This window comes from Acrocarpospora macrocephala (assembly GCF_009687865.1).
GTDB lineage: Bacteria > Actinomycetota > Actinomycetes > Streptosporangiales > Streptosporangiaceae > Acrocarpospora > Acrocarpospora macrocephala.
Window position 1 is genome coordinate 41,221 of sequence record NZ_BLAE01000039.1, and the last position, 56,769, is coordinate 97,989.

The window sequence follows — 56,769 nt, forward strand, 5'->3', positions numbered from 1 at the left end:
GGTGGGTGGCCTGGCTGGTTGTGGTGGGGGTGGTGCTGGCCGCGCTCAATCTGAGGGCCGCGGTTACGAGTACGGGGGCCGTGCTGCACGAGATCAGTGCGGGGCTGGAGATGTCGGGGGCGCTGTCGGGGTTGCTCACGACGTTGCCGGTGGTGTGTTTCGCGGTGTTCGGGGCGGGGACGCCGTGGCTGGCCAGGCGGGCGGGGGAGCAGCGGCTGCTGGTGGTGGCGCTGGGGCTGATCGGGGCGGGGCTGCTAGCGCGGGCGGTGGTGGGGTCGGCGTGGCTGTTCCTGGCTTTCAGCGTGGTGGCGCTGGCGGGGATCGCGCTGGGGAACGTTCTCATCCCGACGCTGATCAAGCGGCACTTTTCCGCAAGGATCGGCGTCATGATGACCGTCTACGCCACCTCGCTCGGCGTGGGGACGATGCTCGGGGCGGCGCTCACCCTGCCGATCGAGCGGGCGGCCGGCGGGAACTGGCGGGTGGCGCTCGGAGTCTGGGCGTCGATGGCGTTGATCGCGGCGGTGCCGTGGCTCGCCGTCCTCCGCGACAACCCGAAGCAGGACCAAGAGGGCACGTACGCGGGGCCGCGCACGCTGGTCCGCAGCCGGTTGGCCTGGGCGATAGCCGGATATTTCGGGAGTCAGGGTCTCCTCGCCTACGTGCTGTTCGGCTGGCTCCTCCAGGTGCTCCTGGACGGCGGCTACACCGAGGGTCAGGCGGGCTTGGTCCTCGGCGTGTTCACCGCGCTCTCCATCCCGAGCTCGCTCGTGGTTCCGGCCCTGACCGCGCGGATGAGAAACGTCCGCAAACTCGTGGTCCTGTTCTGCACCCTGTACGCCGTGGGCTTCGCCGGACTGCTCACCGGCCACGCGCTCTGGGGATCGGCGATCGTGGTCGGGATCGCGATGGGCGGATTCCCGATGGCGCTGGCGCTGCTCCCGCTGCGCACCCGCACCGCCGAGGGCACAGCCGCGCTGTCCGGGTTCGCGCAGAGCGTCGGATATCTCATCGCCGGGGTCGGCCCCCTCATGATCGGCCTGCTCTACGACGCCACCGGCGGCTGGACGTGGCCGTTCACCGTGCTGTTCGTCGTGGTTGCGGCCCAGCTGGCCACCGGCTGGTACGCGGGCGCCGACCGGGTCCTCGAAGACGAGATCCAGGCGCATGCCGTACCAGACGAAACCGGCGAAGAGCCGGAGACCCCGCAGGGGCACATCGGCCGGTCTCAGACAAAGGTGGCCACCCGAGGCGACCTGACCTCGCCTCGGGCGACCACAGATCAAGAGTAGGCCATCTCGCCTCAAACCGGTGAAGCGCCCCACCCAGCACCAGGTAAAAGCTCGGTCATGAGTTGAAGCTGTTAGCGCTATCAGTCGGTTTGGTCAAGGCGTACACCCCATAACGATCCGGTTTCAGCTGTGGGATCGTGGGTTCTTCGTGATAGGTAGTACCGAGGTATTGACAGAGGCAGTGTTATCGCAAACACTCGGAAATCTCCCCGCAACACAGCTACGACGGAGCACAAGGACGGATCGCGGCCGATGATATCGAGCAACCCGACGGCTGACCCCCCGGCCGACCGCCCCAGGGCGGCGGTCATGGAGGATGTCGCCGGGCTCGCCGGAGTGTCGGCGATGACCGTCTCCCGGGTGCTCAACGCGCCGGAGAAGGTGCGGCCGGAAACCAGGGCCCGCGTGCTCGCGGCCGTCCAGGAACTCGGCTACCGCCCCAACTTCGCCGCCCGCTCCCTCGTCACCGGCCGGTCCGGCGTGCTCGGCGTGGTCAGCTTCGACACCACGCTGTACGGCCCGGCCTCCACCCTCTACGGCATCGAGCGCGCCGCCAGGCAGCACGACTACCTGGTGAGCATCGCCAGCCTGCAGGCACTCACCCGCCGATCCATCGCCGAGGGCGTCGAACGCCTGCGCTCCCAGTCGGTGGACGGCGTCATCGTCATCGCCCCGCACGAGTCGGCCGCCGAGGGCCTGCGGCACCTGCCGAAGGACCTGCCGGTGGTGGACGTGGGCGGCGGCGAGGGCGTCCCCGTCCCGGTGGCCGCCGTCGACCAGCAGTCCGGGGCCGCGCGCGCCACCCGGCACCTGCTCAGTCTCGGACATCAGACGGTGTGGCACCTGTCCGGGCCCGCCAACTGGATCGACGCCAACGGCCGCGTGCGCGGCTGGCGGTCGGTGCTGGAGGCGGAGGGCCGCGCGATCCCGGAGCCGCTGGCCGGCGACTGGAGCGCGCAGTCCGGTTACGAGCACGGGCGGCGGCTGGCCCGCGACCCCGAGGTCACGGCCGTGTTCGCCGCCAACGACCCGATGGCGCTCGGCCTGCTGCGCGCGCTGCGCGAAGCGGGCAAACGAGTGCCGGAAGACGTCAGCATCGTCGGGTTCGACGACGTTCCGGAGGCCGCGTACTACTGGCCGCCGCTGACCACGGTCAGGCAGAACTTCGGCGAGGTCGGCGGGCAGGCCCTGCAACTTCTCCTCGATCGCATCGCGGGGGTCGAGGAGGACGTCCGGCGGATGGTCGAGCCCGAGCTCGTCGTCCGCGAGTCCACCGCGCAACGCCGATAAGCCGACACGAACGACAGCAAGACCGGCGGTTTCGCCGGAGCACTCTGACCACGTTTGGAGCAGGAAGGCCTCTTGGGTTCTCTGAGGTCTGCAATGTTAACGCAATCACGAACTATCGCTAGGTTGGGAAATGATCGAACTCCGGCAGGAACTGGCTGACCTGCACCGGTTACTCGTGACCGCCGGTCTTGTGGTCTGGACGGCGGGCAACGTGTCCGCCCGGGTCCCCGGGGCCGACCTTCTGCTGATCAAACCGAGTGGCGTGCCGTACGAGGAGCTGACGGCCGAGTCGATGGTGTTGTGCGATCTGGAGGGGAAACCCGTACAGGACGGGTTGAAGCCCTCCAGCGATGTGTTCGCGCACGCGTACGTGTACCGGCAACGTCCGGATGTGTCCGGAGTCGTGCACACCCATTCCACGTACGCGACCGCCTGGGCCGCGCGCGGGGAGGCGATTCCGTGCGTGCTGACGGCGATGGCGGACGAGTTCGGCGGGGAGATCCCGGTCGGCCCGTTCGCGCTGATCGGCGGTGACGACATCGGGCGGGGCATCGTGGCGACGCTGGAGGGTCACCGTTCGCCCGCCGTACTGATGCGCAGCCACGGGGTCTTCACCATCGGCGGCACCCCGCGCGAGGCCGTCAAGGCCGCCGTGATGTGCGAGGACGTCGCCAGAACCGTGCACATCGCCCGCCAGCTCGGCACCCCCGAGGAGATCGCGCCGGCCGACGTCGACCGGCTGTACGACCGCTACCAGAACGTCTACGGGCAGGGAGTCCGATGAAGCACGTGTGGTTCCTCACCGGAAGCCAGGGATTGTACGGCGAGGACACCCTGGCCCAGGTCGCCGACCAATCCCGGCGCATCGCCGAGACCTTGGACGGCTCCGGCCTCCCGGTCCGCGTCGTCTGGCAGCCCGTGCTCACCGACGCCGGCGCCATCCGGCGGATCTGCCTGGACGCCAACGCCGCCGACGACTGCGTCGGGGTGATCGCCTGGATGCACACCTTCTCGCCCGCCAAGATGTGGATCGCCGGCCTCGACGCGCTCCGCACCCCGCTGCTGCACCTGCACACCCAGGCCAACGTCGCCCTGCCCTGGCACTCCATCGACATGGACTTCATGAACCTGAACCAGGCCGCGCACGGCGACCGCGAGTTCGGCTACGTGCAGTCCCGCCTCGGCGTGCCCCGCAAGACGATCGCCGGGCACGTCACTGACCCGGCCGTGGTCGCCGGCACGGCCGCCTGGGCGCGGGCCGCGCTCGGCCTGGCCGAGATGCGCTCGCTCCGGCTGGCCCGCTTCGGCGACAACATGCGCGACGTCGCCGTGACCGAGGGCGACAAGGTCGAGGCGCAGCTGCGGTTCGGCGTCTCGGTCAACACCTACGGCGTGAACGACCTGGTCGCGGCCGTGGACGCGGTGGCCGACGCCGAGGTGACGACGCTGGTCAAGGAGTACGCCGACAGTTACCAGGTGGCGCCCGCGCTGCTGGGAGAGCGCCTGGACTCGCTGCGCTACGCGGCCAGGATCGAGCTCGGCCTGCGCGGCTTCCTCACCGACGGCGGCTTCGGCGCGTTCACCAGCAACTTCGAGGACCTCGGCGGCCTGCGCCAGCTGCCGGGCCTGGCCGTGCAGCGGCTGATGGCCGACGGGTACGGCTTCGGCGGCGAGGGCGACTGGAAGACCGCCCTGCTGGTCCGCACCCTGAAGACGATGGCGGCAGGCCTCCCGGGCGGAACCTCGTTCATGGAGGACTACACCTACCACCTCGAACCAGGACAGGAACGCGTGCTGGGCGCGCACATGCTGGAGGTCTGCCCGAGCATCGCCTCCGCCGTACCGTCCTGCGAGATTCACCCGCTCAGCATCGGCGGCCGGGAAGACCCGGTGCGGCTCGTCTTCGACGCGGCGCCTGGGGACGCCGTCGTGGTCGGTCTGGCCGACATGGGGGACCGGTTCCGGCTGGTCGCCAACCGGGTTGAGCTGGTCGCGCCCACCGAGCCGCTGCCGAAGCTGCCGGTGGCCCGCGCGGTGTGGAAGCCGCTGCCGGACTTCCGTACCGCCACGGAGGCCTGGCTGATGGCGGGCGGGCCGCACCACACCGCGCTGTCGGCGGCGATCGGCCCCGAGGAGCTGACCGACCTCGCCGACATGGCGGGGACCGAGCTGCTGCTCATCGACGAGACAACCACGACCAGGCAGTTCACCAAAGAGCTCCGGTGGAACCAGGCGTACTACCGGCTGGCCCAGGGCCTCTGACACCCCCCAAGGAGATAGTCATGTTGAAGAAGCTGTCGGCGGCGCTGGCCGCCGGACTGCTGGCCTCCGTCCTCGCCGCCTGCGGCGGTGGCGGCGAGGACACCGCGTCCGGCGGGGAAGCCGGATCGGGCAAGATCGTCCTCGGCTTCTCCCAGGTCGGCTCGGAGAGCGGCTGGCGCGCCGCCAACACCAAGTCGGTCAAGGATTCGGCGGCCACGGCCGGGATCGACCTGAAGTTCTCCGACGCTCAGCAGAAGCAGGAGAACCAGATCGCCTCCATCCGCTCCTACATCCAGCAGAAGGTCGACGTGATCGCCTTCTCGCCGGTGGTCGTCACCGGCTGGGACGCGGTGCTCAAGGAGGCCCAGGCCGCCAAGATCCCGGTCATCCTGACCGACCGCGCGGTCGACTCCGACGCCTCCCTCTACGCCACCTTCATCGGCTCCGACTTCGTCAAGGAGGGCGAGGAGGTCGGTAAGTGGGCACTTGAGGAGTTCAAGTCCGCGACAGGCCCGGTCAACATCGTGCAGCTGGAGGGCACGGTCGGCTCGGCGCCCGCGATCGACCGCAAGAAGGGCTTCGAGGCCACGATCGCGTCGAACCCCAACCTCAAGGTCATCGCCTCGCAGAGCGGCGACTTCACCCGGGCCAAGGGCAAGGAGGTCATGCAGGCGCTGCTGCAGGCCAACCCGAAGATCGACCTGCTCTTCGCGCACAACGACGACATGGGCCTGGGCGCCATCGAGGCGATCAAGGCCGCCGGCCTCAAGCCGGGCACCGACATCAAGATCGCCACGATTGACGCGGTCAAGGACGGCATGACCGCGCTGGCCGCCAACGAGATCAACTTCATCGCCGAGTGCAGCCCTCTCCTGGGCGAGCAGCTGATGGAGCTCACCAAGAAGGCCGCCGCCGGGGAGCCCCTGGAGAAGCGCATCGTCACCAAGGAGACCACCTTCACCCCGCAGCAGGCCGCCGAGGTCCTGTCCACCCGCCAGTACTGACCCCTGTGCCGGGCGGCTTCGCGCCGCCCGGCCCCTAAGGAGGGCCCGCCGTGTTGCGAATGACGGGCATCACGAAAGACTTTCCGGGGGTACGGGCGCTGAACGGCGTCGACTTCCGGCTGCTCCCCGGCGAGGTGCACGCGCTGATGGGGGAGAACGGGGCCGGCAAGTCCACGCTCATCAAGGTGCTCACCGGGGTCCACTCCGCCGACTCCGGTGAGGTACGCCTGGACGGCGCGCCGCTCACGATCGGCAGCCCCAAGCAGGCCCAGGCGGCCGGGATCAGCACCGTCTACCAGGAGGTCAACCTCTGCCCCAACCTCACGGTGGCCGAGAACGTGTTCATCGGGCGGGAGCCGTACCGGCTGGGCCGGATCCGCTGGAAGGAGACCCGGCGCCGGGCCGCGGAACTGCTGGCCCGCTTCCAGCTGGACATCGATCCGGCCGCGCCGCTGGCGTCCTATTCACTGGCGGTACAGCAGCTGGTGGCCATCGTCCGGGCGGTGGACATCTCGGCAAAGGTGCTCGTCCTGGACGAACCCACCTCCAGCCTGGACCGCGACGAGGTGGAACGGCTGTTCACGGTCATGCGCCGGCTGCGGGACGACGGGGTGGCCGTGCTGTTCGTCTCGCATTTTCTCGACCAGGTGTTCGATATATCGGATAGGATGACGGTGCTGCGCAACGGGCGGCTGGTCGGAGAGTTCGAGACGCGGGCGCTGAGCCGGGTAGAGCTGGTCGGGCACATGACGGGGCGGGTGCTGCGCACGCTGGAGGAGCTGCACGCGCCGCGGGAGGACGTGCGGGAGGCGATCGCCAGCCGGGAGCCGGTGCTGGCGGCGCGCGGGCTGGGGCGCAAGGGCGGGATCGCGCCGTTCGATCTGGATGTGCATCCGGGGGAGGTGGTGGGTTTCGCCGGGCTGCTGGGGTCCGGGCGGACCGAGGCGGCGAGGTTGATGTTCGGGGCCGACGGGGCCGACAGCGGGACGGTGCGGGTCGGCGGGTCGGCTTCGGCGCTGCGCACCCCCGGTGCGGCCATCGGGCGCGGCGTGGCGTTCTGCCCCGAGGATCGCAAGACCGAGGGGCTGATCGAGGAACTGACCGTGGGGGAGAACATCGTGCTGGCGCTGCAGGCCGCTCGGGGCTGGCTGCGGCCGCTGTCCCCCGCGCGCCGCGCCGAACTGGTCGGGAAGTACATCACGGCGCTCAGCATCAGTCCGGCGGATCCCGATATTCCGGCTCGCAACCTCAGCGGGGGCAATCAGCAGAAGGTCCTGCTCGCCCGGTGGCTGATCACGCAGCCGCGGCTGCTCATCCTCGACGAGCCCACCCGGGGGGTCGACGTCGGAGCCAAGGCCGAGATCCAGAAGCTGGTCGTCTCGCTCGCCGGTGACGGCATGGGCGTGGTGTTCATCTCCGCCGAACTGGAGGAGGTCCTGCGCATCAGCCACAAAATCGAGGTGCTCCGGGATCGCGCCGTAATCGCGGAGATCGCCAACGAGGCCGACGTCACTCCCGAACGGCTGCTGGAGATCATCGCCAACGGAGTCGCGTCATGACCGCCATCACCAAGCACCGCCTGTTCTGGCCGGCCGCGATCCTCGCCGTCATGCTGCTGGCCAACCTGATCTTCACGCCGACCTTCTTCCGGATCGAACTGAAGAACGGCCACCTGTACGGGAGCCTCATCGACATCCTCCTGTACGGCGCCCCGCTGATCCTCATCGCCCTCGGCATGACCATGGTCATCGCCACCGGGGGCATCGACCTGTCGGTCGGCGCGACCGTGGCGATCTCCGGCGCCCTCGCCTGCTCGATCATCGCCGACCAGCCGGATCAGGAGGCGGTCGGCGGGGTGCTGACCGCGGTCGCCCTCGCCCTCGGCCTGTCCCTGGTCCTCGGCTTGTGGAACGGATTACTCGTCGCCCGCGTCGGCATCCAGCCCATCATCGCCACCTTGATCCTCATGGTCGCCGGCCGCGGGGTGGCCCAGCTGATCACCGACGGCCAGATCATCACCATCAACAGCGCCCCCTACGAGCTGATCGGCGGCGACTACCTGTTCGGCTTCCCCTTCGCCGTTCTCATCGCCGTCGTGGTCTTCACCGGAACAGCCGTCCTGACCCGGAGGACCGCCCTCGGACTGCTGCTGGAGGCCGTCGGAGGCAATGCGGAGGCGTCGCGTCTGGTGGGCATCCGGGCTCGGCGGTTGCTGGTGCTCGCGTACGTTTTCAGCGCGTTCTGTGCCGGGATCGCGGGGTTGATGATCAGCTCGAACATTCGTGCGGCCGACGGCAACAACGCGGGCCTGTGGATCGAGCTGGACGCCATCCTCGCGGTGGTCATCGGGGGGACCTCCCTGATGGGAGGCCGCTTCTCGCTCGCCGGGACGGTCCTCGGGGCCTTGATCATCCAGACCCTGTCGACCACGATCTACACCACCGGGGTTCCGCCTCAGGTGACGCTGGTGTTCAAGGCGGTGGTGGTGACAGCGGTGTGTCTGATCCAGTCTCCCGCGTTCCGGGCGAAGGCGTTCCGACGCCGGCGACCATCCGCTCCCGCTCCGGCTGAAGCGGAGGTGCCGGCATGAAACGGAGTCCCAGGGAAACCGGGCACATCCAGGGACGAGACGAGGCCATGGTGGCGAGCGAACAGGAAGTCCTGGCGATGGATGCCCGCGAGGAACGGAGCGTCCGGGGGCGTGGGAGGCTCACCGCCATCCTTGAAGCCCGCCTGCGGCGGGAGTATCTGCCGGTCCTGGTGACCTTGGCGTTGTTCGTGGTGCTCTTCGGGACAGGTTCGGCGATCTATCCGGCCTTCGGATCGGGTCAGGTCATCATCGATCTGTTCATCGACAACGGCTTCCTGCTGGTCGCCGCGATCGGGATGACGTTCGTCCTCCTCACCGGGGGCATCGATCTCTCGGTGGGCGCGGTGATCGCGTTGTCGGCGATGTTGTCGGCTTCGCTGGTCGAGCACGTGGGCTTGGCGACCATTCCGATCGTGCTGGCAGTTGGCGCCACGCTCGGCTTCCTGATGGGTTACGTGATCCATCACTTCGAGATCCAGCCCTTCATCGCCACGCTGGCCGGAATGTTCCTCGCCCGAGGCCTCTGCTTCGTCATCAGCATCGACCAGATCTCGATCAAACATCCCCTCTTCGCCGAGTGGCCCCATATCCCCATCCAGCTCCCCGGGGACATGTTCGTGAAGCCGACCGTCTTCGTGGCGCTCGCTGTCCTGGGGCTCGCCTTCTGGACCCTGCACTACACCAGATTCGGCCGCGGGATCTACGCCATCGGCGGCAACGAACAGTCCGCCCTCCTGATGGGCCTCCCCGTCGCGCGCACCAAGATCGGCGCCTATGTGGTGAGTGGCACCTGCTCCGCGCTGGCGGGCATGCTCTTCGCCACGTACACGCTGTCCGGGACCGGTGTGCACGCGGTCGGCATGGAACTCGACGCGATCGCCGCCGTGGTCATCGGCGGCACCCTGCTGACCGGCGGCTCCGGCTACGTTCTCGGCACCCTGCTGGGTGTGCTCCTGCTCGGTTCCATCCAGACGCTGATCCGTTTCGAGGGCACCCTCAGCTCCTGGTGGATCAAGATCGTAACCGGAGCCCTGCTGTTCGTCTTCATCGTCCTGCAGCGGGCGATCTCCTCGAAGCGATCCCCGGACGGCTGACCGAGGCCACCGCCTGCTCGGCGGCGGCGAGCGCGCTGCGCATCGACACCTCACCGAGCAGGCCGGGGGCGGCGACACTGTCCCCGGCCAGCCAGACCCCGTCCCCCCGCTCGATGGCCGGCCGATCCCGCCAGCTCAGTCCCGGCAAGTCGAGCGCTCCCGTACGCCCGTTCGCGAGCGCCTCGCGCCGCCAGGTGACCCGATCCCGCCAGCCCGGCAGACCGAGATCGGCCACCCGTTCCAGCCGTGCCAGCGTGTCGGCTTTCGACTCGCCGGGCCGCATCGGCATCTGCATTTGGACGAGGCTCTCCCCGTCTGGCGCCACCGACGGATCGGGAGACGAGTAGCGCTCAAGGAAGCCGCCTTCGTCCAGGTCGGACAGGAGGAACAGGTCGCGCGGGTCCTGCCGTACCCCGAGATCGAGAAGGACGGCGCGGCCGCTCTCCCAGCGCAGTGATTCGTCGGCGAGTAACCGGCGAGCGGCGTCGAGCGAGGTGGCGACGATGGTGGGTCCCGCCGGGAGGGTGTCCGCGTGGGTTCCGGTCTCGATGCGTACGCCAAGGTCGCGCGCGTGTGCCGCCATCCGGTCGATGACCCGGCCCCAGCCGCCGACGACGTACCTCGGCGCCGGGAACTGGAGCGCGAAGGCGCGCGTGAACCGCTCCCACACGAATGCCGCCGACAGCCGTCCCGGATCCGCTTCATAGGTGGCGACTCCGAGCGCTCCGGCCACCGCGTCGGTGGCGTCGGCGCCCAGCCGCCTGACCCCCCAGGAGCGGAAGTCCTCATCCACGGGCGCGACCAGCCCGCGCTTGATGATCGCCGCGAGCAGCGGCCGCGGAATTCGCGCCTTCAGCTTGCCCCGATGCCGGACCCGCGCCTTCCGTCCCTCTTTGAGCCCCAGCCGCCGGTACGGCTGCACGAGCCCGCGCCGCGCCAGCCACCGGAACGGCTCCCCATCCGAGTAGAAGACGTGCGTCCCGTCATTGGCGATGTACGGCGCCGCGGACGACCGTGCCCGCCCGCCGAGCGTGTGGTGCCCCTCGTACAGGACGACCCGCGCGCCCTCTTCGGCACAGGCGATGGCTGCCGTCAGCCCGGCGAGCCCGCCTCCGATTACTGTGATTTCATCCATGCACCCCTGGACGCGGGTCATCCTCGAAACGTGACATCAGCCCATCCAGTGACGTGGTCGGAACCGCGATCCACCCTTCCGTACGGGCCGCCTCGGCCTGCCCGGGCGACGGCGCCGTGACCAACCCCAGCGCGGCGGCCCGCGCGGTGAGCGCCGCGACGACGGCGTCAGCGGCGTCATCCGATGCCCGGCAGACTCCCTCAAACGCCCCCAGGTCCAGCCAAGGCGCGGCCCGCCCCAGCCCATCGACCAGCCGGTTCAGCTCACCCAGATTCGCGGCCCGCTTGTAACCCTTGAACGGCAACCCCCACCGTTTGAGCGACGCGGCCGGATACACCTCGACCACCACCCCGCCTCCGCGCCGGTCGACGACCTGGCCACGCCGCGCCAGCTCCGCCATCACCCCGGCACACCGCATGGCGACATATCCGATACGGTCGGCCGCCACGCTCAACGGCCGCTGCCCCGTCAGCTCCCGCACCACCAGATCGGTGACCCGATTCGCCAGATCCCTGCGCCACAGCCGCCCGACACCCTCCAACGGCAAGGCGACCTCCCCGCCCCGATGCGCGACCAGGAAATCCACGAATCGATCCGGCCACCCGAGCGGACAGTCGACCCCCGCCTTCCCCGCGGCCAGGATCGCCTCAACCACGAGCCCGTCATCCGCCCGAGTCTCCACCCTGGTGACCCGCGCCCGATTCTCGGACCACTCGACCCAGGCGACCGCCGTATCGACCGCCTCGGCCGCCAGATCAATCCCAACCGTGATCACACATGCGCCATCTTCTCGGGATTGGCCATCAGATAGATGGTCTCGATCATCCCATCGGCGACCAGCAACGACACCACCGTGAGGACCCTGCCCTCCACCGCAACCACGAGCGCCGGCGCACCGTTCACATTCGAGATCTCCATCTCGTACGAAACCCCCTCCGGCAGCCCCGCGTGCGCCGGGAACGACGCGATCCCCGCCTCCGAAGTGACCGCGACCAGGAACCGCGCCACCCGATCGGCCCCCACCAGGACCCGCCGAGGCGCCCGAGCCTTGCCCCCACTGTCCGTCACCAAGGTCACATCCTTGGCCAGCAGCTCCATCAACCCGCGCAGATCCCCACCCGCGCACGCCCCGATGAACCGCTCGGTGACCTCCCGCCGCTCCCGCCGATCCACATCGAACCGCGGCCGCCGCTCCCGCACATGCTCCCGCGCCCGCCGTGCCAGCTGCCGCACTGCGGGCTCCGCCCGCCCGATCACCTCCCCGACCTCCGCATGCGAGAACCCGAAGACCTCCCGCAACACGAACACCGCCCGCTCCAGCGGCGACAAGGTCTCCAGCACCACCAGCATCGCCAGCTCCACACTCTCCGCCAGCTCGGCCCGCTCCGCGAGTTCCGGCCCCGTGCTCACCGGCTCGGGCAGCCAATCCCCCACATACGACTCCCGCCGCACCTTCAACCGCCGCAACCGATCAATAGCCAGATTCGTCGTCACCCGCACCAAAAACGCCCGCGCGTTCTCCACCTCCCCCTCCGCCACCTCAGCCCACCGCACCCACGCCTCCTGCACGATGTCCTCCGCATCGGCGGCACTCCCCAGAATCCGGTACGCCACCCCGACCAGGATCTCCCGATGCTCCAGAAACGTCTCCACCCGCATCACCTCCAGACGCACCACGCCACCCCAACGTGACATCCCTACGGTTACCCCTTAACCCGCGAGGTCCGATACACTCACACACACCGCAAGGGGCTATAGCGCAGCTGGTAGCGCACCTCCATGGCATGGAGGGGGTCTGGGGTTCGAATCCCCATAGCTCCACTCGGAGTCGGAGGCCTATGGTCGCGAGCTTTGCTCGCTCCCGTGGGCCTCCTCGTCGTTACACGGGGGGACGACCCCCCGAGCCCCCCGGGGCGAAGGGGCTTTCGCCCCCTCGCGCTCCCCCTGGGCGCTTCGCGCCCGGCGTCGCTGTGCTCCTTGCGAAGGGCTTCGCCCCTCGCGCTCCCCCCCGGGGTCGCTTCGCGTCTGGCGTTGCTGTGCTCCCTGCGAGGGGCTTCGCCCCTCGCGCTCCCCCCCGGGGTCGCTTCGCGTCTGGCGTTGCTGTGCTCCTTGCGAAGGGCTTCGCCCCTCGGGCTCCCTGGAAGTCTTGGCCGATGTGATGAGTTTGAAGCGGTACAGGTTAGGCATCCGTCGAATGGCAGGTCAGCGGCATCGTGGCTGTGTTTTGACGTGGTGCGGGGTCTCTTGTGCGTACTTTTTCATGGAACATTGGGGGTGGGAACGGCGATCATTTGGTGTGCTTCTGAGTAATCGTGCCGTCTTCGCCAGTTCTGACCTTGACGAGGTTCGCGGTGAGGTTGCCAAGGTGTTCTGTCCGCACCGGCTGGATCTGGCCGGGGATGCGGATCTGTTGTCGGCTCGGTTTAACTCCGTTCAGCTTGGTTCGGTTCGCGTCAGTTACCTCGACTATGGGGCTGACGTGCATATCGAACCAGGGGACCTCGATACGTTTTTCCTGGTCATGATCCCGCTTGCTGGACGTAGCTTGATCCGCGCCGGTGACAAGGAGATCGTCTCTACTCCGTTGCTGGCTGCGCTGCCCTCGCCGACCCGGTACCTCGATATGCGCTGGGCCGCTGGGTGTCCTCAGTTGGTGGTCAAGTTCGAGCGCACCTTTATTGAGCGGTCGTTGGAGCAGATGCTTGGCGAGCAGCTCAATGGTCCGGTTGTCTTCGATCTTGGCATGGATCTGACGATGGGGTGGACGCGGTCGTGGCGGGATATGGCCGATCTGCTCGTTAGGGAGGCCGAACGCGATGATGGGCTGACCGGGCATCCGCTGGCCATCGCGCATCTGGAGAATGCCCTGATTACCCTGCTGCTGACTATGCAGCCGTCCAACTATCTGGAGCGGCTGAGGGCGCCTAGGCCGGCGGCGGTGCCGAAGGTTGTGCGCCGGGCGGTGGAGTTCATTGAAGGGCACGCGCATCTTCCGCTCACTACCTCCGATATCGCTGGTGCCGTTGCGGTCAGTAGCCGGTCTCTACAGGAGGGTTTCCGGGCGCATTTTGGGCTGAGCCCGACGGCCTACCTCAGGCAGGTACGGCTGGCGCGGGTGCATGACGAGCTCAAGGCGGCCGATCCCGCTAGGGCCACGGTGACCACGGTGGCCGGCCGGTGGGGGTTTCTGCATCAGGGACGGTTTGCCGCCCTGTACCGCGAGAGGTACGGGTTGCCGCCGTCGGAGACGTTGCGTAGGGGTTCGGCGTCAGGTGGATGAGATCCGCGCTGAGCGGATAGCTCGGGCGGATGCGCCGGTCGTACCGTTCTTGTCAGGCGCCGATTGAAACCTCCACTCCTGACACCGAAGGGGCACATCACCATGCGCGAAATCCTTATCGTCGGCGCCGGTCAGGCTGGCCTCCATCTGGCCATCGGCCTGCTCCAGCAGGGCTACGACGTCACCGTGATCTCCAACCGGACCCCCGAGGCGATCCGCGATGGCCGGGTGATGTCCGGCCAGGCCATGTTCGGTACCGCGCAGGCTCATGAGCGTGAGCTCGGCCTGGACTGGTGGGCCGATGTGTGCCCGCCCATCGAGGGCATCGCGCTTACGGTTCCGAGCCCGGAGGGTGGCAAAGCACTTGACTGGGCGGCGCGGTTGGACGTTCCGGCTCGCTCGGTCGACCAGCGGCTGAAGATGCCGGCCTGGCTGGGCGAGTTCGAACGGCTGGGCGGAAAGCTGGTCCTGCACGACGCCACCCCGGAGGACCTGGAGAGCTATGCCGCCCGGTATGACCTGGTCCTCGTCGCTGCGGGGAAGGGAGAGATCGCCTCGCTCTTCGAGCGGGACCCCGCACGCTCGCCGTACACCGCTCCGCAGCGCGCGTTGGCGGTCACCTACGTCAACGGTCTCGCCCCCCGCCCCGATCACTCGGCGGTGTGCTTCAATCTGCTCCCCGGGGTGGGCGAGTACTTCGTCTTCCCCGCGCTCACGCACACCGGGCCCTGCGAGATCATGGTGTTCGAGGGTGTGCCAGGCGGTCCCATGGACTGCTGGGGCGACGTGCGCGGTCCCGCCGAGCATCTGGCGCGCAGTCGCCAGATCCTGGAAACCTTCTTTCCGTGGGAGGCCGAGCGCTGCGCCGGGATCGAGCTCACCGACGCCAACGCGGTCCTGACCGGCCGCTTCGCCCCCACGGTTCGCCGTCCTGTCGCCGTTCTGCCCTCCGGCGCACCGGTGCTCGGCGTCGCCGACGTCGTGGTGCTCAACGACCCGATCACCGGGCAGGGCAGCAACAACGCCGCCAAGTGCGCCGCCACCTACCTGCGGGCCATCGTGGAACGGGGCGCGCAGCCGTTCGACGCGGACTGGATGCGGCGGACCTTCGACCTCTTCTGGACGCAGGCCCAGCACGTCACGAACTGGACCAACGCCCTGCTGGCGCCGGCCCAACCCCACCACCTGGCGCTCCTGGGCGCCGCCGGACAACATCCGGAGATCGCCTCCCGATTCGTCAACGGCTTCGACGACCCGGCCGACTACGCCGACTGGTTCATGGACGCCGGCCGAGCCGAGGCATACCTGAGCAGGGTCGCGGCATGAGATCACTCCGTGAGGCCTTCGGGCAGTTCGCGACCGGGGTGGCGGTGATCACGACGGCGACCGACGACGGGGAGCGGGCCGGCGTGACCGTCAACTCCTTCACCTCGGTCTCGCTCGATCCGCCGCTGGTGCTCTGGTGCCTGTCGAACCGGGCGCCCAGCGCGCCGCTCTTCCTGCGGGCCGGGCGGTTCGCCGTCAACGTCCTCGCCGCCGACCAGGACCACCTGTCCAGGCGCTTCGCCACGCCCTCGACCGACAAGTTCGCCGGGGTGGAACTGCTCGGCGCTCCGCTGCCGATACTCGCCGGCACGCTGGCCAGTTTCGTCTGCCGTACGGAGCGGGTCCACGACGGCGGCGACCACCACATCTTCGTCGGGGCGGTGGAGGGCTACCAGCGGGCCGAAGGGGAGCCGCTCGTCTTCCACTCCGGCCGCTACCGGGAGTTCTGGCCCGAGCTGACCACCGCGGCGGGGGCCGCGTAGCCAGCCGACCCGTGGGCCGCTGACCTGCGCGTCTCCGCATCATTGAACCGCGTACGACCGGGAATGGAACCACCACCGGACCTGCGCCGCGCCGCAGGCGAGGCGGGAACAAGCGGGGGGAAGCGATGAAGGGGTACGACGTCGAGGGGCCGGCACTGGAACTCGGGGCGCTGGTGGGCGAGGACGGCACCGCCGATCCGGCGGAGCAGATCAGGATCGCCCTGGGCATGCTGAACCGGCACGGACTGGTGGCCGGGGCCACGGGAACGGGGAAGACCAAGACTCTCCAGCTCATGGCGGAGCAGCTTTCGGCCCAGGGCGTTCCGGTCTTCCTCGCCGACATCAAGGGCGATCTGTCGGGGCTCGCCTCTCCGGGCACGCCCTCCGAGCGCGTCACCGGGCGTGCCGCCGAGGTGGGGCAGGCGTGGCATCCCGTGGCCTGTCCCGCGGAGTTCCTCTCCCTGGGCGGTCTGGGGTCCGGCGTGCCGATACGCGCCACCATGACCGCCTTCGGGCCGACCCTGCTCGCCAAGGTCCTCGGGCTCAACGAGACGCAGGAGTCGTCGCTCGGGCTGATCTTCTACTTCGCCGACAAGAACGGACTGCCCCTGCTGGACTTCAAGGACCTGATCGCGGTCATCCGCTATCTGACCACCACTCCGGAGGCGTTGAGCGGGATCGGCGGGCTGTCGGCGGCGACGGCGGGAGTCATCCTCCGCGCCCTGACCAACTTCGAGGCGCAGGGGGTGGAGGCGTTCTTCGGCGAGCCGGAGTTCGACGTGCACGACCTGCTCCGGGTGACGCAGGACGGCCAGGGGATGGTCTCCATCCTCGAGCTGCCCGCCGTGCAGGACCGGCCGCAGCTCTTCTCCACCTTCCTGATGTGGCTGCTCGCCGATCTCTTCGAGGTGCTGCCCGAGGTGGGCGATGTCGACAAGCCGAAGCTGGTGTTCTTCTTCGACGAGGCGCATCTGCTGTTCGACGGCGCGTCCAAGGCGTTCCTGCAGTCGATCACCCAAACCGTACGGCTGATCCGGTCGAAGGGCGTGGGCGTGTTCTTCGTCACCCAGACGCCGAAGGACGTGCCGGCCGACGTGCTGGCCCAGCTCGGCGCGCGCGTGCAGCACGCCCTGCGCGCCTTCACCCCCCAGGACGCCAAGGCGCTCAAGGCCACCGTGTCGACCTTCCCCGAGTCCTCCTACGACCTGGAGCGGCTGCTCACCGAACTCGGCATCGGCGAGGCCGTGGTCACGGTCCTGTCGGAGACGGGCGCGCCGACCCCCGTGGCCTGGACGCGCCTGCGCGCCCCGCAGACGCTCATGGCGCCGTCGAGCCCCGACGTGATCCAGGGCATCATTGCCGCCTCCCCGCTGCGGCAGAAGTACGGCACGGTGGTCGACCGCCAGTCGGCCTATGAGATCCTCTCGGCGAGGCTGGCCGCACAGCAGCAGGCCGAGGCTCCCGAAGCTCCGCGCGAGGCGGAGCGCCCCAGGGAGCAGCCGAGGCAGTCCGTGCTGGAGGGAGTGCTGGAGTCCAAGGAGTTCCGCTCTATGGTGCGATCGGCGGCGTCCACCCTCGGCCGGGAGATCACCAGATCCATCTTCGGCACCGCCCGCCGCAGGCGCCGCTGAGCAGCGCACGCGGAGCGCGCTTTCCGGTTGGAAATACCTCACTACTCGATCCGTCAGCGGTCGGTGTCGTGCCCGAGGCCGCCAGGCAGCGGACGCGGTCAGCCGCGTGGTCGCACGCGATAAACCTGGCGACGTCGGTGGTCATCCCCGCGATGATGGCCGACGTGGAGGAGGTCGAGGTCGTCGTCGCCCATCACGAGCGCGCGACCTTGCGCGTCGGTGACGTGTTCTTGAAGATCGACGCTGATCAGACGCGCACCGACGTCGAGGTCGAGGCGATGGCGATGGCGATGGCGCCGATCCCGACTCCGGAGGTCCTGTGGCGGAAGCCGCCCGTGCTCGCGCTCGCCGCCCTCCCAGGGACGGCACTCGGCCGCCTCGGCGAGCCGTCGATCGCGTCGTCGGCGGCGTGGGCCGCGGCGGGTGCCGCCGCACGGATGCTGCACGACGCGCCGCTGCCGCCATGGCCCGGCCGGAGCCTCGACGAGTTGGCCTCGCACCTCGACGGCGAATGCGAGTGGCTCGTCACGAATGGCGTCCTTCCCACCGACGTGGTCACGCGCAACCGCCGGGTTGCCGAGGCTGCGCTCCGGCCGTGGACACCGGTGTTCACGCACGGCGATCTGCAGCTCACCCACGTGTTCGTCGACGTTGACGAGATCACCGGCGTGCTCGACTGGTCCGAGGCGTGCCAGGGCGATGCCCTGTTCGATCTCGCCACCTTGACGCTCGGACACGAGGAGCACCTGGGCGACGTCGTCGCCGGCTACGGCACCGACGTCGACCTCGACGTGATCCGCGCGTGGTGGTCGTTGCGAAGCCTGCTGGCGATCCGCTGGCTGGCCAAGCACGGCTTCGACCCATCCTCGCCAGGCTGCGAGATCGACGTACTGAGATCCCAGCTGTGAGGCTGCAGGCCGCCGACAAATCGGACATGCTTCCTGAGCGGCTCAGGGCCGAAGTTGACGTCGCGTCGCCCGGGTACTGAGCGGATCCGGCGCCGGACAACGTATGCGCCGTTTGCGCAGCAGATCGCTGCCACTGTGGCCGAATGGCTGCCTGGGTATGCCGAGCAGATCGACGGCGGCTCCTTCGAGGCCGGGGTGTCGGCCCTGGAGACCGACGCCCGGGCGATGGCCCACCTGATCGAGGAGAGCGAGGCGGTGGGTGTCAACGCCGAACTGCCGAAGTTGATCAGGGCGATGGCCGACCGCTCGATCGCAGCCGGACACGGTGGGGAGCAGTATCCCGTGCTGATCAAAGAATTCAGCAAACCCCGCAACGCGTGTCCCTATCTCCGATCTATGTTTCGGAGGTGCGGCGGTAGCGGCGGTGTGGAGAGCGGGGTGGGGCGGTGGCCTCGACCTTGCCGGAGGCGATGAGGGCATCCAAGGTTCGGATGGTGGCGATCTGATTGATGCCCGTCGCTTTCTGGATCTCGCGTCGGGAGAGCGCGGCGGAACCGAGAGCGTTCAGGATGGCGGCTTCTCGATCAGACGGGTCAGGAGATGTTGGACCGTCCGGCTGCCATGGCAGTTGTTCATTGGTCGGGGCCAGGACGTATCGCGCGTGTCGTCGTTCACCGATTCGTACGGCGAGACCGCGGGTCACCAGATCGGTCAGTTCAGTGGTTGCCCGGCGGGCGTCCAATCCGAAGTTGCGCATGCTCTGATTAGTGATCGCGCCTCCCTCGTGCATCTGTGCCAGTGCCATGTGCTGAGTTGCGCTGAGGCCGACGATGCCAAGGCTGTCGATCCACCGCATGTTCCCCGGGGTGAGGAGCGCGTGACGTGGAAGGACGACCTTGAATCTGTTGATGCGGTTGTGGAATTCGGGCAACGCTGAGCCCGTTATGCGGAGTTCTCTCAGCATGGTGGGGATGCCGCTGGCGCGATTCTCACAGACCGTGCGATCGCTCTCGGGCATGCGGACGTCTTGAAGGAGCTTGACGAGGACCGGATTCCGGGTCGAGGAGACTCCTTCTCCGCCGAGGTCGTCCTCGGTCACCGCGCCGAAGAGCCCGCCGGGATTCGCTACGGTGAGGCGATCCGCATAGAGAATGATCTGCACGGGTGTCCCTCGGGAATAGGGAGAGTAGTCCCGGTGGATGAGGGCGTTGACGATGACCTCGCGGAGCGCTTCCACCGGATAGTCGTACACGTCACGTCGGCCGGTGCCTTCGACGAATGACCGGACCGAGGTATTGCGCAGCACGGCGGCGACGGCCTCGTCGACGATGGAGGGGATCGGACCATCGAACGTGCGATTGTCGAGAAATCGCGGACCCTGCGGAGTCACGTCCTCGGCAGTGAGCCCTGGGTACACGACGAAAGTGGCATTCAGTTGAGGATAGAACTGCTGCGGGTAGGAGCCCAGGGCCAGCATGCCCCCCAGAGTTGGCACATGATCGGCGGTAATGACGTTGAGCCTGCGGAGGACGGTGAGATCGTCGAGGTCGGAGAACGCTCGTCGTTGCCGCTGGCGGACTCTCCTTAGGAGCGACTCGACGGCTAGGTCATCGAGATCCGCGAGGACGGCGCCGGGCACGGGATCGCGGTCGTCGTCAGGTTGGCCTCGGTTGGTGTGCAGCAGATGGATCTCGAAGTCGGTGAGCCGGCGGTCCCCATCCCCACCGCGGGTGAACGATCCGTTGTACTCACCACGAGCTTTCACGAAGCATGGTTTGAAGCGTGGGTCGAGTTCGGCCACTTCGGCGACGACGACCGTCCCGTGATCGAGCTCCACGATGTCGATCTCTGCTCGCACCGGTGGTTCTAGATCGTCCGCACACGCTGTGGCGAGGGCGTCCCTGATGCGGATGGGGTCGAATCCATCCGCCAAGCCGAAGTTGGTGCCTTCGTCTAGGCCAAGAATGATGGTGCCGCCGCGATCATTGCTGAAGGCGCTGAGCGTGTCCCTTACGCTCTTGGGGAAGCCGCCCGCGGCTGCCTTGGCCTCGACATCCGTCAGATCTGTGGATCGCGCTCGGAGAAGCGCGACCAGCGCTCGCAGAACATCGGCATCCATCTCATCCGCCCAGTGATAAAGTCTTTTGCTTAAGACTTTATCACTCGAGAGGTGCATCGTGGCTGGGTCTCCGTAGCCGCCATTGACGGTCCGGGTGTTGCCGAATAATGTTCGGTCACCTTGGGTTGGAGGGGCGCGATGGCTTCGGTTGGGGCGGCGCGGCAGGCTTGGCGGCGGTTGGAGCCCTTGCACGCGATGGTTTACTTCGTGCCGGAGGCGGTGGAGCGGTATCGGGCCCTTGGGGTGGCTGATCCGCAGGTGGGGTATTTCGCGTCGCGGGTTGCGGCGATGGGGGCTGTACCGGCCGAGGTGGTTATAGCTACATTTTTCAACTTTTGTCCGGATCTGGTGCGGCGGGGGATTCCGGGGGTGTGGGAGGTTGTCGCGCCGGGGGAGTTGGTGGAGGCGCGGCTGGAGGCGGCGGGGGCGGCGTTGCGGCGGGTCGGGTTTCATGAGTTTCCCGAGTTGGCGGAGACGGTGAGGTTGGCGAGCCGGGCGGCGGAGGAGGCGTGCGCGCATGTGCGGGGGCGGGCCTTGTTCGGGGCGCATGCGGCGTTGCCGTGGCCGGAGGATCCGTTGTCGCGGTTGTGGCACGCGCAGACGTTGCTCCGGGAGTATCGGGGGGACGGGCATATCGCGGTGCTCGTGAGTGAAGGGCTCAGCGGGCTGGAGGCGCTGATCCTCTATGCCGCCAGCACGCCCAAGATGGTGCCGCTGCTCAAGGGGACGCGTGGGTGGTCGGACGAGGACTGGGCGGCGGGGGAAGAGGATCTTCGTGCCAAGGGGCTGCTCGGGGAGGGGCTCACGCTGACGGAGCGGGGGCAGGTGTTCCGGCAGGGGATCGAGGATCGGACCGATGTGCTGGCGTTTCCGGCGTATGCCGTACTGGATGATGAGGAATGTGAGCGGCTGGCCGAGCTGGCGCGGGTGTTCGGGCGGGCCGTCGTGGGGGCGGGGCTGCTGAACATCGGGTAGCCACAAGTTGGTGCCACAAGCTGGGCTGTCCCGGAAAATGGTGGGAAAGTAGTGCGGGGCAGGAAGGTCTGCCTTGACACCGAACTTGACTGTCCAATTCCGGCAAGTTACCGGTAATCGTGCACGTCGCGCCCCGGAAACGTTGAATTTACGCCGATATATCTTGACTTGTGTACGATGTGCCCCTATCTAAGAGTGGGCAGACGACGGCTGATCACAATGGCGGCATAGATGACAACTGAATCCGAGTCGGGAAGCTCCCGCGAGGAGTACCGCGCGCTGCAGGCTGAGGCCTTCAATCGCATCGGTTCCCGCTACGACGACGCGTTTCCGCACAAGGAAGGGCAGATCGCCGCCGGTGAGTGGCTGATCAAACAGCTTCAGCCGGGGGCCCGCGTCCTGGACGTCGGCTGCGGCACGGGCGCCCCGACGGCGCAGCAGTTCGCCGAGGCGGGCTGCGAGGTGGTCGGCATCGACATCTCGCCCGTCATGCTCGACATCGCCCGCAAGAACGTCCCCGAGGGCACTTTCCTCGAACGCGACATCACCGATCTGGACGACTCGCTCGGCCGGTTCGACGCGGTGGTCGCGTTCTTCGTGCTGCTCATGCTGCCGCGCGAGGAGATCGCGCGCGCGCTCAAGAAGATCCACGACGTGCTCGCGCCGGGCGGCGTGCTCGCGCTCAGCATGGTCGAGATCGACCTCGACGACGTGCCCTTCCAGTTCCTCGGGGCCCCGGTCCGGGTGACCGGCTACCTGCGGGACGACCTGCGCGCCGTCATCGAGGAGGCCGGGTTCACGGTGGTGCTGGAGACCGACATCTCCTACGCCCCCGCCACCACCCAGGCGCCGCCGGAGATCCAGCTGTTCCTCAACTGCCGCCGCAACCAATTCTGAGCCGAGTGAAACCCGTGTCGTGGGACGGGGAAGCTCTGAGTGAGGCCATGCGGGCGATCGGGGACAGTCTCGGTCCCGAGCAGGCCACCCGGTTGTTGTGCGAGGCCGTCGTACCGCGGATGGCCGACTCCGCCGCCGTCTACCTGGACGGCGGCGCGCTGCACCGGATCGACCCGCGCGGGCGGCTGCCCGCGCGGTGGGCCGAGGACGACGACCAGATCAAACCGGCCCTGACGGCCGACGGCATGCTGGTGGTGCCCCTTCGCGCGTACGGCAAGGCGATCGGCTGCGCCGTACTCGCGCGGGAACGTGAACGGACCCCGTTCGACGACGCGGACGTGCAGGTGGCGGGGCAGCTCGGAGTGCCCGCGGCATTGACGATCTTCCATGGCCGGCTGCACCGGCAGCAGCTGGAGACGGTCGAGACGTTGCAGCGGGGGATACGCCCGGGCCGCCCGCCGGAGTTACCCGGGCTGGAGATCGCCTTCCGCTACCATCCCGCCGCCGCCCGGGTGGGGGGCGACTGGTTCGACGTGATCCCGCTGCCGGGCAGCCGGGTCGCGCTGGTGGTGGGCGACGTCATGGGCCACGGGCTGGACGCCGCCGCGATCATGGGGCAGCTGCGGACCGCCGTGCAGACGCTGGCCTCGCTCGATCTGCCCGCCGAGCAGGTGCTGCACTCGCTGGACGAGATGGCGCAGCGGCTGGCCGCGCAGACCATCACCACCTGCGTCTACTGCGTGTACGACCCGGTGCTGCGGCGCTGCACGATCGCCAGCGCCGGGCATCTCCCGCCGATCCTGGTCGCCTCGGACGGCAAGGCCGAGGTGCTCGCGCCGCCGAGTTGCGCGCCGATCGGGCTGGGGCGCACCTCCTTCGAGACGATGGAGATCGCCGCCCAGGATGACAGCATGCTGGTGCTCTACACCGACGGGCTGGTGGAGGAGCGCGGCGAGGACATCCTGGTGGGGGTGGAGCGGCTGCGCCGCCGCCTGTCGGAGGGCGAGCCGATCGAGGCGCTGGCCGACAGTCTGATCCCGGACGGGCACGGCGACGACGTCACGCTGCTGGCGATCAAGTTCAAGGGCATTCCCAGCCAGGATGTGGCGCAGTGGATGCTGGAGCCGCAGGTGACCACGCCGGGCCGGGTGCGCGGGCTGGTCAGCCGGACGCTGGAGAGCTGGGGGCTTGACCGTCTGGTGCCGTCCGCGCAGCTGCTCGCCTCCGAGCTCGTCACCAACGCGGTGCGCACCACGCCGCGGCCGATCACGGTGCGGCTGCTGCGGACCGATGTGCTGCTGTGTGAAGTGAGTGATGACGATCACCGGATGCCGGTGCTCCGCGAGCCGGGCGGGCTGGACGAGGACGGCCGGGGGCTCTACCTGGTCAGCCAGCTGGCGGCGCGGTGGGGGACCAGCCGGGTGGCGGGCGGGAAGACCGTCTGGTTTGCGCTGGCGATCTAGTCGCGGAAGCTGTCGAGGCCGCGGAGCAGCATCTCCAGGCCGAATTCGAAGCGTTTGTCGCCGTCGCCGCGCATCATCGCGTCCACGTTGCCGGTGAGGCTGGGGAATCGATCGGCGGGCAGTTGGCTCAGGTAGGTCCGCACCTGGCCGAAGAACTGGTCGGCCCAGCTGTCTAGTTCGAGGCCGCTGGCGCGTTGTTTGGCCAGGAACAGGGAGCTTTCGTAGGCGTCGGCGGTGACGTACAGGTAGAGCCGGTCGAGTCCCCAGGTGGCCACTTGGGGGGGCAGGCCGCCCGCGAGCATGATCGAGAGGAAGGCTTCGGAGACGCGGGCGGCGTTGGGGCCGACCGGGATGCTGGCGAGCGCGAGGCGGCCGACGTCGGCGTGTGAGCCGAGCACCCGGTACATGTGCCAGCAGAGCTCCTTGAGCTGGTCGCGCCAGCGGGCCGGGTCGGCGATGGGGACCTCGATCTCGCCGACCACCTCGTCGAAGATCAGCTCTAGGAGTTCCTCCTTGTTGGCCACATGGGCGTACAGGGAGGCGGGTCCGGTGCCGAGTTCCTGGGCGACGCGGCGCATGCTGAGCGCTTCGAGGCCTTCCTCGTCGAGGATGCGCAGGCCCGTACGGACGATGAGGTCCTGGCTGAGCTGCTGGCGCGCGATCTTTCTCGGGGTACGCCACGGCGGCGTCGGCACGTCCATGCGAGCACCGTATCCGTTTCGAACACCGTTCCCCTAACGAACACTGTTTGACACGAACACTGTTCGCCCTTATAACGGAACGAACAGTGTTCGTTCAACGAATGGAGTTCGTCATGTATCGATGGCGCTGGGCCGCGCTGTTCGTCATCCTCGCGGCCGAGGTCATGGACGTGCTCGACGCGCTGGTGACCACCATCGCGGCCCCGTCGATCCGGGCCGACCTGGGCGGCGGCGCGAGCCTGATGCAGTGGCTGGGCGCCGGATACGCCCTGGCCATGGCGGTCGGCCTGATCACCGGGGGCCGCCTCGGCGACTTGTACGGCCGCAGGCGCATGTTCCTCATCGGCGCGCTGGGCTTCACCGCGGCCTCGGTGTTGTGCGGCCTGGCGCAGTCGCCGGAGATGCTGGTGGGCTCGCGCGTGCTGCAGGGCTTGTTCGGCGCGGTGCTCATCCCGCAGGGCCTCGGGCTGATCAAGGAGATGTTCCCGCCCAAGGAGATGGCCACCGCGATGGGGGCGTTCGGCCCGGTCATCGCGCTGGGCTCGGTCGGCGGGCCGGTGCTGGCGGGCTGGCTGGTGGACGCCGACTTCTTCGGCACCGGCTGGCGCATGATCTTCCTGATCAACCTGCCGCTCGGCCTGGCCGCGTTCTCCGCCGCGCTGGTGTTCCTGCCGGAATCGCGTTCCGCGCACGCGTCCCGGCTTGACGTGACGGGGATGGGGTTGGTGACGGCAGCCTCGTTCCTGCTGATTTATCCGCTCATTCAGGGTCGCGAGCTGGATTGGCCGCTGTGGACGTTCGCCTCGATGGCCGCCTCGGCCCTGGTGTTCACCGTGTTCGCCCGGCATCAGCTCGGCAAGCAGCGCGCCGGGCGCGACCCGCTGGTGGTGCCCGAGCTGTTCCGCAAGCGCGCCTTCACCAGCGGGCTGGTCGCGGGGCTGCTGTTCTTCGCCGGGATGATCGGGTTCTCGCTGGTGTGGAGCGTCTACACGCAGGCCGCGCTCGGCTACACGCCGCTGCAGGCCGGTCTGGCCGCGCTGCCGATGGCGGTCGGCACGATCGTCGGCTTCGCGATCGGCGGGGCGGGGCTGGCCGCCAAACTGGGGCGTACGGCGGTGCAGCTCGGCGCCCTGGTCATGGGGGTCGGCATCGTCGTTGCCGGATTTATCGTGACTTCGGCGGGTGCGGGGATCACCGCCTGGCAGTTCGGGCCGCCGCTGTTCGCGGCCGGGATCGGGCTCGGGCTGTTCATGATGCCGTTCTTCGACATCGTGCTGGCCGGGGTTGAGGAGCATGAGACCGGTTCGGCGTCCGGCACGCTCACCGCTGTGCAACAGCTGGGCGGCGCGTTCGGGACCGCGTTACTGGGGACGGTGTTCTTCGGCCGGTTCGACGGGACCGCGAGCGCGGTTCTGATCACGGTGGGGGTGGCCGGGGCGTTGATGGCCGTGACGTTGGTGGTGGCGTTTCTTATGCCACGTAAGGCCGTACATGTGTCGTGAAGAGCGCCGTGATGAAACGGGCGAGACCGACCCTCTTACGGAAGAGCTCGGCCAGTTCGGGGGTCGGCTCCTCGCCCAGATGTTCCAGCGGAAGCGCGGTCCACAGACCGCGCGCGACCAGCGCGCCGACGTATCCAAGGCGCACGTCGGCGCCGAACGCCTCGGTGTACGCGGAGAGGATCGTGTCATGAATTGCGGGCAGATCCTCAGGTTCGGTGACGCCGTCATGGGACTGGCCGACCAGCAGCTGCCCGAGATCGAATCCGATACCGCACGGAACGCCCCAGCTCCAGTCGATCGCCACGAACTCGGCCGATCCGTCCACGGGAACCAGCAGGTTGGCGGGGCTGGCGTCACCGTGAACGCGCGTGTACGGCAGAAGGTCGACCACCCGGAGAATGTCAGGCAACAGATCCGCGATGGCCAGAATGTCCGAACGCAGGGGATCGTCGGGACCCGGAAGCAGCGGATGCCGCCAGGTGGCCGGATCAGCCAGCGCCGGAAGGAAAAGGTTGGCTATGGCCCCCCGGTGCAGCGCGTGCAGCCCGAGGTTCGCGGACGCGGTTGCCGGCCGGCTCGCCGCCAGTTCGCCGAGCAACCGGCCCGCCGTCCGGTACCGGTCCAGGTCCCACGGTTTGGTACAGGCCTCGACGTCCTCCATCCAGGCCACCAGCCGGTCATCGCCCAGATCGTCCAGCCGGTAGAGCCGAGGCATCCGCAGACCTTTCGGCAGCGGCTCGTCCGCCAGATAGGCGTCCACATCCACACGCCACGGAAAGGTCGCCACGAACTCCGCCCTAAGGTGCTCCGGCACCGTCTCCAGCCCCGCCCAGTGCTTGACGGACTGGATGGACTTCACCACGAACGACCACGAACGCCCGGTCGTGGTCGTGCCGCGCACGCGGGAGAGCCCCACGGTCGACAACATGCCGGTCGGGTGGTGGATGGGTTCGACCCGCTGCTCGGCGATGACCGCCGCCGGATCGCCCAACCTGGAACGCACGAGTTCGGTGATGTCCATGACCTGATCCTGCTGGGCGAGGCAATCGGCTCGCATGAGTAGGGTCTACTTAAATATGCTCGGCAAGTGCCCAGCTCGTGGCCCTTCGCGGGGCGATCGGCGCCGCTCGCGGCGTTAAAGTCGGCCTCGCAGGGGATTGTCGTGGCCGGTCCCGCCGGAGCGGGCAAGAGCCGCCTAGTATCCCAGGCCGTCGAAGAACTGGACGGAGTCGCCTGGGTGCGAGCCACCGCGTCGGCCGCCGAGATCCCGCTCGGCGCCTTCGCCCACCTGCTGCCGCCCACCCCGCCCGCCGGGAACCCGCTGAGCTGGGCGGCATCGGCGATCGACGCGGCCACCCTGGTCGTGGACGACGCGCACCTGCTCGACCCCGTGTCGGCCGCGCTCGTACACCGGCTGGTCCTGGACGGCCGCGTCAGGGTCCTGGCCACGATCCGCACGGGTGCGGCCGCGCCGGACGCGGTGGTCGCCCTCTGGAAGGACGACCTGGTGCCCCGGCTCGACCTGGAGCCGCTCTCCCTGGCCGAGACCGAAGACGTCTTAGCCGCCGCCCTCGGCGGCCAGATCGAGACCGCCACCCTCGCCCGGTTCTGGGAATCCAGCCAGGGCAACCCGCTCTACCTGCGCGAACTCGTGCTCTCCGGGGTGCTGCGCGACGTCGGCGGGCTCTGGCTCTGGCACGGCTCGCTGACCCTGACCAGCACCCTGCGCGAAACGATCGCGGCCCGCATCGGCGACCTGACCGCCGAGGAACGCGAGATCGTCGAACTCCTCGCCTACGGCGAACCGCTCGGCCTGGACTCCCCGGTCCTGGAACGGCTGGAGACCCGGCAGCTCATCACCGTGCAGCCGGACGGCAGGCGCCTCCAGGTCCGGCTCGCGCATCCCCTCTACGGGGAGGTCATCCGGGAGTCGTGCGGCACGCTCCGCACCCGCGCCCTGCTCCGGCGGCTGGCCGACATGATCGAGTCGACCGGCGGGCGGCGCCGCGAAGACGTGCTCCGGGTCGCCGTCTGGCGGCTCGACAGCGGCGCCCCCGGCGACCCCGCCCTGCTCGCCCGCGCCGCCGAGCAGGCCAGGGCGGTCCGCGACCTGGTCCTCGCCGAGCGGCTGGCCAGAGCCGCCATCGAAGCGGGCGGCGGAACCGCGGTGCGGCTCGGACTCGGCACCATCCTCAGCTACCAGGACCGCTACGCCGAGGCCGAAGAGGTGTTCGCCGCGGTGGAGTCCGGCCTGACCGGAGACCGCCGGGTCGACTGCGCCACCACGCGCGCGCTCAACCTGCTGTGGGGACTGGGCCGGCTGGACCAGGCGCTCCAGGTGCTGGACGCGGCCGACGACGGGCAGATCAGCGTCGACGGACGGCAGGGGCTCGGCTTCGTCGCCGGAGCCGTCACCGTGTTCGGCGGGGACCTGGACGCCGCCACCGCCCGCCTGGACGCCACCGAACGGCTCGGGCCGCTCAGCCCGCGCGGAGTGCGCGCCGGAGGCGTCACCCGGGCGGTCGTGCTGGCCTCCGCCGGCCGGGCCACGGACTGCCGGAACTGGATCGAGAACCTGATGGCCACGCTCGGACCGGACGCCGACCTCTACCCGAGCATGACCAGCTCGCTGATCGAGGCCCAGATCAGGATCGCGCTGTCGACCGGCGACCTGCCGGAGGCCCTGCGCCTCGCCGACCACGCCCGCGGCCAGGACGACTGGGTCAGGTCCAGCGCCCAGTTCGGTGCCTACCGCGCCACCGCGCTCCGGCTGGGCGGCCAGGTCAGAGCCGCCCTGGCCGCCGCCGCCGAAGCGGTCGCGCTGCTGCCCCGGAGGAGCGTCGTGGCCGGAGGCTGCCTGGGCGAGCTGGCCCACGCGCAGGCGCTGCTCGGCGACGTGGCCGCGGCCGAAGCCACCCTGGCCCGAGCGGAGGAGCAGGCCGTACCCGTCGGACCCGCCACCGACGTCCCGCTCCAGCTCGCCCGCGTCTGGACGCTCGCCGCCAGAGGCGACATCACCGGCGCGGCCGAGACCGCCCTGTCCGTCGCCGCCAGCCCCTACCCCACCTTCGCCATGATCGGCCTGCACGACCTCGTCCGCCTCGGCCACCCTTCGGCCGCCGCCCGCCTCACCGAACTCGCCGTCGAGGGCCCCCTCCACGCCCTGCTCGTACGGCATGCGACCGCCGCCACCCCCGGCGACCTGGACGAGGTCTCCCTCGGCTTCGAAACCTTCGGCATGCCCCTGCACGCGGCCGAGGCATCCGCCCAGGCGGCCCTGGCCTACCGGGACGCGGGCCTGCTCCGGCGCGCCCGGTCGGCCGAGACGCGCGCCTGGACGCTGACCCGGCGCTGCCAGGGCGCGCGTACCCTCGCCCTGCTCGACCTGGAGGTTCCCGGGCTGACCCCGCGCCAGCGCGAGGTGGCCGTGCTGGCCGCGCGTGGCCTCACCAACCGGGAGATCGCCGAACGGCTGGTGCTGTCCATCAGGACCGTGGCCAACACCCTGTACGCGGTCTACGAGCGCACCGGCGTCAACGATCGCGCCGCGCTGGCCGAATTGCTGGACGCGCGCCGGGAGTAACGCCGGGAATACGGTTTGCCGTCGCTTGAGTGACGAGCCCGGCGTGCTCCCTCAGGGCGTCGTCGTACGGGAAGAGCACCATTCCTATGGAGGCGACCCATGAGAGCACGACCGTACGTCCTCGTTCTCGCGATCTCCGCTCTGCTGCTGCTTGCCGCGTGCGGGGGCAGCAGCGATTCCCCGTCGCCCAATCCCGTGCAGCGGCCGCAGGATCCGCTGGCCGGTGCCGCCCAGGAGCAGCCCGCGCAGCGGGACACGCTCGGGCAGCAGGTGTCCACGTTCGCGCTCGATGTGGATACGGCTTCGTATGGGTATGCCCGCCGTACGATCCTGGAAGGGCGGTTACCGGAGCCTGGGCAGGTTCGGGTGGAGGAGTTCGTCAACGCGTTCGCGCAGGACTATCCGCAGCCCGCGGACAACGGCTTCGCCGTACACGCCGACGGGGCGCGGCTGCCCGGCGAGCAGGCGCTGATCCGGTTCGGGCTGCAGACCCGCGCGACCGACAGCAGCGCGCGGCGGCCCGCCAACCTCACCTTCGTCGTCGACGTCTCCGGCTCGATGGCCGAGCCTGGGCGGCTCGACCTGGTCCGCGACTCCCTGCACACCCTTGTCGACCAGCTCATGCCCGGCGACCAGGTCGCGATCGTGCCGTTCAGCGACAGCGCCCGCATGCTCATCCCGATGACCCCCGTCTCGGCGAGCTCCGGCCTGCACGCCGCCATCGACCAGCTCGTCGTCGAGGGCTCGACCAACCTGGAAGACGGCCTGATCACCGGCTACCAGGAGGCCTCCCGCGCGTTCCGCTCCGTCGCCACCAACCGGGTCATCCTGCTCTCCGACGGCCTCGCCAACACCGGCTCCACCTCCTGGCAGACCATCCTGGACCGGGTCGCGGAACACGCCGCCAAGCAGATCACCCTGCTCTCCGTCGGCGTCGGCCGCGAGTACGGCGACGACCTGATGGAACAGCTGGCCGACAACGGCGACGGCGCCGCCATCTACGTCAGCTCCCTCGACCAGGCCCGCAAGGCCTTCGTCGAACAACTCCCCGCCACCCTCGACCTGCGCGCCCGCGACGCCAAAGCCCAGGTCGTCTTCAACCCCGGCGTCGTCGAGTCCTACCAGCTGCTCGGCTACGAGAACCGCTCCCTGGCCCCCGAGGAGTTCCGCGACGACTCCCGCGACGGCGGCGAGATAGGCCCCGGCCACTCCGTCACCGCGCTCTACCGTGTGCACCTGCGCCCCGACGCCACCGGCCAGCTCGCCACCGCCACCGTCCGCTGGCAGGACCCCGACACCCGCCGCCCCGCCGAAACCACCCGCTCCATCGAAACCTCCGCCCTAGCCGCCGACCTCTGGACCGCCACCTCCCCCCGCTTCCAGATCGACGTCCTCGCCGCCTCCTTCGCCGAATACCTCCGCACCCGCGAGCCCTTCCCCGGCGTCACCCTCGACGACCTCACCTCCCGCCCCACCCGCCTGGCCACCACCACAGAAGACCCCGCCGTCACCGAACTCGCCGACCTGATCACCCGCACGCGCGCCCTCGGTTAACGGTTACAACCTCCTGTCCGATGTCCTATACACTTACGTGGTCCGCAACGGGAAACCGCTCCGGACCACGCAAGGGGCTATAGCGCAGCTGGTAGCGCACCTCCATGGCATGGAGGGGGTCTGGGGTTCGAATCCCCATAGCTCCACTCGGAGACGGAGGCCTGTGGTCGCGAGCTTTGCTCGCTCCCGCAGGTCTCCTCGTCGTTACACGGGGGGACGACCCCCCGAGCCCCCCGGTGTGGGGGGCACAGCCCCTCACGCCCCCTGAGGTTGCTAGCGCGGTTGCCGTGGTTGAGTAAGCGGTCATTAGGTCTACGCGAGTCCAAGCCCTTGTCCGGAAATTCGGATGGGGGTTTGCCGTTTTTCAGGCAGACGTCTTTGTGGGCGTTTGATGGGATCAGTTGGTGTGGAGCAGTAGGGCTAACGTGATCGGCCTTGCGCTCTGTGGGGAGCGCAAGGCCGGTCACGAGGGGCTTTCATGGGCAGGTTGCGGCCAAGGTGCTGATTACGTCGTCGATGTCGTAGAAGACGTTGCGGCCGCGTCGGTCGCGGCGCCATTGGTGGACCTTGGCGAGCCAGTAGACGGTGCCGGAGGGGAGGTTCCAGTTGGCCGCCACGTCTTCGGCGGTCAGTCCGGGAGTCGTCACGGGGGCGTCCTGCCGTAGGTGTTGGCGTAGCGTGTGCCACTGGTTCGGTGACCAGGTGTGGTCCTGATCGGCGTCACATACGATCAACAAGGGTGTGGCGGGGTCTCGCTCGCGGATCAGGCCGGTGAGCGCGCCGGTGCAGGTTCGCTCGACACAGCAGCCGAGCTGGATCCGGCGGGCGGGCTTGGAGCGGGCCCGGCGGGCCGCGGCCACCAGTGCGCCCAGTTCGTCGGTCAGGTCGCGTGCGGTGGTGTGGGCGGCGAGCCAGTTCAGGTGGCGGCCGAGGAACGCGGAGAGTGCGGGCACTGTCCTGAGCGGCACCTCGACGGAGAGTTCGTCGACGACCAGTTCGGCCCATGCGGCCAGGACGGCGCTGATTTGGGTCCGTGTTTCGACGGCACGCTCGTTGAGCTGGATTCCGCCGCCGCTCGGACCTCGTTTCGGTTCCGTGACGCCGCGGGTGTTCCCGTTGCCGGTGAGGTTGTTCTCAAGCTCGGCATGGAGATCGGGCAGCGTTGCCAGCTGGCTGGCGAGCCGGTCTCGACACCCCCGGCACAGGACCAGACTCGGGACTGCCAGTCTGGGCGTCTCATCGCGCCGGCACCATGATGAGACGCATAACCGCGTGGTGGTCTCGCCTCGTGGACGAGACCATTCCGCGTCGTGTCCGGCCGCTTTGTGGGCGGCCGGTCGTGAATTGGTTCGCAGGCCGGTGACGGACGAATAGCTGGATCTCATGACCGATTCCTTCGAGGCTGAATGGCTGCGTCAGGGCGAGCGTCAGACGATTACTGCCAGCCCATTGAGTCGGTCGAATCGGTAGTCGAACTGGGGCTCGGGGCGTCGTCGGCCAGCTGGACAGAAGCCGACTGGGAGGTATTGGCTGCTACTGCCGAGAATCCGAGAATGGCGAAGGCGACGAATGCGGTGGTGCTCAGAATATTCGCGGTGCGGGTCATGACAGACTCCTGGTCTGTATGAAGAGCGCGAACTCTAGGAGCCTCCACGTGGAGAGCCAGGTTCCGAGATTCTCAGTTGCCCTTACCGGCCGCTTATTCGGTCCGGTGATTCATACTGTGTACGCCGCCAGGCTGAATGTCTCCGATTCTTGGTGTCGTGAGTATGCAATGGCGTGTACCAGACAGGGGCCTGAAACAGCCATCCCGGGCACGCGGGGCATAGGTGCAGGTCAGGACGGCAATCCGCGCCCGGGGGGAGCGATGGCGTGAAGTCGCCATTCACGACAGAGGTGTTGACGTGACAAAATGTCCCGGGGTTATGCCGGATGCGAGGGGGCGACATGGCTGATCCGCTCGGCCTCGACGACATCGCGGCACGCGTCTACCGCACGATGCTCACGCTTCCTCAGGTAACGGTCGACGAACTCTCCGATCAGCTCGATCTGGAGAACAAGCAGGTGGAGGTGGCACTCGACCGGCTCACCGAGCTCTCGCTGGTCCGGCCGTCCTATGAGGAGGACGGGAGCCTGCGGCCCATCAGCCCGGAAGTGGGCTTCGAGGAGTTTCTCGCCAAGCAGCAGGAGGCGTTGAACTCTCAGCAGCAGCGGCTGGACGAGTCCCGGGTCGCCGTCGCCAAGCTCATCGCCGAGAGCGCCCACCACCGTCGCCACCACGACGCCGATGTGGAACGGCTCGAGGGCATCGACGCCATCCGCGATCGGCTGGCCGAGTTCACCCGAGGGGTGGAGCACGAGGTGTCGGCCCTGGCTCCGGATGGACCGCAAACCGAGGCGAACATCGAGGCCGCCCGTCCGCTCGACGAGGAGCTGCTCGCTCGCGGCGTCCACCTGCGCACGCTGTACCTCGATAGCATCCGGAACCACCCGGTGACCGCGACATACGCGCAATGGCTCGTTGACCAGGGAGGATTGGTGAGAACCGCCCCCTCGCTGCCGGTCCGCATGATTCTCGTCGACCGGATAGCCGCCATCGTTCCGATCGACGAGGAGAACAGCGGACAGGCCGCCATCGTGCTGCACAACTCAGGCGTGCTCGCCGCCCTGTGCGCGCTCTTCGATCACACCTGGCGGGAGGCGACCCCGCTCGGCGGGTCCGACGTCCAGGACAACGAGGGCCTGTCCAAGCAGGAGCGCGAGGTCCTGCGCCTGCTCGCCCTCGGGCTGACCGATCAGGCGGTGGCCAAACGGCTCGGCGTCTCCGTGCGGACCAGCAGCCGCATCACCGCCCTGCTGATGGAGCGGCTGGACGCCCGAAGCCGCTTCCAGGCGGGGGTTCGGGCCAGCGAACTCGGCTGGCTGAAAGAGCTGGACCGCCAGTAAGTCCATTTCGGCGGGGGTTGACAAACAGCTCATTCGCCAAGAAGATAACTATCAGTTTGGTGAACTGTCTCCAGCAGTTGCCGGCGACAGAAATTCCTGAGGCCGTGTCTCCACAGACGCGGCCTTTCGCATGTGCCGGATCGGGCGGCGCGGTGTGTTCGACGGCGACAGCCGTACCGGACCCGCGGTCCCCCGTCGCGGCCACCTTTTCCCGCTGTTCGCGCATATCGGCCGACAGCGCCATTCACGCTGGACCAGGCCTGTCATGTCGCACGCCCGGTGACCTGGCGACAACACCACCAGGGAGTTTCGCCATGATGAACCGTGTCACGAAGGAATTCCTCGAGGAATGCGTGGGCGCCGACGATCGGTTGCGTACCGTTGTCAATCGCGTGTCCCTCCCGGACGCTTATGCCAAAACCTACGGAAAGGCGCTTCTCCCCAGGCCCGTGTTCGTCGAAGACACCGAGATCCGGGGTTTCGCCGACGATCTGACCCAGCTTTTCGACATTCTCGCGTCCCTACCTCAGCGGCTGTTCGACGGTGACCTGCGGCGCTACGCGGCCAGCTTGGGCATCGGCGAGGAACTGGCCACGATCATGCTCCGCGGCGCGACGGGTCACGTTCCCGTGCACGGGCGGGCCGACGCCTACCACGACGGGACAGCCTTCAAGCTGCTGGAGTTCAACATCGGCAGTGAGCTGGGCGGCATGGACGCCGCGGCGATGAACTGCGCGTTCCTGCAGGTCCCGGCGTTTCACCGGTTCGCCGAGCGGCACGGCCTCACCTACGTGGACACCGCGGAACGCGTCGCGAGGGTGCTGCGCGAGGCCGCCCGGCCGGTGACCGGCGACCGCACGCCGGTCGTCGCCCTGCTGGAGGCCACGGGCGGCCTGGCCGAGGCCGAGCACCTCTTCCCCGCGATCGCGAACTCGATGAATGCCCATGACATCGACATGCGGCTCGGCGAGGTGCATCAGGTACGCACCAAGGAGGGGAAGCTCACGCTCAACGGCACGCCGATCGACCTGGTCCTGCGGTTCTTCTCATCGGACCAGATCCTCACCGGCTCAGGCGGCGTCGAGGTGCTCGACCCGATTCTGCGGGCCCACGCCGACGGTAAGACAGTCCTGTTCACGACGCTCGAAGCGGCCATGTCCGCGAGCAAGTCGGCACTGGCCCTGCTCTCCGACAACCGGCTGCACTCGTTCTACTCCGCGAGCGAACTCGACGTGATCGACAGGGTCGTCCCGTGGACGCGGCTGCTGGTCGACGGCCCGCTCCACAAGCGGATCGAGGGCGTTCACCTGCTGGACTACTGCTGCCTGAACCAGGAGCAGCTCATCCTCAAACCCGGTGTGGGCTATGGCGGCGTCGGCGCGCTCATCGGCGGCGAAGCCACGAGCGCCGAATGGCGCGCAGCGCTGTCCGCGGCCGTCGGACGGGGCTACGTCGTGCAGCAGATCGTGACCGCGGCACCTGAGCCGGTGTGCGATCCGCGAACCGGTCGCATCGAGGACTGGTCCGCCAACTGGGGAGTCTTCATCACCGACGAAGGCTACGCCGGGTCGTTCGTCCGCGCCCTGAAAGCCGAGGACGGCGCGGTCATTTCCTACTCGAACAAGGGCACCCGAGGCGCTCCGGTCTTCTCCTACACAGAAGGACGCTCGACCGCCCTCCCTCATGAACGGAAGAGCTGATTCCCATGCTGCAGGCATGTCAGACGATGAGGCGGGAGCCGAGATTGCGGCCGCACATCGTCATCATCAACCGTTGGCGCGAGCGGTATGCCGACTACGCCGGCTACCTCGACCACAGGGTTAACCGAGTCAGCTATATCACCACCGAAGTAGGGCTCGCCTCGGTGCCGCAGGCAGCGAACGACGTGCTCCTCGTCGCGGCGACCGACGACCTCGAATCGGTCCGCCGCCGCCTGCGCGAACTCGTCAGCCGGTACGGCAAGCCGGACGCGATCATCGCCCTGAAGGAGGACGATCTCCTGGTCGCGGCCGCCCTGCGGGCCGAATGGGACTGCCCGGGCCAGCGGGCCGAGGAGCTGATCGGATTCCGCGACAAGTACGTGATGAGCCGCCTGATCGCGCGGGCCGGGCTCCCCGTTCCGGCGTTCGGCCTGGCCGCCGACGCGCAGCAGGTCGCCGACTTCGCCGCGGTGCACGGCTGGCCCGTGATCGTCAAACCCCGATGCGGCTCCTCCAGCGAAGGTGTGGTGCAGGCGAGCGAGCCGGCGGATCTCGTCGGTGTGTCGTTCGAAGAGCCGCTGCTGGTGCAGGAGTACAACCCGAACCCGATCTACCACGTCGACGGGGTGTTCACCGCTCCCGGCCTGGTCCAATGCCGGGCCTCGCGTTACGTCAACACCTGCCTGGGCTTCCGGAGCGGCAGTTTCCTCGGCTCGGTGGAAGAGGACGACCCCGTCGTCAACAGCGTCATCGCGGCCGCCGCCGAGAAGTACATGAGCGCCCTGACCAACCGGCCAACGGCCTTCCACCTGGAAGTCTTCGTCGACTCCGCCGGGCCGTCCTGCGTGTTCCTCGAAGTCGGCGCGCGGGTGGGCGGCGCGGAGATCCCGTTCGTCTGGCGTGAGGTGCACGGCTACGACCTCATGGAGGCGGCCTTCCGGATCCAGCTCGGCCTGCCGGTCGCCGAAGGCCCGCCGACCCCCGCGCGAGGCGGAGTCGGCGGCTGGCTGCTCATCCCCACGCCCCTCACGCGCCCGTGCCGTATCACGGAGGCCACCTCGATGGTCGGCCGCCGGCCTGGCCCGTACGCCGAAGCCCTGCTGCGCCCCGGCGAGGTGCTCCCGCTGGCCGACGCGTACTACGAGCACGTGGGCGGACGGTTCCGGTTCTGCGAATCCTCGAGTCACGCGGTGGAACAGGCCATCGTCGCCACCGCCGCCGCGTTCCGGGTCGCCGCCGAACCGATCGAGCTGGTGACCTCAGGGTGACCGCTACGGAAGGAAAGACCGAAGTGGCAAAGGACTATTCCACCCCGATTCTGTCCGGCGACGGGGGAAGTGACTACGCCCGATACATGCGCACCGACACGCTCCTGTCCCTGCAGCGTCGCCCGGAGGAGATGGTGCATCGGGACGAGCTGCTCTTCCAGACCGTCCATCAATCCACCGAGCTGTGGCTCAAGCACGCCTGCTTCGAGGTGGCCGAGGCCACCCGGCAGATCCGCGCCGGCGTTCCGGAGACGGCCGAGATCCTGCTGGCCAGGGCCGCCCTCGGCGTAGAGCTGGTGACCGGCCAGCTGGAGATGATCCGGTATCTCGGCCCCTGGGACTTCCAGCTGATCCGCACGGTGCTCGGCCACGGATCCGGCTTCGAGTCGCCCGGCTGGCGCGACGTCCAGCGGCGCAGCCAGGAACTGGGTCCCGCCTTCGAGGCCCTCCTCGGCGAACGGCAGGTCGACCTGGCCGACCTGTACCGCGGCAGTCCCGGCCATCCCCTCTACCGCCTGGCCGAAGCCATGATCGAGTGGGATGAGCGGATCGCGCTGTGGCGGGTTCGGCACTACAAGGTCGCCACCAGGATCATCGGCCATGAGGTGGTCGGCACCAAGGGCACGCCCGTCGACGTGCTCACGAAGCTCATCAGCCACAAGTTCTTCCCGGAGCTGTGGCGGGTGCGTACGGAGCTGACGCGGACCGGCCCGATGGCCGACCCCGCGCCGGCGGCCGCGTGCTGAACGCCCGAACGCGAGGTCTGGACTCCGCCACCTTCCGCACCCGCTTTCCGATGCTGGAGCGGATCGTTCACCTGGCCAGTTGCAGCCTGGGCGCCCGGTCGACGGACCTGGACGCGGCGCTGGAGCGGATGCTCGGGGCGATGTCCAGGCAGGGGGCGCCGTGGCCGGAATTCGAGGGGCAGCTGAACCAGGCGCGGCAGGGCTTCGCCGCCCTCGTCCGAGCTCGAACGGATGAGATCGCCGTAGTCCCCAGCGCCACAGTCGGCGCCTACCAGGTCGCCTCAACGCTCGCCTGGCCGGACCGGCCGAAGATCGTCACGGTCGAATCGGAGTTCCCCTCGCTGGCCCACGTCTGGCTGGCCCAGCGCGCCCGCGGAGCCGAGGTCACATTCGTTCCCAAAGCGGGCGCGGTGGCGGACTACCTGGCGGCCATCGACGAACGCACCGGGCTGGTCTCGATTCCCATGATCGGCTATCGCGACGCGGCACGCCTCGCGGTCGCGGAAGTGGCTCAGGCGGCGCACGCCGTCGGCGCGCGCGTCTTCGTCGACGCCTATCAGGCCGCCGGAGTCGAGCCCCTGGACGTCGGCCTGCTGGAATGCGACTACCTGGTCGCGGGCACGATGAAGTACCTCCTGGGCCTGCCCGGTGTGGCGTTCCTCTACGTCAAGGCGGGATCGACCGGTCACAGCCCGCCGCAACTCACCGGCTGGTTCGGGCGGGTCGATCCGTTCGCCATGGACCCACGGCGCGTCGACTTCCCGGACACGGCGCGGCGATTCGAGACAGGCACGCCCGCCGTGCCCGCGCTCTACGCGGCCAACGCCGGACTCGCGCTGATCGACGAGCTGGATCTCGACGCGGTGCGGCGGCACATCGCCGCACTGGTCGCGCACACCGACGACCGGCTGACCCACTCCGGCGAGCGGTTGCTGAGGCCCGCGGACCTGTCGGCCCGCGGTGCCCACGTCGCCGTCCTCGACCCCGATCCGGCGGCGCTGACCAGCTGGCTCGCCAACCGGCAGATCATGGTCAGCCGGCGCAACGACGTGGTCCGCCTGGCGTTCCACCACTACAACAACGCCGACGACGCCGACGCGGCGTGCGAGGCCATCCGGCAATACCGCCGCACCTCCTGATCGATCTTTCCAAACTGAGTAGTAGAGGTCATGTTTCCGTGCCTGAAATCACCAGCGTCATTTCCGCTTCCACGACCACCGAATTCCCCTATGACACGGTGCTGGACGAGTTCCACAGAGTGGGCAAGCACTGCGTGTCGCACGACATCCTCACCGCTCTGGACAAGGTACGCGCGACCCTGCCGGGCGGGTCCGGGTCCCCGGCCCAGATCGGGCTGCTGACCAGATTCCTCGACATCGCCCTCGACAAGTACGACGACCGCTACGACTATCCGACCTACGTGGCGCTGAGCCTGCTCCCGCTGCCCGGAGCGGAGAATCCACCACCGCGCGGCGCTTCCGCCGAGGGGCAGCGTGACCGCCTGGTCGTCCAGCTCGTGGGCGACGCCCTCCGATTCGAACTGGCCGTGGCCGACGGCCGTACCGACCTGCTGCCGCAGCTGCGGCCGGAGGCCAGGACCGTCGAAAAGCGCTGCCGTCTGGCGCTGCGAGCGATCCGGCCCGCACTGGGCCGGATCGGCCTGGCCGCCGACGTGGCCGGTGGTGGTGACCAGCTCGATCCGGTCACCGAGGCCCGCGGGATCTGCGCGGCCATCGAGGCCGACCTCTCCCCAACCGAGCGGCGCACGTTGCGACTGAGCATGCTGCCGGTCTGGGTGGTCCATGACGAGTACCTGTTCATCCGGGTGCTCCAGTCGTTCGAGACGACGTACGCGCTGATCGCGGTGCAGCTCCTGGCGGCGACCGCGGCGCTGTCCGACGGCGACTCCGCCGGCGCGATACGCCGGCTCGCCGTCGCCGGGGCGGCGCTGAGCGAGTCGGCCCCGCTGTTCTCCCTGCTGGCGACCATGCAGGTGGCGGCGTTCCACACCTTCCGCGCGTACACCGAGGGCGCCAGCGCCATCCAGTCGCGGAACTACAAGATCGTCGAATCGTTGTGCCGGAAGCCCGACAGGCCGCGCCTCGACTCCGCGGCCTACCATTCGGTGCCCGAGGTCCGGGCTCGAGTCCTCGCCGGTCAGGCCACCTTCGACGAGGCCGTCGAGGTGGCGGTGGCGGACGGCCGCCTCGGCGCGGACGGCCGCGCCGAGCTGGAACTGGCGATGCACGGCTTCGCCACGGCCCTGCTCCAGTGGCGGCAGACCCACTACAGCCTCGCCGTGCGGATGCTCGGGGAACGTTCCGGCACCGGCTACACCGAGGGCACGCCCTACCTGCGGGAAGGACGGAAAATCCCGGTCTTCTGCGCCTTCGCCCCGCCACCTGAGGATGGTCGATGACCACTACCCATGCCCCCGTGGGCATCGTCGGAGCGGGCCCGGTCGGCCTGGTCGCCGCCCTGCGCCTGGCCTCGTTCGGGATCCGGAGCGTCGTTCTGGAGGCGCGGCCGGAGCTGTTCAAACAGGGCTCCAAGGCGTGCCTGATCCAGGGCGACGTCCTCGAAGTACTGGACAAGGTCGGCTGCGCGGACCAGGTCGCCGCCGAGGGAGTCACCTGGCACGTCGCCCGCACCTACATCCGGGGCAAGCAGATTCGCGAGACCGTCTACCCGCCGAGGCTCGGCTTCGGTCCGTTCGTCAACATCTCGCAGTACCGCGTCGAGCAGATTCTGCTCGCCCGGCTGCTGACCGAGCCGCTGTGCGAGGTCCGCTGGGCCCACCGGGTCAGCGACCTCACCCAGGACGCCGACGGGGTGACGGTCCAGGCCGTCACCCCCGAGGGGACCCGCGAGCTGCGGTTCGCGCACCTCATGGCGTGCGACGGGATACACAGCGAGCTCAGAGCCATGGCCGGGGTGAACTGGACCGGCTACAGCCACAGCGACCGGTTCCTCATCACCGACATCAGGGCGGCGCTCCCGCTCGCCCAGGAACGTCACTTCCACTACGACCCGCCGTTCAACCCCGGCCGCCAGCTCGTGATCCACCCCCAGCCGGACAGCGTCTGGCGCATCGACTGGCAGCTCCCTCCCGACGCCGACATCGAGGCCGAGCGGCGGACCGGACAGCTCGACCAGCGGATCCGGGCCGTCATCGGCGACATCCCCTACGAGATCGACTGGTTGAGCACCTACCGCTTCCACCAGCGGGTGGCCGACCGCCTGCGCGTCGGCCGGATCCTCTTCGCCGGGGACGCGGCACACGCGCTTCCGCCGTACGGCTCCCGCGGCATGAACAGCGGGATCCAGGACGCGGACAACGCCGCGTGGAAGCTCGCGCTGGTGGCGGCGGGCGCGGCGGGGGAGACCCTGCTGGACACCTACCACCAGGAGCGGCACGCCGCGGCCAACGAGAACCTCAGGGTCACCGAGGCCACGATCCAGTTCATGGTGCCGCCGTCCCGGCTTCGCCGCTGGATCCGCAACGCCATTCTGCGGCTGGCGGCTCCGGTCAAGTCGATGCGCGGCCACGTGAACAGTGGCCGGATGGCCGAGCCGTACGTCTACCGGGACTCGCCCATCGTGGACAACAGTCCGCTGGCGGGCGTGTTCGCGCCGGACGGGCTGGTGGTCGTCGCCGGCCGGCCGACCCGGCTCCGGCGGCTCTTCGGCGCGGAGTTCGTCGGACTCTACGTCGGCGCCGACCCGGCGCAGGCGGCGCGGTTCGTCGCCGACGCGCGGCGGGACGACTCGGAGATCCCCGCCCGCCTCGTGCTCGTCCTGCCGCCGGGAACACCGGCAGGGGAGCTGTCCCACCTGGCCACGGTCGCCCACGACACCGAGCCAGGACTGCGGGCCGCCTACGGCGGCGGCCAGGCCACCTGGTACCTCGTGCGACCGGACGGTCACATCGCGGGCGCCTACGGGCCGGAGCGGGCCGCCGACTTCGCCGAAATCCTGCGGCGCGGCGCCGGGTCGGCAGCCCAGCCCGAGCTGGTCCCCATTCCCGCCAAGGAGGCGTCATGACGCAAGCGGCACCGCGATATGCCTGGCTCAACGGAAAGATCGTTCCCTGGGACGACTGCGTGCTGCACGGCCGTACCCAGGGGGCCTTCTGGGGGGCCAACGTTTTCGAGGGGATCCGGGCCTACCGGTGTTCCCAAGATCGGCAGCTCCACGTGTTCCGGCTCGACGACCACTTGGCCCGGCTCGGCCGCTCCATGAAGTCGGTCCGCATGGACATCGCCTACTCCGTGGCGGAGCTCCACGAAGCCTGTCTCGAACTGGTCCGGGCCAACGAGTTCCAGGAAGAGGTCCACCTGTGCGTCGTGGCCTACTTCGGGATGGGCCGAAACTTCGACCCGCTGTCCCACACCGGCGAGACAGGGGTGCACATCACCGCGGTCCCCATGCCGAGGTCAGAGGGCTACCGCACCGGCGTGGCCGCGTGCGTGTCGTCGTGGCGCCGGATCAGTGACGACACGATGCCGCCGCGGATCAAAGCGGGGGCCAACTACCAGAACAGCCGCCTCGCGCACCAGGAGGCCGTCCGGAACGGCTTCGACACCACGCTCATCCTCAACCAGTGGGGCCGCATAGCCGAGGCCCCGGGCGCCAACGTGATCATGGTCAGGGACCGGAAGCTGGTCACCCCACCGGGCACCAGCGGCGTTCTCGAGGGCATCACCCTCGACTCGGTCCTGCGGCTCGCCCAGGACGAGGTGGGACTGACCATCGAGAAGCGCGACATCGACCGGACCGAGGCGTACGTCGCCGACGAGCTGTTCCTCTGCGGCACCCTCGCGGAGATCCTCCCGGTCGTCACGCTCGACCGGCTGGTGATCGGGACGGGCGTCCCTGGCCCGATCACCCGGCACCTGCAGCACCTCTACGAGCGGGCGGTCCGGGCCGCCGGCGTCGACTACCGCGACTGGGTGACCACGATCAGCGTGCGGCCGCAGATCGCCGTGGCCGGCACATGAGCGTTCACCCGCCGGTGCTGCCCGGCCTCGTCGCCGGGCTCCGCACGGGAGCGGTGCGGGTCATCGACCTCACCGCTCCCCTGTCGGAGGACACCCCGGTCATCAGCCTGCCGCCGGACCGGGGACAGCCCTGGCCGTTCGAACGGCGGCTGATCAGCAAGTACGACGCCGGCGGGCCGACGGTGTACTGGAACAACATCCGCCTGTCCGAGCACACCGGAACCCACTTCGACGCCCCGGTGCACTGGCTGCCCGGAAAGGATCTCGACGATGTCTCCCAGGTCCCCGCGGCGCGACTCGTGGCCCCCGCCGCGGTCCTCGACTTCTCCGCCGAGGCCACCGCCGACCCGGACTTCCTGCTCCGGCGCGAACACGTCGAGGCCTGGCAGGCCCGGCACGGCCCGCTCCCCGAACACGGGTGGCTGCTGTACCGGACCGGCTGGGACGCCCGGCTGGCGAACCCGGACAGGTTCCTCAACGACGGACACACCCCCGGGGTGGATCCGAAGTGCGCGCGCTGGCTCGCCGAGGAGACGAGCGTGCTGGGCATCGGCGCGGAAACGGTGGGCACCGACGCGGGCCAGGCGGCGACCTTCGCCGACCAGCCGTACCCGTGCCACTGGTATTTCCAGGGCGCTGGCAAGTACGGCCTGACCCAGCTGAGGAATCTGGCGCTGCTCCCACCGCAGGGCGCCGTCGTGATCGCCGGGCCGTTGCCGATAGTCGGCGGATCCGGCAGCCCCGCCAGAGTGCTCGCACTCGTCGAACAGTCAGCTTGAGAGGAGCTCCACATGGACACCACAGCTGGGCTACGGACGGCTTCGTTCCGCGCCATCGTGGTGAGCACGGGAACGTCCACCGCGGGAATCGTGCTGAACACCGTCGCGGTGCTGAGCTACGCCTACGGCATCACCCGGCAGGCGATCCCGCTGGGCATCGTGATCATGGCGGGGCTGCTGCCGATGGCCGTGGTCATGCCGTTCGTCGGCGGCTGGCTGCGGGCCGGAACCGAACGGCGCACCGTCCTGGTCGCCGTGCTGGCGCAGGCCGTCGGCGCGGCCGTGATGGCAGGGCTGGCGTCGACGACGCTGCTCCCCGCGATGTACGCGATGGTCGCCGTCATGGGGGTCCTGGCCATCGTGACCCGGGTGGCGTTGTTGTGCCTGCTGCCGCAGACCGTGCCCGCCGAACTCCTGACCGGCGCCAACCTGCGATTCCAGGTGGCGTCCCAGATCGGCGCGGCGGCGGGCTCGGCGGCGCTGGTGGTCTTCGGTGAGACGGCGCCCTGGGTGCTGTTCACCGTCAACGTGATCACCTTCCTGATCCAGGCGGCCATCCTGCAGCGCGCCCTGCCGAAGGCGTCCGGCGCGCTGCCGGCGCGCGACCCGGCGCAACTCGACCCCGCCGCCCCGCTGCCGAACTGGCGGCGCGTGCTGCTGCTGGTCCTGCTACCGGCGGGCTTCTGCGCGATGAGCCTGCTCAACCTGGTCATCCCGTTGATCGCCCTGGACCGGCTGCAGGACGGCCAGCGCGCCCTGGGAGCCGCCGGAGTCGTCTTCCCGGCCGTCGCCATCGCCGCGGGGATCCTGCTGCGCCGCAGGGCGCGGCTGCACATGGGGGCCACGGTGGCCATACTCGCCGCCGGGTTCGCCGTGCTGGCTCTGGCCGACCGCATGGCGCTGCTTCTGGTCGGCGTCGGCGTCATCGGCGCGGGAGTCGTGCTGAGCAACTCCTCGACCCAGGTGTGGGCCCAGTCGGTCGCGTCCCGGGAGGTGCTGCACCGCTGGCAGTCCTGGGCCGTCGCCTTCGGGGGAGCGCTGACCACGCTGGCGGTCCTCGGTGTGAGCTACGGCTACGCCGCGGGTCACCAGGTGATTTCCCTGAGCGTCGTCGCGGCGGTCTTCGTGTTGATGACCGTGTTCGCGACGGTGGAGGAAAGGAGACGGCATGGAACTGACCGAAGTACACGGCATGCGGTTCGCGTTGGCTGACCTCGACGAGGCCGTGCGAACAGCGTGGTCCCCCTACCGCGACCGCGTGGACGTGGTGCGGGTGGAGAACCCGGCGAGCGAGCGCTGGCCCGAGCTACGCGCCGCGGGTTTCGTGCCCAAACCGATGTGGGTGATGTGGGTCGCCGATCCACTCGGCAGCGAGGACGAGTACCTCGCGGGCCTTGCCACCCAGGAGCGGTCCAACATCCGCAGGGCGAAGCGCAAGCTGGACGCCAACGGGCTGAAGGTCTCCATCCGCGATATCGACCCGGCGCTGTACGACGTGTTCCTGCGGCTCTACGAGGACCGTATTGCCGAGATGCGCCACGGCTGGGCGGTCGCCACCGAGCAGCGCGAGCTGATCCTCTCCGATGCGGCCAACCACTTCGCGGTGTGCGTACACCAGGACGCCGAGCTGGTCGGATGCTGCGTCGCGCGGCTGGATAAGGACAAGGACATGGTGCGCATCCGGTTCTCCGCGGTCGACGTCCCCGGCCGCGAGGCAAGCCTGGCCCGGGCCTTCTTCATGGCCGTCATCCAGGTGGCGCGCGAGATCGGGCACGGCTCGGTCAGCCTTGGCTCGGATCCCAACCTCTACGGGCACATCGCCAAGCCCGGGCTGCTCGGATTCAAGAGCCGCCTCGGATTCGGGGCGCACCCCTCGCACCACCTGGACCCCCTGATCGGCAACGACCAGGCGGACCTGGTGCTGGGGCTGAGCCGGCTGGGCGACCCCGCCATCGTGCTCGGCTACGCCGACGAGGTCCCGACCGATCGCCTCCGGCTCGAGGCGTTCAGCGAGGTCGAGGACATCGACCTGCGCGAGTACCGGGCGAAATTCCTGCACGGAGAACACACCCACGTACTCCCTTCCTACGTCTCGACCTCGCTGTGAGCACCGCGACCCCCACCCTGTGCGAGCGGCCGGTGGACACCTGGCGCGGGATGCCCGCCGCCCAGCAGCCGCAGTGGCCGGAAAGCAGGGCGTTGTCGGCGGCCACGGGAGACCTCAGGAGGTCGCCGCCCCTGGTGATCGCCTCCGAGTGTGACCTGCTCAGGCAGCGCCTGGCCGCGGTCGCCCGGGGCGAGGCGTTCCTGCTGCAGGGCGGCGACTGCGCGGAGACCTTCGACACGGTGACGACGGCCACGATCCGCACCAAGCTCACGATCCTGCTGCAGATGGCGGTGGTGCTCACCTACGCCGCCTCGATGCCCGTGGTCAAGGTGGGCCGGATCGCCGGGCAGTACGCCAAGCCCCGGTCCAAGCCGACCGAGACCCGGTCCGGGATCACCTTGCCCGCCTATCGGGGGGACGGAGTCAACGGCCTCCCCTTCACCGCCCTGGCGCGGACGCCCGACCCGCGACGGCTGGTGCGGATGTACCAGGCGTCGGCGATCACGCTCAACCTGCTCAGGGCGCTCACCACGGGCGGCTACGCCGACCTGCACAAGGTGCACGCCTGGAACCAGGACTTCGTCGCCGCCTCGCCGGCCGGCAAGCGCTACGAGACGCTGGCCGGGGAGATCGACCGGGCGCTGGCCTTCATGAACGCCTGCGGAGTGGACCCGCGCGAGTTGCACCGAGTGGAGTTCTTCACCAGCCACGAGGGACTGGTCCTCGACTACGAGGCGGCGCTGACCCGCGTCGACTCCTGGACCGGCCTGCCGTACGCCACGTCCGGCCATCTGCTGTGGATCGGCGAGCGCACCCGGGACCTGGACGGGGCCCACGTGGAGTACTTCTCCCGGATCCGCAACCCGATCGCGGTCAAGCTTGGGCCGACCGTCACGGCGGACACCGCGCTGGCTCTGATCGACAAGCTGGATCCGGCCCGGGAGCCCGGCCGCCTCACCTTCATCATCCGTATGGGCGCCGACCTGGTCCGCGAGAAGCTGCCCGATCTGGTACGGCGGGTCACCGACTCGGGGGCGCTGATCACCTGGGTGTGCGATCCGATGCACGCGAACACCTTCGCGGCGCCGTCCGGTCACAAGACCCGCCGCCTCGGCGCGGTGCTCGACGAGGTCAGGGGGTTCTTCGAGGTGCACAGAGCGCTCGGCACGCACCCCGGCGGCATCCATGTCGAGCTGACCGGCGACGACGTGACCGAGTGCGTCGGCGGGAGCACCGAAATCGCCTTCGACGATCTCGGCTCCCGGTACGAGTCGGCCTGCGACCCCCGGCTCAACCGCAGCCAGTCACTCGACCTGGCCTTCCTGGTCGCCGAGATGCTCCGGGAGAGGTGAAGAAGATGAAACGGATACTGATCGTGAAGCGCCGCGGGCGGCAGGAACGGCGCCAGCACGACCTGCGCACCCCGTCCGGGAGGGTGCTCCCTTACTAAGCGGCCCGGACCATGGGAACGATCTCCCGCGCCAGCCGCTCTGCCTGCCCCACCGGGTCCGGCCCGACCGTCATGAAGTTCATGGCGGTGAAGCCGAGCTTGCAGAAGGTGAGCAGCCGCTCCACCACTTCGTCCGCGGCGCCCGACACGACGTCCGGATCGGGGTCGGGAGCCCCGCCCACCTGGATCGAGATGTTGAGGGCGCAGGTGACCTGGCCGGGGTCGCGGCCCGCCGCCTCCGCCGCCGACAGGACCCGGTCGCGCATCTGCGCGATCTGGTCCGGCGGTGCGAAGCCCAGCGACGGGATCCACCCGTCGGCCAGCCGCCCGGTCAGGGCCAGGGCCCGGTTGCCGAACGTGCCCAGCCAGATCGGGATGTGGTGCTCCGGCTTCGGCTCCAGGTCGGCTTCCTCAGTGCGGTGAATACGGCCCTCGTAGCTGAAGCGCTGTTGCGACCACAGGCCGCGGGTGACGAGGATCGCCTCCTCCAGCCCGTCGATCTTGTCTCGTGGCGAAGACGGCACTCTCAGTCCGAAGGCGCGGAACTCGTCATCCGAGTAACCCCCGCCCAGCCCGAGGATCAACCTGCCACCCGACAGCCGGTCGAGCGACTCGGCCATCTTCGCCACCATCGCGGGTGGCCGGTACGGAACACCGAGCACACGGGTGGCGACGCGAATGCGCGAGGTCGCCGCCGCGATCCACGACAACATCGTCCATGTCTCGAATGTTGGATTGGGACCACAGGGGTGGTCGGAAGCCGAGACGAAGTCGAAACCCAACTCCTCGGCCCTTCTGGAATCGGCCACTGGGTCGGCGCCGGGCGCCGCCGAGGTCGAGACGTTGAGCCCGAATTGCAATGCATTCATGCCCTTGTCCTTCCATGCGTTGCCGCCTTGCCATCATGTCAGGTCATCCCGACGTCCGACACTAATGATCATTTCGATCGAGGAGACAACCGTGAACACCCGCAGTCTCGCAAGGGCGCAGGCCCTGCTCCGCAAGCACGTCGAGGACCCGGCGCGCCCGGCCGAGTTCAACCTGCTCGGCCGTGACTGGGAGCTGATGGACGGAGTGTTCGCGCCGACCTACACGCCGGTGACCGAGCTGTTCACCACCTGGATTCCGTATCCCAGCGGCGGGACGTTCCTCGAGATGGGCTGCGGCGCCGGGGTGACGGCCGTGGTCGCGGCGCAGTCGGGCTGTCCGCGCGTGACCGCCCTCGACATCTGCGCGGCGGCCGTGGAGAACACCCGGCGCAACGCCGCACGCCATGGGGTCGGCGACCGTCTGCGCGTGCTGCGCAGTGACATGTTCGACGCGCTCGGGCCGGAAGAACGTTTTGACATGATCTTCTGGAACTCCAACTTCGTGGAGGCTCCCGAGGGTTTCGTGAACGAGACCGAACTTCACCACGCCCTCTTCGATCCGCAGTACCAGGCCCATCGCAGGTTCCTGGAACAGGCCCCGCGCCATCTGACCGAAGACGGCCGCCTGCTCCTTGGTTTCTCAGATCTGGGCAGTTCCTCCCTACTGCGGAGCATGTGCGACGAGGCCCACCTGTCGGTCACCCTGCTGCGCGCGGAGAAGCGCACTCTCGAAGAGACGATCGAGTTCCAGTTACTGGAACTCCGGGCAAGACGTCACGGGCGGTGGGTCATGACGCGGTAGGTGATGGCCAGGCCGACTACGCACCAGGCTGTCAGTATCGCGAACGGTGCTGTCGAGACTCCGGTTGCCGGGATCTGTAGCGTTTCGCGGATTGCCTGGGCCATGGAGGCGAACGGTAGCCAGTCGTGGGTTTCGGCGAGCCAGTGGGGGAGGCGGTCGGCTGGGAAGTTGATCGGGGCGAACATCAGGGCCACGAAGAAGATGAGTTGGCTTATCGCGCCCGCGACTTCTGGTTTGGCCGCGTAGGCGACCGCGTAGCCGATGGCCACCGAGCAGATCGCGACCAGGAGCATGGCCGGTGCGGCCAGCCAGCTGATGCGCAGGTCGAGGTCGAAGCGCAGGACCGCGACGCCCAGGGCCGCGGCCAGGCCGGGCAGGGCCAGGGCCACCCAGACGGTGGCGTCGGCGGCGAGCATGGCCAACCGGGGCACCGGCATGGAGCGCTGGTAGTCGAAGATGCCGGTGAGCTTGGCCTGGGCCACCAGTTGCGGCGCTGCCACCATGCCGACGGTGATCAGTCCGAGGGTGAGGGCCCCGGTGGACAGGTAGAAGCCGGTGGTCTGGTCGGCGTCCGGGAGCAGGAACGAGAAGCCGATTACCACGCCGACGCTGAGTAGGGTCTGCAGTACCAACAGCAGGGGCAGCATGCCACGCAGCCGCAGCAGGTTCCACCGCAACAGGAGTCCGTAGCTACGCAACGCGTGCCCCCTCCTCCGCACCGGCAGGATCAGGACCGACGAGTCCGATGTAGACCTCCTCGATGCTGACGGGCGTGACCGCGAACTCCTCCACCCGGCCCTGGCCGCGTTCCCGCTGCGCCCAGGTGAGCGCTTCGCTGGCCGCGGCCGCGTCGATGGGCACGACCACCCGCCGCCCGGTGCGTACGGCCGCCCCGGCGCCGGTGACCTCCGCCGCCAGCTGTAACGCGGTCTCGTCGTCCACGGCGACCAGTTCCAGCCGCAACCGGTCGGCATAATCGTGGCGCAGTTGTGCCGGGGTTCCCTCGGCCACTAACCGGCCATGGTGGAGCACAGCGAGGCGGGTCACGCCCCGTTCGGCCTCGACCACGTTGTGGGTCACCACCAGGACCGCGGACCCGTCGGCGGCCAGTGCGGCGATCTGTTCCCAGAGCAGGCGGCGGCGTACAGGGTCGACGTCGTTGGTGGGCTCGTCGAGCATCACGATCCGGCCCGGTTCCGCGGCGGCCATGCAGAAGGCGGTCAGCCGCCGTACGCCGCCGGAGAGCTTCTGCCCGGGTTCGTCGGCCCAGGCCCCGAGGTCGAGCGCGTCGAGCAGCGCGCCGGTGCGCTCGCGGGCCCGGCGGCGGCCGGCGCCGCGGATCCTGGCCATGGTGTCGATCGCCTGCCGTGGCGTCACGCCGTCGAGCGGGGCGTGTGCCTGCGGCTGCAGCGAGCAGGATCGGCGGGCCAGCGCGGGATCGGCCACCGCGTCGGCGCCGTCGATGTGGATGGTGCCCGAGGTCGGCTTGACCAGCCCGGTCACCTGGTTGAGCAGCGTGGTCTTGCCGGCGCCGTTGTGGCCGAACAGGCCGAGCACCTGGCCCTCGTCGACGCTGAGGTCGATGCCGTCGTTGGCGCGGACGCCGCGCCGGTAGTCCTTGGTCAGCTGGTGGATGCGAAGTAGCACGTGCCGCTCCCGTCAGTGGGTACGGTCGGCCAGCGCGTCCTTCACCGCCTTGCTGGCCCGGAACACGCCGACGATCTTGATGGATTGGATGGTCTGCCGGGCGAGCTCCGGAGACACGTCAGAAGCGATGGACAGCAGGCCGGTGAGCGCGATGTTCAGCCGCTCGCCGGCCTCCGCGTGCCACTCCAGCTCCGCCCGGTCGTAGGAGATGACGCCGATCGCCAGCTCGCGCCGGCTCATGCTGGTGCGCACCTCGTCGTCATGGCGGTTGAGCTGGTTGCGGATGGCGGTGCGGATGAAGTCGGTGCGATTGGAGTAGAAACCCTCCTCCACCAGAAGGTCGACCTTGCCCAGGTCGACGACGTTCATGTTGATCGTGATCTTTTCCGCCTCAGGCATGCCTGGATGGTACCGGTCGAGTATTTCCGTACCATCCGGGCACCATCCATGTGGATGGTAGATGGATGGTGCCAAGACGGTCAACCACACCCGCGGATCTCGTGGTTGACGGTGGCTGGGCGTTACCATAAAGTTTCGGCACGGTAGCGAAATATTTCGGTATCACTTTCGGCTTGCCGGGTTCCTGGTGGGGCTCGGTTAGCGAGACCTGCGCTCCCAAGGTCACTGGTACGCCCCTCGGGTCGAAAGGATGTTCCCATGAGGTTGAGGCGCCTCGTCTTAGGCAGCGCTGTCGCGGTGGTGCTGGCGGGCACGTTGAATGTGGTTCCGGTTTCGGCGGGAAGCACCCCGCAGGAGCCGTCCGGGCAGAGCCTGCGCGCGCTGGGTGCGCGGCACGGCCTCTACATCGGGACGGCGGTGGACATGGCGGCGCTGGACGACGCCAACGAGCCGCAGTACCGGCAGCTGGTCGCGTCAGAGTTCAACACGGTCACCGCCGAGAACGTCATGAAGTGGGAGAGCCTGGAGCCCACCCGGGGGAACTACAACTGGGGACCGGCGGACAAGCTCGTCGAGTTCGCCAAGAAGAACAACCAGAAGGTGCGGGGGCACGTGCTGGTCTGGCAGAACCAGTTGCCGGCCTGGCTGACCGAAGGCGTCGCCAACGGGACGATCACCACGGCGCAGCTGCGCGACCTGCTGCGCAAGCACATCACCACGGTGGTCAAGCGGTACAAGGGCAAGATCTGGCAGTGGGACGTGGTCAACGAGGCCGCGAGCGACCCCTGGGACAGCCCCGCGGAGATCCACCTGAAGGGGTTCTGGGCGCAGCATCTGGGCGCGGGCTACATCGCGGACGCGTTCCGGTGGGCGCGGGCGGCCGACCCGAGCGCGCTGCTGTTCTACAACGACTACAACCTTGAGGCGTTCGGCGACAAGGGACTGTCGGACAAGACGTACTACGTCTACAAGATGGTCAAGCAGCTGCGGCAGAGCGGCGTCCCGATCGACGGGGTCGGCAGCCAGGGGCACCTCGGCACGCAGTACGGCAACTACGACGCCTTCCAGGTGAAGGAGGCGCTGGACGCCTTCTCGGACCTGGGGCTGGCGACGGCGTTCACCGAGGTGGACGTGCGCAGCCAGATGACGGCGGGCGTGCAGGCCGGGGACTCCAACGAGATCAACCCCAGGCTGCAGGCGTCGGCCGCCAACTTCAGCGTGCTGATGCAGGCGTGCCTGGCCAACCGGCACTGCCTGTCGTACACGGTGTGGGGATTCACCGACAAGCACTCGTGGGTGCCGGGCTGGTTCACCAACCCGCCGGAGGGTCTGGCCACGCTGTATGACGAGAACTACCAGCCGAAGCGGGCGTACAACTCGATCAAGGCGGATCTGATCTTCTCGGGGCCGCCGTACGTGCAGCCGAGGATTCCGCAGAATCCGAAGCGATAGCTCAGCAAGGGACCGTGACACCGATGTGTCACGGTCCTTTGCCATGTCTCAGGAGGTCAGCGCCTCGGTGAGGGAGGCGTGGACGGGGATGTAGCCGGTCAGGCCGACGAGTTCCATGACCTTCCTGGGGGAGGGGCGCGGGGAGCAGACGGCGACCGTGCCCTGGTTCGCGCGGGCGTGGTGGTAGGCGTCAAGGAAGACCCTGATGCCCGCGCTGTCCATGAATGTCATGCCCGCCAGGTCGAACAGCAGGTGGGATGAGATGCGCTGGGCGATCTCCACCTGCTCCTGGAGCACGCCGATCGTGGTGGCGTCCACGTCGCCGAGGACGGTGATCACCACGTATGGGTCGTGCCGGTCTGTGAGCACCTGCAGGCTTGGCATCAACATCCCTTCGCCGTCGTAGTACAACGATGCCCGCAATTCGGCCCGGTGTCGCTCAGGTGGCGCCTGCCGTGTCGCGAAATGTCTGGCGGTAGCTGAGGGGTGCGACGCCGACGGCCGCGTGCAGGTGCTGGCGGAGCGAGACGGCGGTGCCGAAACCGGAGCGGCGGGCGACCACGTCGACCGGGAGGTCGGTGGTTTCCAGCAGGTGGCGGGCGTGCTCGACCCGCTGGCGGGTGAGCCAGCGGGCGGGGCTGAGGCCGGTTTCCTCGCGGAACCTGCGGGTGAAGGTGCGCACGCTCATCCGGGCGTGGCCGGCCAGGGCGGCGAGGTCGAGCGGTTCGTGCAGGCGGGTGAGCGTCCAGGCCCGGGTGGCGGCGGTGGACAGGCCGCCGGCCTCGGGCAGCGGGCGTTCGATGAACTGGGCCTGGCCGCCCTCCCGGAACGGCGGGGTCACGCAGCGCCGGGCCGCATGGTTAGCGATCTGGCTGCCGTGGTCCTGGCGGATCACGTGCAGGCACAGGTCGATTCCGGCCGCGCTGCCCGCCGAGGTGAGGATGTCCCCGTCGTCGATGAACAGGACGTCGGGGTCGAGGCGTACCTGCGGGAAGAACGTGCGGAAGCGGTCGGTGTGCCGCCAGTGGGTGGTGGCCGGGCGGCCGTCGAGCAGGCCCGCCGCGGCCAGGACGAACGCGCCGGTGCAGATCGACATGACCCGGGCGTATCGGGCCGCCCGCCGCAAGGCCGAGGCGAGGTCGTCGGGAATGGTGCCGTTGTCCCAGGCGGATCCGCCGTGGATGCCGGGAACGATCACCGTGTCGGCGGAGTCCAGGACGGACAGATCGTGATCCGGCAGCACCTGGTACCCGGCCTCGCAGGGGACGGGCAGCCCCCCTCGCGTACAGGTCACGACCTCGTAGAGATGCCGCCCGGCCGAGCCCGCCGACCGGAACACCTGCCCGGGAATGCCCAGATCCAGCGGAGCGAAGTGCTCCATCGCCACCACGACCACCCGATGCGGCTTGTACGCCATGGCCGGATTCTTTCACATATTGGCTATCAGGCCACTCGTCAGCCGATATTTCGTGACGAGAAGATGGACGCCATGACGATAACCGGCAATCAGGACGAAACGGAGGGTCCGCTAGTCGGGCCGAAAAAACGCGGGTTAAAGGTACATCGGGCCTGGATCGTCGCCGCCGTCGCCCTGGTGGCGATCATCGGCGCCGCCGGGTTCCGCGCCACACCCGGCGTCTTCATCAGCCCGCTGGAACGCGAATTCGGCTGGTCCCGCGCCACGATCGGCTTCGCCGTCTCGGTCAACCTCATGTTCTTCGGCCTGACCGCCCCCTTCGCCGCCGCCCTGATGGACCGTTTCGGCATGCGCCGCGTGGTCACCATGGCCCTGACCCTGGTCGCCCTCGGCAGCGGCGTCACCGTCTTCATGACCCAGAGCTGGCAACTCGTGCTCTGCTGGGGCGTCCTGGTCGGCCTGGGCACCGGCTCGATGGCCCTCGTCTTCGCCGCCACCCTGGCCGACCGCTGGTTCGTCCGCCACCGCGGCCTGGTCATCGGCGTGCTCACCGCCGGCGGCGCGACCGGCCAGCTCATCTTCCTGCCCGTGCTGGCCGTCCTGGTGGAATCCTCCGGCTGGCGCGCCGCCGCGCTCACCGTGACCGCCTCCGCGCTGGCCGTCGTCCCGCTGATCTGGTTCCTGCTCCGCGACCGGCCGCAGGAGCTCGGGCTCAGGCCGTACGGCGCGACGCAGGACACGCCGGCGACCGTCCCGAGCGGGGGCGCGGCCGCCCGAGCGGTCAGGGTGCTGCGGGACGCGGCGAAGACGCGCCCGTTCTGGTATCTGGCGGGTGGGTTCGCCATCTGCGGCGCCAGCACGAACGGCCTGGTCGGCACCCACTTCATCCCGGCCGCGCACGATCACGGCATGGCCGAGACGACCGCCGCCGGACTGCTCGCCGTGGTCGGGATCTTCGACATCGTCGGGACCATCCTGTCCGGCTGGCTCAGCGACCGCATGGATCCGCGCATCCTGCTCGGCGTCTACTACGCGCTGCGCGGCGCCTCGCTGCTGGTCCTGCCGCAGCTGTTCGCGGAGACCGCCCAGCCGAGCATGCTGGTCTTCATCATCTTCTACGGCCTGGACTGGGTGGCCACCGTGCCGCCGACCGCCGCGCTCTGCCGCAGGATCTACGGCGCGGACGGCGGCGTGGTCTTCGGCTGGGTCTTCGCCTCCCACCAGATCGGCGCCGCCTTCGCGGCCACCCTCGCGGGCCTCACCCGCGACCACCTCGGCCACTACGACCTGGCCTGGTACGGCGCCGGCGCCCTCTGCGCCCTCGCCGCGATCATGTCCTTGCTGATCGCCCGCGATCGTGCGGCATCCTTGACCTCGTGACCCAACGAGTGCTCCCCCTGGTGGTGCGGATCGAGCGTGCCACCCCGCCCGAGCGCGTCGACGCGCTGGAAGCCGCCGCCCGGGGCGTGCTGGCCCTGCTGGACGAGCCGGGCGAGTGGGCGGAAGCCGTACAGGAGTGGGAGCGGATCGGGATTCGCAAGGTGGTGCGGCGGGCCAGGGGCGCGGAGTGGCGGCGGGTGCTGGAGCTGCCGGGGCTCACGGCGACGGCGGGCACGGCCGAGGTGCGGGTGCATCCGCCGATCCCGCTGGACGGGTGGCCGAAGGAACTGTCCCGGCTGCAGGTGTCAGGGACGGATCTGGAGGATCACCACCCGCTGGGCGCCGCCGGGGATGTGGTGTTGTGGGTGAATCCCGGGCTGGACATGTCGGCGGGCAAGGCGATGGCGCAATGCGGGCACGCCGCGCAACTCGCCTGGTGGGGGACGGGACCCGAGGAGCGGGAAACGTGGCGTTCCGAGGGGTTCGCGCTGGATGTGCGGACGGCCGCACCGGACGACTGGCGGAAGCTCATGGAGAGCGGCCTGCCCGCGGTCAGGGACGCGGGCTTCACGGAGATCGAACCCGGCAGCGTCACCGTGATCGCGGACACACCCTGGCTCCGGCGGGGTGGTTTCCGGCCGGAGGGCTGGGGACCGCTGCGTCACACCTGAACGATGTCCGCGTAGACGCCGTCGAGGGTCAGGCGGTCCGGCGCCGGGGTGTCGTACACGATCAGCAGGCGACCGTCCGGGAGCAGGGCGAGACCTTCGGGGCGGTCCGCGCCTGGAACCATGGGCAGCTCGGTGACCAGCGTCGGCGGGTTGGCGAAGTCGCCGTTGGGCCGCCAGCGCAGCACCCGGAACGCGCCGTCCAGGGTCATCGTCGGCCCGGCCAGGATGAGCAGGTCATCCCCGATCGGGCAGAGATCCCGGATGCCGAGACCGTCCAGATCGACGAAGTGGGTCTGGTAATCGCCGTCCAGGCGGAGCCGGTGCGGATCGTGCGGATTCGTCTCGGGCCTGATCTCCAGGATGACCGCCCAGCCGCGGAGCACGGGACCGCGTAATCCGACCAGCACGCGGGATCCGATGACCGCGATGCCCTCGATGTCGAATCCGTTGTCCTTGCCGGGCAGGTGCAGGAACGGGCCGAGATGGTCGTCGTCATCGAGCATGTCCGCGAGGTTCCGGCCGGGACCGGACAGGATGGCCGCCGTTCTGCGGCCGTCCTTGCGGACCGGGACCGGAAGTCCGTCGCGTTCGACGAGCGGGAGCCGTACCAGGATGAAACGGTTCTCCTCCCGCAGCACCGTCGCCAGCCGCTTGCGGGCCTTTTCGCCAGTCTGACCTGGTTTGACGCGTTTGCGCTTGAGGCTGTGCGAGCCGACCGCCCACAGCCAGCCGTCGGCGCGGCCCAGGCCCTCGATGTCGGCTTCCTCGTCCGGACCGGCCGGCAGCTCGACGAATTCGGACAGCCGAAACGAATGATGATCTTGGTAGGCGCCGTCCCGCCACGTGAGGCGTTCGACGGCTGAGGACTCGTCTCCGGCCACCCAGAGGCAGCGGCCGTCCTGGCGAACGGCCGACAGATCGTGATGGATACCGGTACCTGCGGTGAAGCGGAGTTCGACGCGCACGCCACCATTATCGGACCAATTATCGGGTACGGACCTGTTCCCGAAGTGTGATGGTGATCGCACCCGAAAATACCCGGAGTTCG

51 protein-coding genes and 2 tRNA genes are annotated in these 56,769 nt (G+C 68.9%); 38 read left to right on the forward strand and 15 right to left on the reverse strand.

Features of this window, described 5'->3' with window-relative positions:
• The 8 genes from Amac_RS31600 to yjfF all read left to right on the forward strand — a co-directional run.
• A partial coding sequence (locus tag Amac_RS31600; RefSeq protein WP_307729777.1) for a CynX/NimT family MFS transporter occupies positions 1-1,292 on the forward strand: 1,292 nt, incomplete at its 5' end.
• Positions 1,293-1,544: 252 nt separating this feature from the next.
• Positions 1,545-2,582 carry a LacI family DNA-binding transcriptional regulator gene (locus tag Amac_RS31605; protein WP_155358073.1) on the forward strand — a complete coding sequence of 346 codons (1,038 nt, stop codon included), beginning with the start codon at positions 1,545-1,547 and terminating at the stop codon, positions 2,580-2,582.
• Between the two features lie 130 nt (positions 2,583-2,712).
• The gene (locus tag Amac_RS31610) at positions 2,713-3,366 is read left to right on the forward strand and encodes an L-ribulose-5-phosphate 4-epimerase (RefSeq protein WP_155347550.1); all 654 of its coding nucleotides are present in this window, start codon (positions 2,713-2,715) and stop codon (positions 3,364-3,366) included.
• Entirely contained in the window at positions 3,363-4,844 is a 1,482-nt protein-coding gene (araA, locus tag Amac_RS31615; RefSeq protein WP_155358074.1) for an L-arabinose isomerase, read from the forward strand. Before Amac_RS31610 ends, araA begins: the two co-directional genes overlap by 4 nt.
• Positions 4,845-4,864: 20 nt before the next feature.
• Entirely contained in the window at positions 4,865-5,848 is a 984-nt protein-coding gene (locus Amac_RS31620) for an ABC transporter substrate-binding protein (RefSeq protein WP_155358075.1), read from the forward strand.
• Positions 5,849-5,907: 59 nt separating this feature from the next.
• Entirely contained in the window at positions 5,908-7,407 is a 1,500-nt protein-coding gene (locus Amac_RS31625; protein ID WP_155358122.1) for a sugar ABC transporter ATP-binding protein, read from the forward strand.
• Complete coding sequence (locus Amac_RS31630) at positions 7,404-8,438, forward strand: ABC transporter permease (RefSeq protein WP_155358076.1); 1,035 nt, start codon at positions 7,404-7,406, stop codon at positions 8,436-8,438. The genes Amac_RS31625 and Amac_RS31630 overlap by 4 nt, the downstream gene beginning before the upstream one ends.
• On the forward strand, positions 8,435-9,532 hold the full coding sequence (yjfF, locus tag Amac_RS31635) for a galactofuranose ABC transporter, permease protein YjfF (RefSeq protein WP_246268847.1): 1,098 nt from the start codon (positions 8,435-8,437) through the stop codon (positions 9,530-9,532). Before Amac_RS31630 ends, yjfF begins: the two co-directional genes overlap by 4 nt.
• Here yjfF and Amac_RS31640 read toward each other — a convergent pair.
• From Amac_RS31640 to Amac_RS31650, 3 genes are read right to left on the reverse strand one after another with little or no spacing between them, the layout of a single operon-like run.
• A complete protein-coding gene (locus Amac_RS31640; protein ID WP_155358077.1) occupies positions 9,483-10,667 on the reverse strand; it encodes an FAD-dependent oxidoreductase in 1,185 nt (394 codons plus the stop codon). The genes yjfF and Amac_RS31640 overlap by 50 nt on opposite strands.
• Entirely contained in the window at positions 10,660-11,442 is a 783-nt protein-coding gene (locus Amac_RS31645) for a DUF429 domain-containing protein (protein WP_155358078.1), read from the reverse strand. The genes Amac_RS31640 and Amac_RS31645 overlap by 8 nt, the downstream gene beginning before the upstream one ends.
• Positions 11,439-12,326: an RNA polymerase sigma-70 factor gene (locus Amac_RS31650; RefSeq protein WP_155358124.1), complete on the reverse strand. Its 888-nt coding sequence runs from the start codon at positions 12,324-12,326 to the stop codon at positions 11,439-11,441. Before Amac_RS31650 ends, Amac_RS31645 begins: the two co-directional genes overlap by 4 nt.
• A gap of 89 nt (positions 12,327-12,415) precedes the next feature.
• On the opposite strand from Amac_RS31650, the gene Amac_RS31655 reads away from it, so the two are divergent.
• The 7 genes from Amac_RS31655 to Amac_RS58110 all read left to right on the forward strand — a co-directional run bounded on the left by Amac_RS31655 (position 12,416) and on the right by Amac_RS58110 (position 18,768).
• Positions 12,416-12,488 (forward strand) — tRNA-Ala (locus tag Amac_RS31655).
• A gap of 475 nt (positions 12,489-12,963) precedes the next feature.
• Positions 12,964-13,947 (forward strand): AraC family transcriptional regulator, encoded by a 984-nt coding sequence (locus Amac_RS31660; RefSeq protein ID WP_246268848.1) that lies wholly within the window; start codon positions 12,964-12,966, stop codon positions 13,945-13,947.
• A 102-nt stretch (positions 13,948-14,049) separates the two neighbouring features.
• Positions 14,050-15,273 (forward strand): styrene monooxygenase/indole monooxygenase family protein, encoded by a 1,224-nt coding sequence (locus tag Amac_RS31665; protein WP_155358080.1) that lies wholly within the window; start codon positions 14,050-14,052, stop codon positions 15,271-15,273.
• Positions 15,270-15,755: a flavin reductase family protein gene (locus Amac_RS31670; RefSeq protein WP_155358081.1), complete on the forward strand. Its 486-nt coding sequence runs from the start codon at positions 15,270-15,272 to the stop codon at positions 15,753-15,755. The genes Amac_RS31665 and Amac_RS31670 overlap by 4 nt, the downstream gene beginning before the upstream one ends.
• A 125-nt stretch (positions 15,756-15,880) precedes the next feature.
• Positions 15,881-17,386 (forward strand): helicase HerA-like domain-containing protein, encoded by a 1,506-nt coding sequence (locus Amac_RS31675; RefSeq protein WP_155358082.1) that lies wholly within the window; start codon positions 15,881-15,883, stop codon positions 17,384-17,386.
• Between the two features lie 152 nt (positions 17,387-17,538).
• Positions 17,539-18,294 carry a phosphotransferase family protein gene (locus Amac_RS31680; protein WP_246268849.1) on the forward strand — a complete coding sequence of 252 codons (756 nt, stop codon included), beginning with the start codon at positions 17,539-17,541 and terminating at the stop codon, positions 18,292-18,294.
• A 54-nt stretch (positions 18,295-18,348) separates the two neighbouring features.
• A complete protein-coding gene (locus Amac_RS58110; protein WP_344448703.1) occupies positions 18,349-18,768 on the forward strand; it encodes an imine reductase family protein in 420 nt (139 codons plus the stop codon).
• Here Amac_RS58110 and Amac_RS31685 read toward each other — a convergent pair.
• Positions 18,689-20,470, reverse strand: a complete 1,782-nt coding sequence (locus Amac_RS31685; protein ID WP_155358083.1) for an ATP-binding protein — start codon at positions 20,468-20,470, stop codon at positions 18,689-18,691. The two genes, Amac_RS58110 and Amac_RS31685, sit on opposite strands and share 80 nt — an antisense overlap.
• Positions 20,471-20,551: 81 nt before the next feature.
• Here Amac_RS31685 and Amac_RS31690 point away from each other — a divergent pair, with 81 nt between their 5' ends.
• The 3 genes from Amac_RS31690 to Amac_RS31700 all read left to right on the forward strand — a co-directional run bounded on the left by Amac_RS31690 (position 20,552) and on the right by Amac_RS31700 (position 23,748).
• Positions 20,552-21,388: an SCO6745 family protein gene (locus tag Amac_RS31690; RefSeq protein ID WP_155358084.1), complete on the forward strand. Its 837-nt coding sequence runs from the start codon at positions 20,552-20,554 to the stop codon at positions 21,386-21,388.
• A gap of 231 nt (positions 21,389-21,619) precedes the next feature.
• Positions 21,620-22,285, forward strand: coding sequence for a class I SAM-dependent methyltransferase (locus Amac_RS31695; RefSeq protein WP_155358085.1), 666 nt, complete (start codon positions 21,620-21,622; stop codon positions 22,283-22,285).
• A 5-nt stretch (positions 22,286-22,290) separates the two neighbouring features.
• On the forward strand, positions 22,291-23,748 hold the full coding sequence (locus tag Amac_RS31700; RefSeq protein WP_155358086.1) for an ATP-binding SpoIIE family protein phosphatase: 1,458 nt from the start codon (positions 22,291-22,293) through the stop codon (positions 23,746-23,748).
• On the opposite strand, the gene Amac_RS31705 is transcribed toward Amac_RS31700, so the two are convergent.
• Positions 23,745-24,449 (reverse strand): TetR/AcrR family transcriptional regulator, encoded by a 705-nt coding sequence (locus tag Amac_RS31705; protein ID WP_155358087.1) that lies wholly within the window; start codon positions 24,447-24,449, stop codon positions 23,745-23,747. The two genes, Amac_RS31700 and Amac_RS31705, sit on opposite strands and share 4 nt — an antisense overlap.
• Before the next feature lie 113 nt (positions 24,450-24,562).
• Between Amac_RS31705 and Amac_RS31710 the strand changes: the two genes are divergently transcribed.
• Positions 24,563-25,951 carry a DHA2 family efflux MFS transporter permease subunit gene (locus Amac_RS31710; RefSeq protein ID WP_246268850.1) on the forward strand — a complete coding sequence of 463 codons (1,389 nt, stop codon included), beginning with the start codon at positions 24,563-24,565 and terminating at the stop codon, positions 25,949-25,951.
• On the opposite strand, the gene Amac_RS31715 is transcribed toward Amac_RS31710, so the two are convergent.
• The gene (locus Amac_RS31715; protein WP_155358088.1) at positions 25,920-27,008 is read right to left on the reverse strand and encodes an aminoglycoside phosphotransferase/kinase family protein; all 1,089 of its coding nucleotides are present in this window, start codon (positions 27,006-27,008) and stop codon (positions 25,920-25,922) included. The genes Amac_RS31710 and Amac_RS31715 overlap by 32 nt on opposite strands.
• 30 nt (positions 27,009-27,038) lie before the next feature.
• Between Amac_RS31715 and Amac_RS31720 the strand changes: the two genes are divergently transcribed.
• From Amac_RS31720 to Amac_RS31730, 3 genes are all read left to right on the forward strand, one after another.
• Positions 27,039-29,534 carry a helix-turn-helix transcriptional regulator gene (locus Amac_RS31720; RefSeq protein WP_155358089.1) on the forward strand — a complete coding sequence of 832 codons (2,496 nt, stop codon included), beginning with the start codon at positions 27,039-27,041 and terminating at the stop codon, positions 29,532-29,534.
• A 99-nt stretch (positions 29,535-29,633) separates the two neighbouring features.
• A complete protein-coding gene (locus tag Amac_RS31725) occupies positions 29,634-31,088 on the forward strand; it encodes a vWA domain-containing protein (protein WP_155358090.1) in 1,455 nt (484 codons plus the stop codon).
• Positions 31,089-31,161: 73 nt separating this feature from the next.
• Positions 31,162-31,234 (forward strand) — tRNA-Ala (locus Amac_RS31730).
• 330 nt (positions 31,235-31,564) lie between these two features.
• Here Amac_RS31730 and Amac_RS31735 read toward each other — a convergent pair.
• Together Amac_RS31735 and Amac_RS31740 are read right to left on the reverse strand one after the other, a co-directional pair.
• On the reverse strand, positions 31,565-32,473 hold the full coding sequence (locus tag Amac_RS31735) for a hypothetical protein (RefSeq protein ID WP_155358091.1): 909 nt from the start codon (positions 32,471-32,473) through the stop codon (positions 31,565-31,567).
• A 50-nt stretch (positions 32,474-32,523) separates the two neighbouring features.
• Positions 32,524-32,694, reverse strand: a complete 171-nt coding sequence (locus Amac_RS31740) for a hypothetical protein (RefSeq protein WP_155358092.1) — start codon at positions 32,692-32,694, stop codon at positions 32,524-32,526.
• 341 nt (positions 32,695-33,035) lie between these two features.
• Here Amac_RS31740 and Amac_RS31745 point away from each other — a divergent pair, with 341 nt between their 5' ends.
• From Amac_RS31745 to Amac_RS31800, 12 genes are all read left to right on the forward strand, one after another.
• On the forward strand, positions 33,036-34,034 hold the full coding sequence (locus tag Amac_RS31745; RefSeq protein ID WP_155358093.1) for a LuxR C-terminal-related transcriptional regulator: 999 nt from the start codon (positions 33,036-33,038) through the stop codon (positions 34,032-34,034).
• A 314-nt stretch (positions 34,035-34,348) separates the two neighbouring features.
• Positions 34,349-35,734 carry a hypothetical protein gene (locus tag Amac_RS31750; RefSeq protein WP_155358094.1) on the forward strand — a complete coding sequence of 462 codons (1,386 nt, stop codon included), beginning with the start codon at positions 34,349-34,351 and terminating at the stop codon, positions 35,732-35,734.
• A 44-nt stretch (positions 35,735-35,778) separates the two neighbouring features.
• Positions 35,779-37,002, forward strand: coding sequence for an ATP-grasp domain-containing protein (locus Amac_RS31755; RefSeq protein WP_218041408.1), 1,224 nt, complete (start codon positions 35,779-35,781; stop codon positions 37,000-37,002).
• Between the two features lie 23 nt (positions 37,003-37,025).
• On the forward strand, positions 37,026-37,748 hold the full coding sequence (locus tag Amac_RS31760; protein WP_174900245.1) for a tryptophan 2,3-dioxygenase family protein: 723 nt from the start codon (positions 37,026-37,028) through the stop codon (positions 37,746-37,748).
• The gene (locus Amac_RS31765; RefSeq protein ID WP_218041409.1) at positions 37,742-38,887 is read left to right on the forward strand and encodes an aminotransferase class V-fold PLP-dependent enzyme; all 1,146 of its coding nucleotides are present in this window, start codon (positions 37,742-37,744) and stop codon (positions 38,885-38,887) included. The genes Amac_RS31760 and Amac_RS31765 overlap by 7 nt, the downstream gene beginning before the upstream one ends.
• Positions 38,888-38,925: 38 nt before the next feature.
• Positions 38,926-40,167 carry a tryptophan 2,3-dioxygenase gene (locus Amac_RS31770; RefSeq protein WP_155358095.1) on the forward strand — a complete coding sequence of 414 codons (1,242 nt, stop codon included), beginning with the start codon at positions 38,926-38,928 and terminating at the stop codon, positions 40,165-40,167.
• Positions 40,164-41,792 (forward strand): FAD-dependent monooxygenase, encoded by a 1,629-nt coding sequence (locus tag Amac_RS31775; RefSeq protein WP_155358096.1) that lies wholly within the window; start codon positions 40,164-40,166, stop codon positions 41,790-41,792. Before Amac_RS31770 ends, Amac_RS31775 begins: the two co-directional genes overlap by 4 nt.
• Positions 41,789-42,748 (forward strand): branched-chain amino acid transaminase, encoded by a 960-nt coding sequence (locus tag Amac_RS31780; protein ID WP_155358097.1) that lies wholly within the window; start codon positions 41,789-41,791, stop codon positions 42,746-42,748. The genes Amac_RS31775 and Amac_RS31780 overlap by 4 nt, the downstream gene beginning before the upstream one ends.
• Positions 42,745-43,527 (forward strand): cyclase family protein, encoded by a 783-nt coding sequence (locus Amac_RS31785; RefSeq protein ID WP_155358098.1) that lies wholly within the window; start codon positions 42,745-42,747, stop codon positions 43,525-43,527. The genes Amac_RS31780 and Amac_RS31785 overlap by 4 nt, the downstream gene beginning before the upstream one ends.
• A 12-nt stretch (positions 43,528-43,539) precedes the next feature.
• Positions 43,540-44,739: an MFS transporter gene (locus tag Amac_RS31790; RefSeq protein WP_155358099.1), complete on the forward strand. Its 1,200-nt coding sequence runs from the start codon at positions 43,540-43,542 to the stop codon at positions 44,737-44,739.
• Positions 44,696-45,634 (forward strand): GNAT family protein, encoded by a 939-nt coding sequence (locus Amac_RS31795; protein ID WP_155358100.1) that lies wholly within the window; start codon positions 44,696-44,698, stop codon positions 45,632-45,634. Before Amac_RS31790 ends, Amac_RS31795 begins: the two co-directional genes overlap by 44 nt.
• Positions 45,631-46,986 carry a class II 3-deoxy-7-phosphoheptulonate synthase gene (locus tag Amac_RS31800; RefSeq protein WP_281356366.1) on the forward strand — a complete coding sequence of 452 codons (1,356 nt, stop codon included), beginning with the start codon at positions 45,631-45,633 and terminating at the stop codon, positions 46,984-46,986. The genes Amac_RS31795 and Amac_RS31800 overlap by 4 nt, the downstream gene beginning before the upstream one ends.
• 94 nt (positions 46,987-47,080) lie before the next feature.
• Here Amac_RS31800 and Amac_RS31805 read toward each other — a convergent pair whose 3' ends face one another.
• Positions 47,081-47,953, reverse strand: a complete 873-nt coding sequence (locus tag Amac_RS31805) for an LLM class flavin-dependent oxidoreductase (protein ID WP_155358101.1) — start codon at positions 47,951-47,953, stop codon at positions 47,081-47,083.
• A gap of 91 nt (positions 47,954-48,044) precedes the next feature.
• Here Amac_RS31805 and Amac_RS31810 point away from each other — a divergent pair, with 91 nt between their 5' ends.
• Positions 48,045-48,755 carry a methyltransferase gene (locus Amac_RS31810; RefSeq protein ID WP_218041410.1) on the forward strand — a complete coding sequence of 237 codons (711 nt, stop codon included), beginning with the start codon at positions 48,045-48,047 and terminating at the stop codon, positions 48,753-48,755.
• Here Amac_RS31810 and Amac_RS31815 read toward each other — a convergent pair.
• The 3 genes from Amac_RS31815 to Amac_RS31825 are packed head-to-tail and all read right to left on the reverse strand — an operon-like array spanning position 48,728 to position 50,801.
• Entirely contained in the window at positions 48,728-49,453 is a 726-nt protein-coding gene (locus tag Amac_RS31815) for an ABC transporter permease (RefSeq protein ID WP_218041411.1), read from the reverse strand. The two genes, Amac_RS31810 and Amac_RS31815, sit on opposite strands and share 28 nt — an antisense overlap.
• Positions 49,446-50,402, reverse strand: a complete 957-nt coding sequence (locus Amac_RS31820) for an ABC transporter ATP-binding protein (protein ID WP_155358103.1) — start codon at positions 50,400-50,402, stop codon at positions 49,446-49,448. Before Amac_RS31820 ends, Amac_RS31815 begins: the two co-directional genes overlap by 8 nt.
• Positions 50,403-50,414: 12 nt before the next feature.
• A complete protein-coding gene (locus Amac_RS31825) occupies positions 50,415-50,801 on the reverse strand; it encodes a ribbon-helix-helix domain-containing protein (protein ID WP_155358104.1) in 387 nt (128 codons plus the stop codon).
• Between the two features lie 258 nt (positions 50,802-51,059).
• On the opposite strand from Amac_RS31825, the gene Amac_RS31830 reads away from it, so the two are divergent.
• Positions 51,060-52,253, forward strand: coding sequence for an endo-1,4-beta-xylanase (locus Amac_RS31830; protein ID WP_155358105.1), 1,194 nt, complete (start codon positions 51,060-51,062; stop codon positions 52,251-52,253).
• Positions 52,254-52,301: 48 nt separating this feature from the next.
• Here Amac_RS31830 and Amac_RS31835 read toward each other — a convergent pair whose 3' ends face one another.
• On the reverse strand, positions 52,302-52,637 hold the full coding sequence (locus Amac_RS31835; RefSeq protein ID WP_170322762.1) for an STAS domain-containing protein: 336 nt from the start codon (positions 52,635-52,637) through the stop codon (positions 52,302-52,304).
• 55 nt (positions 52,638-52,692) lie between these two features.
• A complete protein-coding gene (locus Amac_RS31840; protein WP_155358107.1) occupies positions 52,693-53,670 on the reverse strand; it encodes a GlxA family transcriptional regulator in 978 nt (325 codons plus the stop codon).
• 177 nt (positions 53,671-53,847) lie between these two features.
• On the opposite strand from Amac_RS31840, the gene Amac_RS31845 reads away from it, so the two are divergent.
• Both Amac_RS31845 and Amac_RS31850 read left to right on the forward strand, forming a co-directional pair.
• Positions 53,848-55,050, forward strand: coding sequence for an MFS transporter (locus Amac_RS31845; RefSeq protein WP_246268851.1), 1,203 nt, complete (start codon positions 53,848-53,850; stop codon positions 55,048-55,050).
• Positions 55,047-55,721, forward strand: coding sequence for an aminoacyl-tRNA hydrolase (locus Amac_RS31850; RefSeq protein ID WP_246268853.1), 675 nt, complete (start codon positions 55,047-55,049; stop codon positions 55,719-55,721). Before Amac_RS31845 ends, Amac_RS31850 begins: the two co-directional genes overlap by 4 nt.
• On the opposite strand, the gene Amac_RS31855 is transcribed toward Amac_RS31850, so the two are convergent.
• Complete coding sequence (locus Amac_RS31855; protein WP_155358110.1) at positions 55,712-56,686, reverse strand: DUF3616 domain-containing protein; 975 nt, start codon at positions 56,684-56,686, stop codon at positions 55,712-55,714. The genes Amac_RS31850 and Amac_RS31855 overlap by 10 nt on opposite strands.
• Between the last annotated feature and the right edge of the window lie 83 nt (positions 56,687-56,769).

Bases quoted from the DNA above. Each gene is read 5' to 3' on its own strand.
- Amac_RS31685 (WP_155358083.1), bottom strand. From the start codon at position 20,470: ATGCACCTCTCGAGTGATAAAGTCTTAAGCAAAAGACTTTATCACTGG.
- Amac_RS31745 (WP_155358093.1), top strand. From the start codon at position 33,036: ATGGCTGATCCGCTCGGCCTCGACGACATCGCGGCACGCGTCTACCGC.
- araA (WP_155358074.1), top strand. From the start codon at position 3,363: ATGAAGCACGTGTGGTTCCTCACCGGAAGCCAGGGATTGTACGGCGAG.
- Amac_RS31835 (WP_170322762.1), bottom strand. From the start codon at position 52,637: ATGCCAAGCCTGCAGGTGCTCACAGACCGGCACGACCCATACGTGGTG.
- Amac_RS31825 (WP_155358104.1), bottom strand. From the start codon at position 50,801: ATGCCTGAGGCGGAAAAGATCACGATCAACATGAACGTCGTCGACCTG.
- Amac_RS31795 (WP_155358100.1), top strand. From the start codon at position 44,696: ATGGAACTGACCGAAGTACACGGCATGCGGTTCGCGTTGGCTGACCTC.
- Amac_RS31830 (WP_155358105.1), top strand. From the start codon at position 51,060: ATGAGGTTGAGGCGCCTCGTCTTAGGCAGCGCTGTCGCGGTGGTGCTG.
- Amac_RS31620 (WP_155358075.1), top strand. From the start codon at position 4,865: ATGTTGAAGAAGCTGTCGGCGGCGCTGGCCGCCGGACTGCTGGCCTCC.
- Amac_RS31705 (WP_155358087.1), bottom strand. From the start codon at position 24,449: ATGGACGTGCCGACGCCGCCGTGGCGTACCCCGAGAAAGATCGCGCGC.
- Amac_RS31725 (WP_155358090.1), top strand. From the start codon at position 29,634: ATGAGAGCACGACCGTACGTCCTCGTTCTCGCGATCTCCGCTCTGCTG.
- Amac_RS31715 (WP_155358088.1), bottom strand. From the start codon at position 27,008: ATGCGAGCCGATTGCCTCGCCCAGCAGGATCAGGTCATGGACATCACC.
- Amac_RS31675 (WP_155358082.1), top strand. From the start codon at position 15,881: ATGAAGGGGTACGACGTCGAGGGGCCGGCACTGGAACTCGGGGCGCTG.
- Amac_RS31665 (WP_155358080.1), top strand. From the start codon at position 14,050: ATGCGCGAAATCCTTATCGTCGGCGCCGGTCAGGCTGGCCTCCATCTG.
- Amac_RS31805 (WP_155358101.1), bottom strand. From the start codon at position 47,953: ATGAATGCATTGCAATTCGGGCTCAACGTCTCGACCTCGGCGGCGCCC.
- Amac_RS31670 (WP_155358081.1), top strand. From the start codon at position 15,270: ATGAGATCACTCCGTGAGGCCTTCGGGCAGTTCGCGACCGGGGTGGCG.
- yjfF (WP_246268847.1), top strand. From the start codon at position 8,435: ATGAAACGGAGTCCCAGGGAAACCGGGCACATCCAGGGACGAGACGAG.
- Amac_RS31625 (WP_155358122.1), top strand. From the start codon at position 5,908: ATGACGGGCATCACGAAAGACTTTCCGGGGGTACGGGCGCTGAACGGC.
- Amac_RS31640 (WP_155358077.1), bottom strand. From the start codon at position 10,667: ATGGATGAAATCACAGTAATCGGAGGCGGGCTCGCCGGGCTGACGGCA.
- Amac_RS31780 (WP_155358097.1), top strand. From the start codon at position 41,789: ATGACGCAAGCGGCACCGCGATATGCCTGGCTCAACGGAAAGATCGTT.
- Amac_RS31735 (WP_155358091.1), bottom strand. From the start codon at position 32,473: ATGAGATCCAGCTATTCGTCCGTCACCGGCCTGCGAACCAATTCACGA.
- Amac_RS31750 (WP_155358094.1), top strand. From the start codon at position 34,349: ATGATGAACCGTGTCACGAAGGAATTCCTCGAGGAATGCGTGGGCGCC.
- Amac_RS31740 (WP_155358092.1), bottom strand. From the start codon at position 32,694: ATGACCCGCACCGCGAATATTCTGAGCACCACCGCATTCGTCGCCTTC.
- Amac_RS31610 (WP_155347550.1), top strand. From the start codon at position 2,713: ATGATCGAACTCCGGCAGGAACTGGCTGACCTGCACCGGTTACTCGTG.
- Amac_RS31680 (WP_246268849.1), top strand. From the start codon at position 17,539: ATGATGGCCGACGTGGAGGAGGTCGAGGTCGTCGTCGCCCATCACGAG.
- Amac_RS31840 (WP_155358107.1), bottom strand. From the start codon at position 53,670: ATGGCGTACAAGCCGCATCGGGTGGTCGTGGTGGCGATGGAGCACTTC.
- Amac_RS31790 (WP_155358099.1), top strand. From the start codon at position 43,540: ATGGACACCACAGCTGGGCTACGGACGGCTTCGTTCCGCGCCATCGTG.
- Amac_RS31690 (WP_155358084.1), top strand. From the start codon at position 20,552: ATGGCTTCGGTTGGGGCGGCGCGGCAGGCTTGGCGGCGGTTGGAGCCC.
- Amac_RS31650 (WP_155358124.1), bottom strand. From the start codon at position 12,326: ATGCGGGTGGAGACGTTTCTGGAGCATCGGGAGATCCTGGTCGGGGTG.
- Amac_RS31710 (WP_246268850.1), top strand. From the start codon at position 24,563: ATGTATCGATGGCGCTGGGCCGCGCTGTTCGTCATCCTCGCGGCCGAG.
- Amac_RS31605 (WP_155358073.1), top strand. From the start codon at position 1,545: ATGATATCGAGCAACCCGACGGCTGACCCCCCGGCCGACCGCCCCAGG.
- Amac_RS31695 (WP_155358085.1), top strand. From the start codon at position 21,620: ATGACAACTGAATCCGAGTCGGGAAGCTCCCGCGAGGAGTACCGCGCG.
- Amac_RS31785 (WP_155358098.1), top strand. From the start codon at position 42,745: ATGAGCGTTCACCCGCCGGTGCTGCCCGGCCTCGTCGCCGGGCTCCGC.
- Amac_RS31630 (WP_155358076.1), top strand. From the start codon at position 7,404: ATGACCGCCATCACCAAGCACCGCCTGTTCTGGCCGGCCGCGATCCTC.
- Amac_RS31775 (WP_155358096.1), top strand. From the start codon at position 40,164: ATGACCACTACCCATGCCCCCGTGGGCATCGTCGGAGCGGGCCCGGTC.